General features: G+C 71.0%; 39 protein-coding genes, 1 tRNA gene and 1 rRNA gene. 9 read left to right on the plus strand and 32 right to left on the minus strand.

Going from position 1 to position 47,005, the window contains the following annotated elements; all coding sequences use genetic code 11:
- Window positions 1-648: 648 nt before the first annotated feature.
- The 9 genes from recX to IF67_RS45475 all read right to left on the minus strand — a co-directional run bounded on the left by recX (window position 649) and on the right by IF67_RS45475 (window position 7,317).
- Window positions 649-1,305: a recombination regulator RecX gene (recX, locus tag IF67_RS0135425; protein ID WP_030992743.1), complete on the minus strand. Its 657-nt coding sequence runs from the start codon at window positions 1,303-1,305 to the stop codon at window positions 649-651.
- A gap of 6 nt (window positions 1,306-1,311) precedes the next feature.
- Window positions 1,312-2,433: a recombinase RecA gene (recA, locus tag IF67_RS0135430; protein ID WP_030992746.1), complete on the minus strand. Its 1,122-nt coding sequence runs from the start codon at window positions 2,431-2,433 to the stop codon at window positions 1,312-1,314.
- A gap of 296 nt (window positions 2,434-2,729) precedes the next feature.
- A complete protein-coding gene (locus IF67_RS0135435) occupies window positions 2,730-3,965 on the minus strand; it encodes an AI-2E family transporter (RefSeq protein ID WP_420708737.1) in 1,236 nt (411 codons plus the stop codon).
- Window positions 3,966-4,099: 134 nt separating this feature from the next.
- Entirely contained in the window at window positions 4,100-4,294 is a 195-nt protein-coding gene (locus IF67_RS0135440; protein ID WP_030992749.1) for a DUF3046 domain-containing protein, read from the minus strand.
- 488 nt (window positions 4,295-4,782) lie between these two features.
- Window positions 4,783-4,953 (minus strand): hypothetical protein, encoded by a 171-nt coding sequence (locus IF67_RS0135445; protein WP_030992750.1) that lies wholly within the window; start codon window positions 4,951-4,953, stop codon window positions 4,783-4,785.
- Window positions 4,954-5,136: 183 nt separating this feature from the next.
- The gene (locus tag IF67_RS0135450) at window positions 5,137-5,403 is read right to left on the minus strand and encodes a hypothetical protein (protein ID WP_030992752.1); all 267 of its coding nucleotides are present in this window, start codon (window positions 5,401-5,403) and stop codon (window positions 5,137-5,139) included.
- Window positions 5,400-5,564 carry a hypothetical protein gene (locus tag IF67_RS44470; protein ID WP_030992754.1) on the minus strand — a complete coding sequence of 55 codons (165 nt, stop codon included), beginning with the start codon at window positions 5,562-5,564 and terminating at the stop codon, window positions 5,400-5,402. Before IF67_RS44470 ends, IF67_RS0135450 begins: the two co-directional genes overlap by 4 nt.
- Window positions 5,565-5,778: 214 nt before the next feature.
- Entirely contained in the window at window positions 5,779-6,945 is a 1,167-nt protein-coding gene (locus tag IF67_RS0135460) for a PP2C family protein-serine/threonine phosphatase (RefSeq protein ID WP_030992755.1), read from the minus strand.
- A 210-nt stretch (window positions 6,946-7,155) separates the two neighbouring features.
- Window positions 7,156-7,317 (minus strand): hypothetical protein, encoded by a 162-nt coding sequence (locus IF67_RS45475; protein WP_234341560.1) that lies wholly within the window; start codon window positions 7,315-7,317, stop codon window positions 7,156-7,158.
- 150 nt (window positions 7,318-7,467) lie between these two features.
- Between IF67_RS45475 and IF67_RS0135470 the strand changes: the two genes are divergently transcribed.
- Window positions 7,468-7,878 carry an STAS domain-containing protein gene (locus IF67_RS0135470; protein WP_324608904.1) on the plus strand — a complete coding sequence of 137 codons (411 nt, stop codon included), beginning with the start codon at window positions 7,468-7,470 and terminating at the stop codon, window positions 7,876-7,878.
- 3 nt (window positions 7,879-7,881) lie between these two features.
- On the opposite strand, the gene IF67_RS0135475 is transcribed toward IF67_RS0135470, so the two are convergent.
- The 8 genes from IF67_RS0135475 to IF67_RS0135510 all read right to left on the minus strand — a co-directional run bounded on the left by IF67_RS0135475 (window position 7,882) and on the right by IF67_RS0135510 (window position 14,687).
- Entirely contained in the window at window positions 7,882-8,355 is a 474-nt protein-coding gene (locus IF67_RS0135475; protein ID WP_158713211.1) for a MarR family winged helix-turn-helix transcriptional regulator, read from the minus strand.
- A gap of 168 nt (window positions 8,356-8,523) precedes the next feature.
- A complete protein-coding gene (locus tag IF67_RS0135480) occupies window positions 8,524-8,934 on the minus strand; it encodes an ATP-binding protein (RefSeq protein WP_030992760.1) in 411 nt (136 codons plus the stop codon).
- 213 nt (window positions 8,935-9,147) lie between these two features.
- Window positions 9,148-10,464 (minus strand): PP2C family protein-serine/threonine phosphatase, encoded by a 1,317-nt coding sequence (locus tag IF67_RS0135485; protein ID WP_030992762.1) that lies wholly within the window; start codon window positions 10,462-10,464, stop codon window positions 9,148-9,150.
- Complete coding sequence (locus IF67_RS0135490) at window positions 10,461-11,486, minus strand: SpoIIE family protein phosphatase (protein WP_030992763.1); 1,026 nt, start codon at window positions 11,484-11,486, stop codon at window positions 10,461-10,463. Before IF67_RS0135490 ends, IF67_RS0135485 begins: the two co-directional genes overlap by 4 nt.
- On the minus strand, window positions 11,471-11,944 hold the full coding sequence (locus IF67_RS0135495; protein ID WP_030992764.1) for an ATP-binding protein: 474 nt from the start codon (window positions 11,942-11,944) through the stop codon (window positions 11,471-11,473). Before IF67_RS0135495 ends, IF67_RS0135490 begins: the two co-directional genes overlap by 16 nt.
- On the minus strand, window positions 11,925-12,338 hold the full coding sequence (locus tag IF67_RS0135500; RefSeq protein WP_030992765.1) for an STAS domain-containing protein: 414 nt from the start codon (window positions 12,336-12,338) through the stop codon (window positions 11,925-11,927). The genes IF67_RS0135495 and IF67_RS0135500 overlap by 20 nt, the downstream gene beginning before the upstream one ends.
- Complete coding sequence (locus tag IF67_RS0135505; RefSeq protein ID WP_030992766.1) at window positions 12,335-13,213, minus strand: STAS domain-containing protein; 879 nt, start codon at window positions 13,211-13,213, stop codon at window positions 12,335-12,337. The genes IF67_RS0135500 and IF67_RS0135505 overlap by 4 nt, the downstream gene beginning before the upstream one ends.
- 304 nt (window positions 13,214-13,517) lie before the next feature.
- Entirely contained in the window at window positions 13,518-14,687 is a 1,170-nt protein-coding gene (locus tag IF67_RS0135510) for a PP2C family protein-serine/threonine phosphatase (RefSeq protein WP_030992767.1), read from the minus strand.
- Between the two features lie 80 nt (window positions 14,688-14,767).
- On the opposite strand from IF67_RS0135510, the gene IF67_RS0135515 reads away from it, so the two are divergent.
- Together IF67_RS0135515 and IF67_RS0135520 are read left to right on the plus strand one after the other, a co-directional pair.
- Complete coding sequence (locus tag IF67_RS0135515) at window positions 14,768-15,277, plus strand: MarR family winged helix-turn-helix transcriptional regulator (RefSeq protein WP_030992768.1); 510 nt, start codon at window positions 14,768-14,770, stop codon at window positions 15,275-15,277.
- Between the two features lie 219 nt (window positions 15,278-15,496).
- Complete coding sequence (locus IF67_RS0135520) at window positions 15,497-16,420, plus strand: hypothetical protein (RefSeq protein ID WP_030992769.1); 924 nt, start codon at window positions 15,497-15,499, stop codon at window positions 16,418-16,420.
- Between the two features lie 4 nt (window positions 16,421-16,424).
- Here the strand turns inward: IF67_RS0135520 and IF67_RS0135525 are convergent, their stop codons facing one another.
- The 3 genes from IF67_RS0135525 to IF67_RS0135535 all read right to left on the minus strand — a co-directional run bounded on the left by IF67_RS0135525 (window position 16,425) and on the right by IF67_RS0135535 (window position 18,528).
- Entirely contained in the window at window positions 16,425-16,733 is a 309-nt protein-coding gene (locus tag IF67_RS0135525; RefSeq protein WP_030992770.1) for an AzlD domain-containing protein, read from the minus strand.
- Complete coding sequence (locus tag IF67_RS0135530; RefSeq protein ID WP_030992771.1) at window positions 16,730-17,569, minus strand: AzlC family ABC transporter permease; 840 nt, start codon at window positions 17,567-17,569, stop codon at window positions 16,730-16,732. Before IF67_RS0135530 ends, IF67_RS0135525 begins: the two co-directional genes overlap by 4 nt.
- A gap of 77 nt (window positions 17,570-17,646) precedes the next feature.
- A complete protein-coding gene (locus tag IF67_RS0135535) occupies window positions 17,647-18,528 on the minus strand; it encodes an AraC family transcriptional regulator (RefSeq protein WP_051818968.1) in 882 nt (293 codons plus the stop codon).
- 124 nt (window positions 18,529-18,652) lie between these two features.
- Here IF67_RS0135535 and IF67_RS0135540 point away from each other — a divergent pair, with 124 nt between their 5' ends.
- From IF67_RS0135540 to IF67_RS0135550, 3 genes are all read left to right on the plus strand, one after another.
- Window positions 18,653-23,506: a DEAD/DEAH box helicase gene (locus tag IF67_RS0135540; protein ID WP_030992773.1), complete on the plus strand. Its 4,854-nt coding sequence runs from the start codon at window positions 18,653-18,655 to the stop codon at window positions 23,504-23,506.
- Between the two features lie 73 nt (window positions 23,507-23,579).
- Window positions 23,580-24,389, plus strand: coding sequence for an Fpg/Nei family DNA glycosylase (locus IF67_RS0135545; protein ID WP_030992774.1), 810 nt, complete (start codon window positions 23,580-23,582; stop codon window positions 24,387-24,389).
- A 53-nt stretch (window positions 24,390-24,442) separates the two neighbouring features.
- A complete protein-coding gene (locus tag IF67_RS0135550; protein WP_030992775.1) occupies window positions 24,443-25,219 on the plus strand; it encodes an SDR family NAD(P)-dependent oxidoreductase in 777 nt (258 codons plus the stop codon).
- Window positions 25,220-25,711: 492 nt separating this feature from the next.
- On the opposite strand, the gene IF67_RS0135555 is transcribed toward IF67_RS0135550, so the two are convergent.
- The 9 genes from IF67_RS0135555 to IF67_RS0135595 all read right to left on the minus strand — a co-directional run bounded on the left by IF67_RS0135555 (window position 25,712) and on the right by IF67_RS0135595 (window position 39,945).
- The gene (locus tag IF67_RS0135555; RefSeq protein ID WP_030992776.1) at window positions 25,712-26,182 is read right to left on the minus strand and encodes a Dps family protein; all 471 of its coding nucleotides are present in this window, start codon (window positions 26,180-26,182) and stop codon (window positions 25,712-25,714) included.
- A gap of 195 nt (window positions 26,183-26,377) precedes the next feature.
- Window positions 26,378-26,761, minus strand: coding sequence for a helix-turn-helix domain-containing protein (locus IF67_RS0135560; RefSeq protein WP_018092941.1), 384 nt, complete (start codon window positions 26,759-26,761; stop codon window positions 26,378-26,380).
- Window positions 26,762-26,855: 94 nt separating this feature from the next.
- Window positions 26,856-27,392: a CinA family protein gene (locus IF67_RS0135565; RefSeq protein WP_030992777.1), complete on the minus strand. Its 537-nt coding sequence runs from the start codon at window positions 27,390-27,392 to the stop codon at window positions 26,856-26,858.
- On the minus strand, window positions 27,389-28,030 hold the full coding sequence (gene pgsA, locus IF67_RS0135570) for a CDP-diacylglycerol--glycerol-3-phosphate 3-phosphatidyltransferase (protein WP_030992778.1): 642 nt from the start codon (window positions 28,028-28,030) through the stop codon (window positions 27,389-27,391). Before pgsA ends, IF67_RS0135565 begins: the two co-directional genes overlap by 4 nt.
- A complete protein-coding gene (gene rimO, locus IF67_RS0135575; RefSeq protein ID WP_030992780.1) occupies window positions 28,027-29,511 on the minus strand; it encodes a 30S ribosomal protein S12 methylthiotransferase RimO in 1,485 nt (494 codons plus the stop codon). The genes pgsA and rimO overlap by 4 nt, the downstream gene beginning before the upstream one ends.
- Before the next feature lie 104 nt (window positions 29,512-29,615).
- The gene (locus tag IF67_RS0135580; RefSeq protein ID WP_030992781.1) at window positions 29,616-30,422 is read right to left on the minus strand and encodes a helix-turn-helix domain-containing protein; all 807 of its coding nucleotides are present in this window, start codon (window positions 30,420-30,422) and stop codon (window positions 29,616-29,618) included.
- A gap of 224 nt (window positions 30,423-30,646) precedes the next feature.
- Window positions 30,647-33,424, minus strand: coding sequence for a DNA translocase FtsK (locus tag IF67_RS0135585; RefSeq protein WP_199812837.1), 2,778 nt, complete (start codon window positions 33,422-33,424; stop codon window positions 30,647-30,649).
- 92 nt (window positions 33,425-33,516) lie between these two features.
- Window positions 33,517-34,176 carry a response regulator gene (locus IF67_RS0135590; protein ID WP_030992783.1) on the minus strand — a complete coding sequence of 220 codons (660 nt, stop codon included), beginning with the start codon at window positions 34,174-34,176 and terminating at the stop codon, window positions 33,517-33,519.
- A 255-nt stretch (window positions 34,177-34,431) separates the two neighbouring features.
- Entirely contained in the window at window positions 34,432-39,945 is a 5,514-nt protein-coding gene (locus tag IF67_RS0135595) for a HAMP domain-containing protein (RefSeq protein ID WP_078889830.1), read from the minus strand.
- 304 nt (window positions 39,946-40,249) lie between these two features.
- On the opposite strand from IF67_RS0135595, the gene IF67_RS0135600 reads away from it, so the two are divergent.
- Together IF67_RS0135600 and IF67_RS0135605 are read left to right on the plus strand one after the other, a co-directional pair.
- The gene (locus tag IF67_RS0135600) at window positions 40,250-42,880 is read left to right on the plus strand and encodes a SpoIIE family protein phosphatase (protein ID WP_030992786.1); all 2,631 of its coding nucleotides are present in this window, start codon (window positions 40,250-40,252) and stop codon (window positions 42,878-42,880) included.
- A gap of 145 nt (window positions 42,881-43,025) precedes the next feature.
- Window positions 43,026-44,072 (plus strand): YncE family protein, encoded by a 1,047-nt coding sequence (locus IF67_RS0135605; protein WP_030992787.1) that lies wholly within the window; start codon window positions 43,026-43,028, stop codon window positions 44,070-44,072.
- Window positions 44,073-44,137: 65 nt separating this feature from the next.
- On the opposite strand, the gene IF67_RS0135610 is transcribed toward IF67_RS0135605, so the two are convergent.
- A tRNA-Thr gene (locus IF67_RS0135610) sits at window positions 44,138-44,213 on the minus strand.
- 257 nt (window positions 44,214-44,470) lie between these two features.
- On the opposite strand from IF67_RS0135610, the gene IF67_RS0135615 reads away from it, so the two are divergent.
- The gene (locus tag IF67_RS0135615; protein WP_051818963.1) at window positions 44,471-46,081 is read left to right on the plus strand and encodes an IS1182 family transposase; all 1,611 of its coding nucleotides are present in this window, start codon (window positions 44,471-44,473) and stop codon (window positions 46,079-46,081) included.
- Between the two features lie 35 nt (window positions 46,082-46,116).
- Here the strand turns inward: IF67_RS0135615 and IF67_RS0135620 are convergent, their stop codons facing one another.
- Window positions 46,117-46,794, minus strand: a complete 678-nt coding sequence (locus tag IF67_RS0135620) for a DegT/DnrJ/EryC1/StrS family aminotransferase (RefSeq protein WP_030992789.1) — start codon at window positions 46,792-46,794, stop codon at window positions 46,117-46,119.
- Window positions 46,795-46,910: 116 nt separating this feature from the next.
- Window positions 46,911-47,005: ribosomal RNA gene (gene rrf, locus IF67_RS40600) — 5S ribosomal RNA — on the minus strand; the annotation flags it as partial.

Consider the following 47,005-nt stretch of genomic DNA (forward strand, 5'->3'; position numbering starts at 1 on the left):
GCCCCCACCTCTCCCCCACCTCTCCCCCACCCCACCCACCCCGAATTGCCTTCGCGGCCCAGCACCAGCAGCTGCACCACCGTCATCGTCGCCGCGCGCCACAGCGTGCAGTCGTCGCCCAGCCGTGGCGGCGCGCCCGGCACCGGGTTATCCGTCTGGCCCGGGGAGCCCAGCCCGTGCCCTGGGATGCCCGCCCGGCCCGGTTTGTCACGTCCGGTCCGGTGGCGTCTCGCCCTGCCCCGGTTCGTCACACCCAGTCCGGTGGCGCCTCGCCCGGCCCCGGGCCACCCGCCCGACACCGGATTGCCCGGTTTGCCCCACCCGGCCCCCGGGATGTCCAGCTCAGCTCTGGGACGCCCAGCCCAGCCCGGATTACCCGCTTGCCTCGGGTTACGCCACCCGGCCCCGGATGTTCAGTCCAGCCTCGGCTTGCCACGGCTCACCCCGCCCCGGCACGCCCCCCGGTTTGTCCCACCCGGCCCCGCGTTGCCCCCTAGCCCCGGGTTGCCCCGTCCTGCCTGGCCTCGGGTTACCCCGAACGCCCCTCGGCCCCGTGGCGCGGCACTCGGCCCCCCGGCCCCTGCTCTTGGCCGTGGTGCCCGGACCTGCCCTCGTGATCGTCATCCTGCCGCCGTGGGGCCCGGTTCCTCACGCGTCCGGCAGGTAGTGCTCCTCCAGAAGGTCCGGATCCTCGCCTTCCTCTTCCAGGGTCTGTTTGACGACGCGGAGGGCGAGGCCCTCCGCGTAGCCCTTGCGGGCCAGCATTCCGGCCAGCCGGCGGAGGCGCTTTTCGCGGTCCAGGCCCCGGGTGGAGCGGAGTTTGCGGTCGACCAGCTCGCGAGCGGTGGACTCCTCCTGTTCGGAGTCGAGGCGGCCGACGGCCACATCGATGAGGGCGGAGTCCACACCCTTGGTGCGCAGTTCACGGGCCAGAGCGCGGCGGGCCAGGCCACGCCCATGGTGGCGGGACTCCACCCAGGCGTCCGCGAAGGCCGCGTCGTCGATCAGTCCGACCTCCTCGAAGCGGGAGAGCACCTCCTCCGCGGCCTCCTCGGGGATGCCCCGCTGCCGCAGTGCGTCCCCGAGCTGCTTGCGCGTACGCGGGTTCCCGGTGAGCAGGCGCAGGCAGATGGCCCGTGCCTGCTCCTCGGGCGTACGCGGTGGTCCCGATTCGGCCCTCGACGAGTCGGGACCACCGCTGTTCTCCCGGCCATGACGGCCCCTGCGGCCCTGACGGGGCTCGGTGTCGCCGGGAGCGCTGTGGGTGTCGTCCTCGCTGCCCGGCCATTCCGTTCGCCGCGTCATGGCGGGCTAGCTCTTGGCCGCGGCGGCCTTGGAGCCCTTGGCGGCCTTGGCCGCCGGTGCCGGGGCTGCGACGGCCGGTTCGCCCGCCGCCACCGCGGCATCCGCGCCGGGCTCCACCGTCGGCTCCTGCGGCTTCACGCCGATACCGAGCTTTTCCTTGACCTTCTTTTCGATCTCGTTGGCGAGATCCGGGTTGTCCTTGAGGAAGTTGCGGGAGTTCTCCTTGCCCTGGCCGAGCTGGTCGCCTTCGTAGGTGTACCAAGCGCCGGACTTGCGGATGAAGCCGTGCTCCACCCCCATGTCGATCAGGCCGCCCTCACGGCTGATGCCCTGGCCGTAGAGGATGTCGAACTCGGCCTGCTTGAAGGGCGGCGCGACCTTGTTCTTGACGACCTTGACGCGGGTGCGGTTGCCGACCGCGTCCGTGCCGTCCTTGAGGGTTTCGATGCGGCGGATGTCGAGGCGCACCGAGGCGTAGAACTTCAGCGCACGGCCACCGGTCGTGGTCTCCGGCGAGCCGAACATCACGCCGATCTTCTCGCGGAGCTGGTTGATGAAGATCGCGGTGGTCTTGGACTGGTTGAGCGCGCTGGTGATCTTGCGCAGTGCCTGGCTCATCAGCCGGGCCTGGAGGCCGACGTGGGAGTCGCCCATCTCGCCCTCGATCTCGGCCCGCGGCACCAGGGCGGCGACGGAGTCGATCACGATGAGGTCGAGCGCGCCGGAGCGGACCAGCATGTCCGTGATCTCCAGGGCCTGCTCGCCGTTGTCCGGCTGGGACAGGATCAGGGCGTCGGTGTCCACGCCGAGCTTCTTGGCGTACTCGGGGTCGAGGGCGTGCTCGGCGTCGATGAACGCGACGGAGCCGCCGGCCTTCTGGGCGTTCGCGACGGCGTGCAGGGTCAGGGTCGTCTTACCGGAGGACTCCGGGCCGTAGACCTCGACCACGCGGCCGCGGGGGATGCCGCCGACGCCGAGCGCGACGTCAAGCGCGGTGGAGCCGGTCGGAATGACCTCGATGGGTTCGTTCGGCCGCTCCCCCATGCGCATCACGGCGCCCTTGCCGAATTGCCGTTCAATCTGTGCGAGTGCGGCGTCCAGCGCCTTCTCGCGGTCGGTGCCTGCCATGGGTTCCACCCGATTTGCTTGAGTCGATCGCTTCACGTCCATGACGCTAATGCCTGCCACTGACAATGCGCCCGGACCCGGCTCCGACCTGTGGATAACTCCGCGAAAATCCCGAGGACACAGGCCAGATCTCCCATGAGAATGGATGTTCGATTTCGGTGTCAAGCGACCCGCTTCGGCGTCAAGCGGCCCGCACTCGCGTCGCCGACGGGTCGCCGGGGCCGTCGGCCGCCCCGGCCGTGCGTCAGCAGCGCCGTGCGGCAGCGGCACCCGGCGGGGCCTCCGGGCCCGCGGGGTCAGCGGACCCCCTGGCCGTCCTCCTGGACGTCGCCGTCCGCCTTCCGGTCCTCCAGCGGGGCCGACGGCTGCTCGTCGCGCAGGGTCCGCCGGACACGGGCCAGGGCCCTGGCCCCGCGCCTGCTCCTGCCGCGGACCCGCAGGTCGTCGGGGACCTCGTACCGCTTGACGTACGCACCGAGGAACGCCTGAAGCGTCGCCGTCGCCGGGATCGCGATCAGCGCGCCCACCGCGCCCATCAGGGCCGTGCCGGCGACGACCGAGCCGAAGGCGACGGCGGGATGGATGTCCACCGTCTTGGCGGTGATCCGCGGCTGTAGGAGGTAGTTCTCGAACTGCTGGTAGATCACGACGAAACCGAAGACCCACAGGGCGTACCAGGGGTCGACGGTGAAGGCGATCAAGATGGGCAGCGCGCCCGCGAGATAGGTGCCTATGGTCGGGATGAACTGGGAGACCAGCCCCACCCATATGGCCAGCGCCGGGGCGTACGGCACGCCCAGGATCTCCAGCAGGACATAGTGCGCGAAGCCGGAGATCAGCGCCATCAGACCGCGGGAGTAGAGATAGCCGCCGGTCTTGGCGACGGCGATCTCCCAGGCGCGCAGCACCTCAGTCTGGCGGTGCGGCGGGAGGACCGAGCACAGGGCGCGGCGCAGCCGGGGGCCGTCGGCGGCGAAGTAGAACGAGAACAGCGCCACCGTCAGCAGGTTGAACAGGCTGCCCAGCACCGTCGCGGAGACAGCCAGGACGTTGTTGGCGCTGTCCTGGACGTACTTCTGGAGCCAGTCGGACTTCAGCAGATTGTTCTGCACCTCGACCCGCGAGAGGTGAGTGTGCATCGTGCTGTTGATCCAGCTGATGACGGAGTCCAGATACTGCGGGAACTCCTCCACCATGTTGGCGATCTGTCCGGCGAGCATGGAGCCCAGCAGCGCGAAGAAACCGGCCGTGACGACGAGGATGCTCACGAAGACCAGGCCGGTGGCCAGGCCGCGCCGCAGGCCACGGGCCGCCATCCAGTCGACGGCCGGTTCGACGGCCAGCGCGAGGAAGAACGCGATCAGTACGTTCAGCAGCAGGCTGATCAGCTGGTGGAAGCCCCAGGTGGCGAGCTGGAAGCAGGCCACCAGAGCGAGTGCGAGCACCATGGCGCGCGGCAGCCAGCGCGGCATCCGCGCACCGGACCGGTCCGCGGACCGGTCCTCGGGGCCTGGGACGTCGTTGCTGGTGATCTCATCTGACTCGGGCACGGGGCCAAGTGTCGCGCACGGCTGCGACATCCCAGGCCCTGACCCGGGCGCCCGCCCGCGTCATCCGGCCGTCGGGGCGCCCTTCTCGCAGGTCAGAGCCCTGCGCCAGGCCGTGCTCAGCGTTTGTCGGACGGCACATCCATCACCGAGCAGACCACCCGCCACACCTCTTTGGCACTCCACCCCGCGTCCAGCGCCTCCTGGACGGTCCGGCCGCCGAGGTCCGACATCACATAGTCACGCGCGAAGGAGTCGGCATACGCCGCACCGAAGTGATCGGCCATCCGCTGCCAGAAGATCGTCAACCGCATGCTTTCCGCTCCGTACCCGCTCTGACCTGCATGTCTATTGCTCCGCACGCCCCCCGCACGCCCCCGCACGCCCCTCAGGGGGTTCCACAGGGAGGACCTCCCTGTGGAACCCAGCATCCATCGTGGCGTGGGCTCGTGCGCCCGCCCGCGCGAACGACGTGCGGAGAGGTACGCAGAGTAATGCCCGGTGCGGTCGGGCGCCCGAAGGGTAACCGGCGGCCCGGCTCACCCGGAGCGGAAAATTCGGACACGGTGCGGATATCCCGGGCACGGCAATGGCGCCGGCTGAGACAAGCGGCGAAGAGCGGTCGCCACGGTCGGTGCATTCCTGAGTTTGCTGCCGCCGCGGAGATTTCCGCCGGCGAGCGCAGCGCATAACCTGAAGGATCTTTCGCCGTATCCGGTGGAAGTGTGTTCACACACGGGTGGGGGCCGGAAACTTGAGTTTCCGGCCCCCACCCGCACTTCGAGAATGCCCCTCTATAAATTCACCAGCGATACCACCGGCCACGCTTGCCGCCTGCGCCGGTGGAGCGCAGGACGAAGCCCAGCAGCCACACGGCGAGCACGATGACCGCCACGACCCACAGGGCCTTCAAGGCGAATCCGGCGCCGAAGAGAATCAGCGCGAGAAGCAGGACGAGAAGCAGGGGAACCATAGTTATCAACCTCCGAGGCATCGTGTGCCCCGCGGAATTCCCCGCAACCTTCCGAACTTATGTGTTTCTTAACCGTTTTCCGGGGCATCCGCGTTGACCGGCCACGGCAAGATCCTTTTCTCGGCTGCTTTTCGTTCGGCCTTTTTGCAGTATCTTCCGCCGGCTCAAATCCCCTCGGGGCTGCTACAGGTGCCAGCTGATCGTCCCGCTGTGGGCGGAGAGCACCACGAGCAGCACGATGTCGAGGACACCGAACGCCAGACCCAGGTAGGCACGGAGGCGTCGGATGGTTCCCCGGTAGAGGGCCGCGGCGCCGAAGAGCACCGCGCACGGCCCGAGGACGATGTTGAACACCAGCACGCCCAGCAGACCGCAGACGAACGCGGCGATGGCCATCCGGTCGGCCTGGGGGTGCGGTCCGGTCCTGACGGGAATCCGGGTGGAGGTCACCGGCCGTCCCCCTTCGCCGCCTTACGGCGCTCTCTGGCGAAGAAGACCACCAGCCAGGCCACGATGGCGGCACCGGCGACGACGGTGACGGGTACGGGGACATGCCCCGCCGTCCCCATCAGCACACCGAAGAGGAACAGGGCTACGACCAGGAAGAGCATGATGCACCTTTCCCATACGAGGGACGGCAAGGAGGCGGTGAGCCGTCTCGGGCTCCCACTGCGTCATTGCGGTGCCGCCTCGGCCCGCGTACCCAGGCGGGCCGTCCTTCTCACAGGTTCCGTTACGGAGGATCAGATGCGGACCCCGGATGGTGACGACTGCGGCGATGGCGGTGCCCGGCTGCGCGCCGCGCGCGTCGTGGGTGCCCTGCGCCTATCCGCCCGTCTTGCCGAACCAGTCGATGCACACCACCAAGGAGTCGTCCAGGGATTCCGCGTCGCGGTAGTCGGCCAGGTCCCGGAGCACTGCGCGGGGCACGGTGGCGGCCGGAAGGAGCGTGCTGGCGTGGAGGGCGCGGGCCAGGGCCCGGCGTGCGTACCCCTCACCCTCGGGCGAGACCGCCGCGTACACCCCGTCGCTGACGATGAGGAGCCGGTCGCCGGGCAGGACCTCGAATTCCTTTGCCACGTAGTGGGTCTCCTCGAACATGCCGAGCGGCATCTGCGGATCGAGATCGATGAGCTCGACCGACTTGCCGCGCATTCGCCACAGTTGAGGTGATCCCGCGTCCACCGCCTGCACCCGGCCGGTCACGAGGTCGAACCGCAGCAGCAGGGTGGAGACGTAGGAAGCACCGCGGTATTGGGCGTAGAGGGCCTGGTCGGCCAGCGCCGCCTGGTCTTCGAGGCCGATGCCGGCCCGGCGGGCGTTGCGCAGCGCATTGACGGCGAGGTGCGTCAGCAGTGAGGCGTTGACGCCCGTTCCCATGCCGTCGGTGACGGCGAGCGTCAGCTCGTGGGCGTCCGAGGCCCAGTCGTAGTTGTCGCCGTGGATGGCGTAGGCCGGCTCCAACTGGGCGCCGATGGCGTACTCGGCGGCGGAACAGGCCCTGGCCGGCAGCAGCTGCCACTGCATCTCGGCGGCGAGGGTGAGCCGGCTGATGCGTCGCGCGCGCTGGTAGACGTCGGTGTCGCGCTCGGCCACCAGGAGTTCGTGGCCGAGCAGGTCGGCGGCGTGGACGAGTTCGTCGACGGTGTGCGGAACGGACCGCTCCACGGGCAGGCGCACGGTGAGGATGCCGGTGCGTTCGCCGCGGACCGATACCGGAAGGTGGTGTTCCACCACCTCGCCCTGCTGGATCTGCCGGCGGGGCTCCTGGCTCCCGAACGCCCTGCCCTCGGCGCTGTTCGCCACGGGAATCGAGGCGCCGGACGTTCCCAGCGCGTCGAAGGGCGTGAGCGCCGTTGCCCCGTAGTCCGCGAGCAGCAACTGTACGGAGAGCGCTCCGTAGCACCGGGTGAGCACCGCACGAAGCGTGTCCACCAGAGCGTGCGGGGCCGACGCCCGCAGTGCTCGTTCTACATCACAGCGTTGAGTCACGGTCTCTCAGGCATTCTTCGTCCACGGACGACGCAAAGGCGGGGGGCTGACTGGGACCGCGCCGGATGACACAGTGGCCAGGTGCCCCGTTTCACTGGCTCGCCGCGTCCCCGCGAGCGCGCGAGTGCGGCCGCCCTCACCACCTCCGAGCTGCTGGAGGCACCGTGGGGGCGTGGTCAGGAGATGTCCCGCCGGGCGGGGGCCTCGCCGTCACGACTGCGGGCCCTTCGCGTGACCGGGAGCCACGAGGGCACGCATCTCAGGGAACCGGCGGCCGTCGCGCACCGTGCGGCGGGACTCGAAGCGTTCCACGCGGCGGCATCCTCCCCACTCGCAGATGAGGGTGACGGCCCACTCCTCGTCGGCGGCCACGCTCGGGTTTCTGACAGCGCGTAGCGGGTCTCTCCGGCCGCTTCTCGTTCCCAAGCCGCGCCGGGCACGGCCCTCTTGCCAGGTGTCGAGAACAGATTGTTGCCTTACGGCGAATGTTGTCAAACGGCAACTATCGCTTCTATCCTTGCCGTGTCGAACACCCAGGACCCGTTCGCCCACGAAGCGTCAGCCCCTACAGCGAGGTTCATCGTGCTGCCCCAGTCCAGTGGAGGCCGACCGATAGGCATCGACACGCGGCAGGACCGGGGAGTCCTGGTTCTCGCCGTCACGGGACAACTCGATCTCGACAACGTCGCCCCGCTCGACGAGACCCTCCAGCAGGTGGCGCGGGACGGGGACGGCCCTGTCGTCGTCGACCTGTCCGCGGTGACCTTTGCGGATTCCGCCACGGTCAATGTCCTGCTCCGGGCGCACGACGCACTGGGCACCGCGCTGCGTCTCGCCGCCCCCTCCGCCGTTCTGGAACGGCTCTTCGCGCTCACCGGACTCGACACGGTGCTGCCCCTGTACGAGACCGTCGGCAAGGCCGTGGAACCCTGAACCTCAGCCGCGTTCGGAGCTGACGGCAGCTACGGCAACGGCCAGCTCGCCCAGCACCGCGACCAGCTCGCACCGTTCCCGTGCGGGCATCCGGCGCAGTACCGCCGCCATGCGGTCCACCCGGGTCGCCCGGAAGCGCTCCAGGAGGGCCCGGCCGTCAGGACTCAGCTGAAGCCCGATCTCGCGCCGGTCGTCGACCGCAGGGCGGCGGAGCAGCAGACCTGCGGACTCCAATGCGGCGCACACCCGGCTGGCGCGTGGCAGACCGATGCCCACGGCGGCGGCGACCGCGGTCAGATTCCGCCCGGGACAGCGCGATACGACGGACATCACTTTCAGGCCGTGCGGGGAAGGCCGTGGTTCCACCGGGGCGGCCGCGTCCCTCATCAGGGCGGCGAGCGCCTCACCGGCGACGGCCAGTTGTTCCGCCGCCTCGCGCAGTGTCTCCGACGGCGGTTCGGCGCTGTGGCGTTGCATGGGCGCATCCCGTTCCCACTGGGCGACGACAGGTGCGGTGCACACGGCGGGCCGGCCCGGAGCACCGTCCGAGGCTCCTGCACACGCGCCCGCTCCCTGTGCCCTGCCTGCTTCTCTCTGGATCACACGGCCTCCCCGTCCTCCCGTACGCAGGCGGCCGTGCCGGGCTCAGCGGGACAGGGCCGCCTGCACGACCTTGCCGCCGCCGGGGCAGGGCCGGACGGTGACATCGCGGGCGAGCGTGTGCACCATGGGCCAGCCGAAGCCGCCGCCGCGGCCGGTCAGATCGGGGCTGCGTCCCTCCGGCCGGGCGGAGCTGGGGTCCTCGACGTGGACCTGGATGCTCTCGTGATCCGCGGTCAGACGCAGAGCCGTGACGGCGCCCGCGTGCCGGAGCGCGTTGGCCACCAGCTCGGACACCAGCAGGAGCAGGTTCTGGATGGTGTGTGCGGTCGGCGCCGGATGGAGCAGATCGACGAAGCCCCTGGCGCAGTCCCGGGCGTCCGCCGCCGTCCCCGGACGGCAGACGCTCCGGGCCGGCTGTGACGAGGGGTCCTCAGTCGCAAGTGGTTGGTGCATAAGCTCTTTTCACCCCGGTCGGTCGAACTCCTCGTTCGGCTGGTGTGCATGAAGCGTCCTCAGGTGTTCGTGAGGCGTCTACCCAACGGAGCCGACGCGGAACAGGACACTTGGCGGCCCCGAGGTCGGCGCTCCCCGGACGCGTCAGGATGCCGCAGGCCGCCTGTCCCCGTCGCCCCGTGGCGCGAAGCGGCGGCGGCGCGGGCGGGCAGTTCACCCGTCCGCCTTCGCCTTCGCCGCCGGGGCGTCTCGCGGGGGCCGGCGGACGGCAAGGGCAAGGGTGTCGTCGGAATGCAGGATGACGGTGTGCATGTCCTCCGCGACGGCGCCGGGGATCTCGTCCACCGGCCGTCGGGCATGGGCGCGGGCACTCTTGACGAGACGTGCCTCGCCTTCGATGGGGTCTCTTCGGCTCTCGGTCAGACCATCGGTGTAGAGCACCAGAAGGTCGCCCTCGTGCAGCGTCTCCGCCAGCACGGACTCGCTGCCCGGAAGCGGAAAGCCGATACCCCGGCCGCGGGTCTCGAGGTAGTCGGAGGTCCCGTCGGCGCGCAGCAGCAGGGCGGGCGGATGGCTGCCGTTGGCCAGGCGGAGCTCGCCGGTTTCGGGGTGGATACGGACGAGCAGGACCGTCGCCATGATCTCCGGGTCGAACGGGACCAGGATGTCGTGGGTACGGGCGACGATCGATTCGAGCGGGTGGCCTTCGAGCGCCAGGGTGCGCACGGCATGAGTGACATTGAGCGCGCTGCGGGTGCTGCGCACACCATGGCCCAGCGCGTCGACGATGGTGATGTGCACGGTGCCGTCGGGGAGGTGGAGCCAGTCGTAGAAGTCGCCCCCCGTGGGCGCGTCGGTGTCCGCCGGCTCGTAGTGGACGGCGAACTCCAGGCCGCTCACGGTGATCGGCGAGGGACGGAGTGCGTCCTCCAGCTCGCGCAGGATCTGGCCGTGGGCCCGCCGTAGTTGTTCGTCCCGCTCCTCCAGCTGCACGTAGAGGGCGAGAACGCCGCTGTTGGTCTCGCCGAGTTCGTCCTTGAGGCGGTGCAGTTCCGTGGTGAGGGTGTCCACGCGGGAGAGCGCCGCGCCGAGATCGCCTTCGAGCGCCGCGATCTCCGCTTCGTACACCTCGGCGGTCGCCGCCTCGCAGGGACGGCCCTGGGACGGCACTCCGGCGCGCGTCGCGGGAAGCGGCGCGGCGGGCGGCGGATCCTGGGGCTCCCCGAGGGGCAGGTGCCAGGCCACGCCGTCGGGTGTCGCCCGGCCCGGCAGCGGGAGGCCGGCCGTGCTCAGCGGTGCAGGTGCCTCTGCGGCCCGCAGGATGACAGCCAGCAGGGTGGTGCCGCCCGGGGCGGACCGCTCGGCGGCCTCGAGGCGGACGGGGCCGCCGGCCCGCAGGACGGCACCGGCCGCCTGGGCCACGGAGAGCACCAGGCGCCCTCCGGTCCGGGAGGGAAGCCGGTGTGCTGCGCAGATCCGTCGTACGGCGCGGCGCAGGTCCGACAGGTCGTGGAAGGTGTGGGGGGTCACGGAAGTCTCTGGCGGGGACGGGCGGCGAGCACGGTGGCATCGTCGCGGGGGACGCGGTGGCTGTGGGCAAGGGACGCGACGAGCAGCGGCGGGGGCAGGCGGTGCACGAAGGGTGAGGGCGCCTGGGCCCAGCGGTGGTCGATGCCGTCGGAGTGGAGAAGTACGGTACCGCCCGCCGGTACGGGGAAGGCGCGCACCCTCGGTGGCGTCATGTTCAGCCCCGCTATACCCGGCTGACCGCTCAGGCGGTTGCTCAGGTCGAGCGGGGTCAGCGTCACGACGCGTACGTTGCCGATACCGCAGTACTCCGCTCGGCCGGGGTGCAGGCGCAGCAGGCCGACGGCCGCCCCGCGGGTGCGGCGCAGCGCGCGGTGGAAGGCGGTGAGCAGTTCGGGCAGCGGACTGTCCGGCGCACGGTGGAAGGACCGCAGCGCCACCTGGGCGGCCTCGGCCGCCTGCGGTCCGTGGCCGAGGCCGTCCACGACGACCGCGGTGCGGGCCGGGCCGTGATCGACGATGGCGCAGGCGTCGCCGCTGGTCTGTTCCTCGTCCGCGGGTACGCAGATGGCGCCCACCTCCGCGTCGGCCGACGCGGTCTCGTCGGGCGCGGTGAGGCGGGCACAGACGAGGGTGCCGGCCCCGGGCTCGGTGCGGATGGTGAGGGTGGTGGCTATCCGTTTCACGGCTCCCAGGCCGGCGCCGAGGGTGTCGCTGGTGGTGTAGCCGTCGGTGAGGCACTGCTGTAGTTCGCCGATGCCGGGCCCGTGGTCCGCAGCGAAGATCTCCATGCCGCCGCCGAGGGGCAGCGGCTGGATGAACAGCGCACCGTTGGTCGCATGGTTGGCCAGATTGCTGGCCAGCTCCGAGGCGATGACGGCGGCCCGGTCGGGCAGTGCTCCCGGCAGCCGGCACCGCTCGGCGACCGACCGGGCCGTTTCGGCGGCGAGATGAACGGCGCTGTAGTGGTCCACAGCGATATGTGCCGTCGGCTGGGGGTCGGGGTGGGTCAACGACTCGCCCATCGCGTGGCGATCACGGTCGTGCCCCGGCCCGGAACCGTCTGGAGCTCGAAGTCGGTCATCAGCCGCCGGGCACCGCCCAGGCCGTGGCCGAGGCCTGCGCCGGTGGTGAAGCCATCGGTCAGCGCCGCGCCGACATCCGCGATGCCGGGCCCGTCGTCGGTGATCGTCAGACGGAGTCCCGTGGTGCCGCGCGACATGAGGTAGTCGATGGTGACGGTGCCCCCTCCGCCGTGGATGTAGGCGTTACGTGCCAGCTCACTGGCCGCGGTGACCACCCGCGTCTGGTCGACGATGCTGAAGCCGGCCCGCACGGTGGCGGCCCGTACGGCGTGACGGACGGTCAGCAGGTCCTCTTCGGTCCGCACCTGGTGCACCGACCTGTTGCCCCCGGCGTCGGCGACGTCCCGGGCGGCCGTGGCAAGGCCCACCGCGTGGTCACTACTCCGTGCGGAACTCACGCAGGACCCCCTCGGACGGCTGCCGGCTCTGATGCCAGCCCAGCGCGACCATGCCTTGCTCGGCGTTGAGTGCCGTTTCCACCCCGGTCAGCTGGAGGCCCAGCTCGACCAGTGTGATGGCGACCGGCGGCCGCATCCCGGCAACGATCACCCGGGCACCGAGCAGCCGCGCCATGGTGGCCAGCTCCATCAAAGTACGGGCCACGAAGGAATCGACGATTTCCAGCCGGGAGACGTCGATGAGCACACCACGGGCACGGTCGCTCGTGATGCGTGCGGTGAGCTCGTCGGTGAAGGCCACGGCCGTTTTGTCGTCGAGTTCGTTGAGGAGCCCGGTGACCAGGACGTCGCCCAGTCGCAGAATCGGCACACCGGCCGAGGCGGGGATGTTCACCGCTGTGCCAGAGGGGCGGAGGTCGACGGAACCGCGTCGGTGAGTTTCACGGCCTCTCCCAGGGCGTCGGCGAGGGTGGCCCGGGTCATGATGGTCGACAGATCGATACCGAGCTGGGCGATGGTCTGGGCGATCGGCGGCCGGATGCCGCTGATGATGCAGTCCGCGCCCATCAGACGCACCGCATTGACCGTGTGCATCAGATGCTGGGCGACAGCGGTGTCGACGGTGGGTACGCCGGTGATGTCGATGATGGCGACCAGCGCCTCGTGCTCCTGGATGGCCTGGAGCACGTTCTCCATCACCACCTGGGTGCGTGCGGTGTCCAGGGTGCCGATCAGCGGAACGGCCAGAACCTGGCGCCACAGCCGGACCACCGGGGTGGACACCTCCAGCAGCTGCTGGCTCTGGCGACGGATGATTTCTTCGCGGCCCTCCACGAAGATCTCGAAGGAGAGGGCCCCGGCACCGTCCAGGAGGCGGTTGATCAGCACCGCGCTGTGAAAGAGGTCCTCCCCGTCGCGGGACCGCCGCTGAACGGCCTTGAGCAGGGCTTCTTTGAGCGACAGCACGGCCAGCGACGTGGCGGTCGGCGACACCCCCCTGCGGGCACGGCGCAGGGAGAATTCGGAAACGGCACGGTGTATCTCCTCGTCGGAGGTGACCACGCGTTCCACCGGCAAGCCGCGGTCCAGGCCGGAGAGCAGCGCGCCGACCAGGGCGTCGGCTTCCTCTCCCAGCTCGGCCTCGCTCACTTCCCCGTTCAGGCTCGGCTGCGCCAGCTGCAACTGCACCCAGCGGTCCGAGATGTCATCGGCCTCTTCGCGCAGCACGCTCGTGACGCGCTCGCGTGCGGCAACCTCAGCGGGTTCCAACTCGTCGTCCTTTCGGTCCGGCCGGCGCGGGTGACTGCCTCGGGCCGGCTCGCCCTGCGGTTGCGGCCGGGCCGACCCGCACACCGTTAACAGTTGTCGCCCGGCAAATGTTAGCGAGCACGATCAGGGGCCGGTACCCACGGGCCCGCGCTTCACCCGCCGGCGCAGCGAGCGGCCCGGGATCCGAATTCGTACGGTTGCCTCCCCCTGGGGCCCGGCCGCCGCGTACCCAGGCACGACCGCCGGCGCCGGCCCCTCCGCCATCGGTCACACCCCCGGCGAAGAGACCGAAAAGGATCTCCGCTCAACAGTGACCGTCACCGAACCAGTCAAGACATAGCACCAAAGCGTCGTCCAACGACTCCGCATCACGGTAATCGGCCACGTCGCGCAGGAGCGCATGCGGCACCATCGCGGCCGGCAACAGGCTCGTGGCGTGGATGGCCCGCGCGAGCGCCCGCTCGGCATACCTCTCGCCCGGTGGCGAGAGCGTCTCATACACCCCGTCGCTCACGAAGATCAGCCGGTCCCCCGGGGCGACCGTGAACCCCTGTGGTGCGTAGTGGGACTCTTCGAACATGCCGAGCGGCATCTGGGCATCGAGTTCCACGCGCTCGATCGCCTTCCCCCGCATCCGCCACATCTGCGGCGACCCCGCATCGACGGCTTCCACCCGCCCCGTCGCGAGGTGGATGCGCAGGAGCAGCGTCGATACATAGGCCGCGCCCCGGTAGTGGTCGTAGACGGCCTGGTCGGCCAGTGCCGCCTGGTCCGAGAGGCCGACGCCCGCCCGGCGGGCGTTGCGCAGGGCGTTGACGGCGAGGTTGGTGAGGAGCGAGGCCTCGATGCCCTCGCCCATGCCGTTGGTGACGGAGAGCGTCAGCTCGTCGGCGTCCGACGTCCAGTCGAAGTTGTCGCCGTACACGGCATAGGCGGGCTCCAGCTGGGCGCCGAGGGCGAACCGGTCGTCGGTGTACGCGCGGGCGGGCAGCAGCTGCCACTGCATCTCCGCGGCCAGGGTGAGGCGGTTGGCCCGGCGTGCCCGCTGGTAGACGTCCGTGCCGCGCTCGGCGACGAGGATCTCGCGCCCGAGCAGGTCCGCCACGTACCTGAGCTCGTCGATAACTTCCGGCGTGGAGCGCTCGCCCGGGAGCCGCACCGTCAGCACACCGATCCGGTCGCCGCGTACCGTCACCGGAAGATGGTGGTCGATGGCGTCCCCCTGCGGCACCTGCTGCTCGCGGGGCTCCTGGCTCCCCAGCGCCCGCCCCTCCGGGCTGTCGGAGACGGGCAGCGACTCCCCTCCGTGCCCCGAGGGCTCGCACGCCCTGAGCACCGTCCCGCCGTAGTCCGTCAGGAACAGGCGCACGGTGGTGGCCCGGTAGACGGTGGTGAGGAGGTTTTGCAGGGTGTCGACCAGCGCATGCGGTGCCGCGGCACGCAGCGCTGTTTCCACTTCGAGGCGTTGAGTCATGGTTTCGCGGACACCGTTCGTCCAGGGCCAAGGGCAGGGTCGGTCTGACAAGGGGACGCACAGGGTGACAGAGTGTTCGTGTGTCCCGTTTCACCGGTCGGCCCCATTCCCACGAGCGCGCGAGCGCGGCGGCGCTTGCCACTTCCGAGTTGCTCGAGGTGTTGTGGGGACGCGGGCAGGAAGCGGCACGCTCGGCGGAGGTCTCGCTCTCCCAGCTGCGCGCGCTCCTGGTGATCGAGAAACGCGAAGGCACCAATCTGCGCACCCTCGCCGAAGCGCTCGGCTCGCGGCCGCCGGCGGTCAGCAGGCTCTGCGACCGCCTGGAGGCCATGGGCCTCGCGGAACGGGGCCCCAGCGCGACCAGCCGACGGGAGGTCGAGCTGCGGCTGAGCCTGCGCGGCCGGGTGCTGCTGGAGCAGTACCGGATGGCGCGGAGCCGGGATGTCACGGCCACCCTCGAACGCATGGAACCCGCTGATGTCGCCCGGCTCGCGGCGGGCCTGGAGGCCTTCCACGCGGCCTCTGCCCAGCTCGCGGCGGACCGGGAGGGCGCGGCCTCCCGGGACGGCGATGTCGCGGACAGCGCATAGCGGACCTGCGGCCCCGCTTCTCCTCGGACGTCGCGCCGCCGGCGCACGGCCCGCGCACAGCGGACCCTGCGCACCGGGCATCCCGCGGCCTGCCGTTGACGAGGGTCCGGCCGTCGCCACCGCAAGATCCGTCAACCGCATGCCTTCAGTATCCCGCCCTGGGAGGGCAGCGGGGCGCGAGCCGGTGCCGCCGGGGGATTTCCGCCCTACGGTCAGGCCATGGCCGACAACGTAAGACCTTCTTCGCCCCCGCTGGCGCGTGCCGAGCGCTTCGTCTGGCTGACCGCGCGAGTGCTCGAGCAGCGGCTTTTCGAGTTCCACTTCCTCGGCGGCGGGGCCGATCCGGTCGAGACCGCACTCGCCGCGTACCGCAACGACGACGACGGCTTCGGCCATGCCCTGGAGCCCGATCTTCGCGGCCCGGTCAGCCAGCCGCTGCACACCGCCCACGCCCTGAAGGTCCTCGATCTGATCGGGCGCTGTGACGGCCGCCAGGTGGAGCGGATCTGCCGCTATCTGACGAAGATCTCCACGCCGCAGGGGGCGCTGCCCGCGCTGCACCCCTCACAGCACGGGTATCCGGCCGCGCCCTGGATCCCCGTGGTCGACGATCCGCCGAGCTCGCTGCTGGCCACCGGTCCCGTGGTGGGGGTGCTGCACCGCAACGAGGTCTGGCACGCCTGGCTGTTCCGGGCCACGGACTACTGCTGGGCGACCGTGGAGGCGCTGGAGGAGACCCATCCGTACGAGGTCGAGGCGGCGGTGGCCTTCCTGGACGGCGCCCCGGACCGGCCGCGGGCCGCCGCGGCGGCCCGGCGGCTCGGCCGGCTCGTCCGGGAGCAGCGGCTGGTGCTGCTGGACCCGGAGCGGGCCGCGGACGTCCCCGTGGCGCAGGGGTACGCCCCCGGGGAGCATCACCTGCCCTACGACTTCGCCCCCGCACCCGGCTCGCTGGCCCGCGACTGGTTCACCGACGAGGAGATGGACCGGGCGCTGGACCACCTCACCGCGCTCCAGGAGGAGGACGGCGGCTGGCCGGTCAACTGGCGGGTGTGGGCACCCGGGACGGCGCTGGAGGGCCGCCCGATGGTGACGCTCAAGGCGCTGCTGACCCTCCGGGCGTACGGGCGCCACCTCACCTGAGCGATCACCCTCCCAGGGCCCGTACCCCTGCGGTGACCGCCACCGCGACGCCGACGACCAGCAGGAACGGTGCCCGCAGCACGAGCGCGACGGCCGCGGCGGCCACCCCCGCGGCCTTGGCGTCCAGCATCAGATGCGGGCCGTCGCCGAAGGTCTCCTGAGCGGTGAGCGCGGCCAGCAGGGCGACCGGCAGCAGTGCCGCCAGCCGCTTGACGAGGGGGCGCTCCAGTACACCGGCGGGCGCCGACAGGCCGAGGTACTTGACCAGGTAGCAGCCGACCGCCGTGAGGGCTATCGCGATCCAGACGGTCATGCCCGGTCCTCCTCGGTGGTGTTGCGGAGCTCCACGGCCCCGTCCCCGGGCGCGTGCGTGTGCGGCGCGGCGGTGCCTGCCTGCGGTGTCGCTTCTGCTCCGGTTGTCCGCTCCCGGCGCCCCTGCACGAGGAGGACGGCAGGCGCGGCGAGCGCGGCGACCAGCACGGGCACGCCGGTGGGCAGCAGGGGCAGCGTGACCATGACCAGCACCACGGCGAGACCGGCCGCGACCCGTTCGACGGTGTCCTTGACCATCGGCGCGAGCAGCGCCAGGAAGACCGCGGGGCCGGCCGCGTCCAGTCCCCAGGCGTCGGTGTCGCCGAGCGCCCCGGCGCCCAGGGCGCCGACGAGGGTGGTGAGGTTCCACAGGACGTAGAGGGTCAGCCCGGTCACGGTGAAGCCCAGCCGGGCGCTGCGGCGGTCGGGCTGGGCCAGGGTGACGGCGGAGGTCTCGTCGATGACCCAGTGGGCGGCGAAGGGCTTGACCCGTGCCCGGTAGCCGAGGACGGCGGACAGCCGCAGCCCGTAGAAGGCGTTGCGGGCGCCCAGGAAGAACGCGCCGGCCGCGGCGGTGAATGGGTTGCCGCCCGCGGCCAGCGCGCCGACCAGGGCGAACTGCGAGGCTCCGGTGAACACCAGCAGGCTCAGCGCACAGGTCTGGAGGAGGCCGAGCCCGGCGCCGGCCGAGGTCACGCCGAAGGCGAAGCCGGAGAGGCCGACGGCGATACCGACGCCGAGTGCATCCCTGATCACGGCGGAGTCGGGTTTCGCGGGCGGTGCCGGCGGCGGCGCGGGGGTCCGCTCCGTGGTGCGTATGTCTGTCTGTTCTGCCACACCCCGGACCTTAGGAGCCCGCGCCCTCGGCGGTCTTGTACGTTCTTGCGCCCCCCGCGCTCCCCGTACCACTCGCCTCAAGCCGAGCGCTCCTTGCGGTACGCGCCGGGCGGCACACCCACGATGCGGGTGAAGTGCCGGTTCAGGTGCGGCTGGTCGGTGAAGCCGACGGCGACGGCCGCCTCGGCGGGTGCGCTGCCCGCTTCCAGGAGCCTGCGGGCCCGGCGCACCCGGGCATCGGTGAGCCAGGTGTGCGGGGGCATGCCGTAGGCGGCCCGGAAGGCCCGCAGCAGCGCGAACGGGCTGGTCCCGAGCTCCTGCGCCAGCTTCTCCAGGGAGGGCGGGTCGGCCATCCGCTCCTCCAGGACGGTCCGGGCGCGGACGGCGGTCCGGGCGCCCGCGCTGCGGGGCGTACGCAACGGGAGCGGGCCTCCGTAGCGGCGCAGCAGCCGGGCGACGGCCATCCGCAGCAGACTGTCGGCGGCGAGGGCGTTGCCGGCCTCGGCGGCCCGGTGGATCTCGGTGATCAGGTGGCCGACGTGCGGGTCCTCGGCGACCGTCTCGTCGAACGCCGCGGTGCCGCGCAGCGCCGTGGTCTCCCCGGCGATCTCGGCGACGACCTCGGAGGAGGGGTAGAGCGTCGCATAGGCCCAGCCCTCGGGTGCGCCCGCCCGCGCGGTGTGCGCGACCTCCGGGTTGATCATGATGATGCCGCCGTGACCGGCCCGGACGGTGCCCTGCTGGAGCCCGACCTCCTCGATGCCGGAGGTGACCGCACAGACGACATAGCCGTCGTGCGCATGGCGGGGGAAGGAGTGCCGGACGTAGCGGGCGCGCAGCAGGTCGAGGCCGGGCAGCCCGGAGTAGCGCCAGTGGCGCGCCCATTCGCCGCTCGCCCGCGGCGTGGCGCCCGCACCGGGCACGACGGCGGCCGCGCTCTCCCCGCTGACCGTGACCATGCCTCCATTCTGCGTCCGCCGCGTGGCCGCCGACCTGCGCGTCCGCAGCGTGGACGGGCGGCCTGCGGCAGCCGGCCGGCGCGCGGCGACCGCGTTGTCAGTGGTCCGGTGCACGATGGAGGACATGGCCCAGGCAGCGCTCGACTCGTTCTCCTCCGCGACCCGCGGTTGGTTCGCCGGGGCGTTCAGTGCGCCCACCGCCGCGCAGGAAGGGGCCTGGCGGGCGATCGGCGCCGGCTCCGACGTCCTGGTGGTGGCGCCGACGGGCTCCGGCAAGACCCTCGCCGCCTTCCTCGCGTCCCTGGACGCGCTGGCGAGCACACCCCCGCCCGCCGAGCCGAAGAAGCGCTGCCGGGTGCTGTACGTCTCACCGATGAAGGCGCTGGCCGTCGATGTGGAACGCAATCTGCGCAGTCCGCTGACGGGCATCCGCCAGGAGTCGGTCCGCCTCGGACTGCCGGAGCCGGACATCAAGGTCGCCATCCGCTCCGGGGACACCTCACCCGCCGAGCGCCGGTCGATCGCCAACCGCCCGCCGGACATCCTCATCACGACCCCCGAGTCGCTGTTCCTGATGCTGACGTCCTCCGCCCGGGAGGCGCTGGAGGGCGTCGAGACGGTGATCGTGGACGAGGTCCATGCGGTGGCCGGCACGAAGCGCGGCGCACATCTGGCGCTGTCCCTGGAGCGGCTGGACGAGCTGCTGGACCGTCCGGCCCGCCGCATCGGGCTGTCGGCGACGGTGCGCCCGGTGGAGGAGGTGGCCCGCTATCTGTCGCCCCGGCGCCGGGTGGAGGTCGTCCAGCCGCCGTCCGGGAAACGCTTCGACCTCTCGGTGGTCGTCCCGGTGGAGGACATGGGCGAGCTGGGCGGATCACCGGTCCAGGAGGGCGACACCGGCGAGAAGCCGTCCATCTGGCCGCAGGTGGAGGAGAAGATCGCCGACCTCGTCCAGGCCCATCGCTCCACGATCGTCTTCGCCAACTCCCGCCGCCTCGCGGAGCGGCTGTGCAACCGCCTCAACGAGATCGCCCATGAGCGCTCCACGGCTGCCGGGCCCGAGGCGGACGGCTCCGCCACGGCGCTGTCCGAGCACCACTCCCCCGCCGAGCTGATGGGCGGGTCCGGTGCCGCCAAGGGCGCCCCGCCGCTGCTGGCCCGCGCCCACCACGGCTCCGTGTCGAAGGAGCAGCGCGCCCAGGTGGAGGAGGACCTGAAGGCCGGCCGGCTGCCGGCCGTGGTCGCCACCTCCAGTCTGGAGCTGGGCATCGACATGGGCGCGGTCGATCTGGTCATCCAGGTGGAGTCGCCGCCGTCGGTCGCCTCCGGGCTCCAGCGCGTCGGCCGCGCCGGGCATCAGGTCGGCGCGGTCTCGACGGGCGTCGTCTTCCCCAAGTACCGCGGCGATCTGGTGCAGGCGGCGGTGGTCACCGAGCGGATGCGCTCGGGCGCCATCGAGGCGCTGCGGGTGCCGGCCAATCCGCTGGACGTCCTCGCCCAGCAGCTCGTCGCCATGGCCGCGATGGACACCTGGGACGTCGAGGAGCTGCTGGCCGTCGTCCGGCGGGCGGCCCCGTTCGCCGGGCTTCCCGAGTCGGCGTACACGGCCGTGCTGGACATGCTCGCCGGCCGCTACCCCTCCGACGCCTTCGCCGAGTTGCGCCCGCGCCTGGTGTGGGACCGCGTCGCCCGGACCGTCACGGGCCGCCCCGGCGCCCAGCGGCTGGCCGTCACCTCCGGCGGCACGATCCCCGACCGCGGCCTGTTCGGTGTGTTCCTGGCGGGCGGCGACTCCGCGAAGGGGGGCGGCCGGCCATCAGACACGGCGGCGCGAAGCGCCTCCACCCGGGGCGGTGGTGGGCGACGGGTGGGCGAACTCGACGAGGAGATGGTCTACGAGTCCCGCGTCGGCGATGTCTTCACGCTCGGCACGACGTCCTGGCGCATCGAGGACATCACCCGCGACCGGGTGCTGGTCACCCCCGCCCCCGGAGTGCCGGGCCGGCTGCCCTTCTGGAAGGGCGACCAGCTGGGCCGCCCCCTCGAACTGGGCCGTGCCCTGGGCGCGTTCCTGCGCGAGCTCGGCGCGCTCGGCCCGGAGGACGCCCGGACCCGGCTGTCCGCGGCCGGGCTGGACGACTGGGCGACGTCCAACGTGCTGAGCTATCTCGCCGAGCAGAAGCAGGCCTGCGGCCATGTCCCCGACGACCGCACGATCGTCGTGGAACGGTTCCGCGACGAGCTCGGCGACTGGCGGGTGGTCATCCACTCCCCCTTCGGCGCGCAGGTCCACGCCCCGTGGGCGCTGGCCCTCGGCGCCCGCCTCGCCGAGCGCTACGGCATGGACGCCCAGGTGATGCATGCCGACGACGGCATCGTGCTGCGGCTGCCCGACGCCGATCTGATGGGCCTCGACCTCCTGGACGGAGACGGCGCCTTCGATCCGGCCGCCGACCCGGGCCTCGGTGCCCGCGGCGCGGAGTACGACCCCGAGCAGTCCCCCGTGGGCGCGGCCGATGTCGCCTTCGAGCACGGCGAGGTCGACCAGCTCGTCACGGACCAGGTCGGTGGCTCCGCGCTGTTCGCCTCCCGGTTCCGCGAATGCGCCGCCCGCGCCCTGCTGCTGCCGCGGCGCAGCCCCGGAAAGCGCACTCCGCTGTGGCAGCAGCGCCAGCGCGCCGCCCAGCTCCTCCAGGTGGCGAGCGAGTTCGGGTCCTTCCCGATCGTGCTGGAGGCCGTCCGCGAATGCCTCCAGGACGTCTTCGACGTACCGGGCCTGACGGAGCTCATGGGGGACATCGAGGCCCGCCGGGTCCGCCTCGTGGAGGTCACCACGCCCGAGGCGTCGCCGTTCGCCCGGTCACTCCTCTTCGGCTATGTCGCCCAGTTCCTGTACGAGGGCGACTCCCCGCTCGCCGAGCGCCGCGCCGCCGCCCTGTCCCTGGACTCCCGGCTGCTGGCCGAGCTGCTGGGCCAGGCCGAGCTGCGCGAGCTGCTGGATGCCGAGGTGCTGGCCGAGCTGGAGCGTGAGCTCCAGTGGCGTACGGACGACCGGCGCGTCAAGGACGTGGAGGGCGTCGCCGACGTCCTGCGGCTGCTGGGGCCGCTGACCGACGCCGAGCTGGCCGAACGCGGCGCGGATCCGGCCTGGCCCAGGGAGCTGGCCGCCGCCCGCCGCGCCATCGCGGTGCGGATCGCCGGCGCCGAGCACTGGGCCGCCGTCGAGGACGCCGGCCGGCTCCGCGACGCCCTGGGCACGGCGCTGCCGGTGGGCGTCCCCGAGTCGTTCACCGAACCGGTCAAGGACCCGCTGGGCGATCTGCTGTCCCGCTACGCCCGCACCCACGGCCCGTTCACCTCCGAACAGGCCGCCGCCCGCTTCGGCCTCGGCACGGCCGTCACCGACGGCGCGCTGCATCTTCTCGCCGCCGCAGGACGGGTCGTCCAGGGGGAGTTCCACCCCGCGGGCATCGGCCAGGAGTGGTGCGACGCCCAGGTGCTGCGCAGGCTGCGCCGCCGCTCGCTCGCCGCCCTGCGCGAGGAGCTGGAGCCCGTGCCGCCCGCCGCGCTCGCCGCATTCCTCCCCCAGTGGCAGCACATCAGCGCCCCGCGCCCGGCCGCGGCGAGCGGGGTGCCGGCCCCGCTCGGCGGCGCGTCGCCCGGTCTGCGCGGTATCGACGGGCTGGTGCGCGCCATCGAGCAGCTCCAGGGCGCGCCCGTGCCCGCCTCCGCCCTGGAAAAGCTGGTGCTGCCCTCCCGCGTCGGCGGCTACACCCCCGCCCTGCTGGACGAACTCACCACCACCGGCGAGGTGTTGTGGGCCGGCGCCGGTGCGCTCCCCGGCAAGGACGGCTGGGTCTCCCTCCATCTCGCCGACACCGCCCCGCTCCTGCTCCCGCAGCCGCTCCCGCTGGAAGTGACCGCGGTTCACGAGTCGTTGCTGACCGCCCTCGCCCCCGGCTACGGCCTGTTCTTCCGCCAGCTCGCCGACCAGGTGCGCGCCACCACCCACCCCGAGGCCACCGACTCCCAACTGGCCGACGCCCTGTGGGACCTGGCCTGGTCCGGCCGGCTGACCAACGACACCCTCGCCCCGCTGCGCGCCCTCCTCGGCTCGGGCCGTACGGCCGGCTCGACCGCCCATCGCGCCCGCCGGGCCGTCCCCCGGGGCAGATACGGCTCGCTGACCGCGGCCACGGGCCGCAGCGGCCGCCCCACCGCCTCCCGCTCCGGCCCGCCGACCGTCGGCGGCCGCTGGTCACTGCTGCCCGCCGCCGAGCCGGACCCCACCCATCGCGCCCACGCCCTGGCCCGCGCCCTCCTGGACCGGCACGGCATCGTCACCCGCGGCGCGGTCGCCGCCGAGGGCGTCGAGGGCGGATTCTCCGCCGCCTACCGCGTGCTGGCCGCCTTCGAGGAGTCCGGTCAGGCCCGCCGCGGCTATGTGGTGGAGGGGCTCGGCGCCGCCCAGTTCGCCATGGACGGCGCGGTGGACCGGCTGCGCGCGGTCAACACCCAGCGGGAGCGCACCGCCGATGACGCCCTGCCGGACACCGGCCCGGCGCAGTCCCGGCGCGGCGGCCCGCAGCGCGCCGTCGTCCTGGCCGCCGCCGACCCGGCGAATGCCTACGGCGCCGCCCTGTCCTGGCCCGAGCCGCCCGAAGGCTCGACGCACAAACCCGGCCGCAAGGCGGGTTCCCTCGTGGTCCTCGTCGACGGCGAGCTGACGCTCTACATGGAACGCGGCGGCAAGACCCTGCTCATCTGGCCCTTCGGCCACGACCCGGCTCCGGCCCCTACGGACGCCCGCCTCCAGCTCGCCGTCGAGGCGCTCACGGATGCCGCCCGCGCCAGCGCCCTGGGCACCATCACCACCGAACGCATCAACGGCACCTCGGCCCTCACCTCCCCCTACGCCACCACCCTGGAGTCCGCCGGCTTCCACCCGACCCCGAGGGGCCTGCGGCTGCGGGGGTGACGGCACACCGCGGGCGGTCCCCACGCCGCGGGCGCCCACCCGCGCGTACGCACCCACCCGGCATGATGGTGGCATGCCCGAAGGTGACACCGTCTGGCGCTTGGCCCAGCGGCTCCGCGAAGCGCTCACCGGCAGCCCGCTGACCCGCTGCGACCTGCGGGTCCCCCGGCTCGCGACGGTGGATCTGACCGGCCGCGAAGTGCTGGACGTGGTCCCCCGCGGCAAACATCTCCTCACCCGCTTCGAGGGCGGCCTCACCCTGCACTCCCATCTGCGGATGGACGGCGCATGGAAGATCTACGCTCCGGCCGAGCGCTGGCGCGGCGGCCCCGCCCACCAGATCCGGGCGATCCTCGGCACCGCCGGGCACACCGCCGTCGGCTACCGCCTTCCCGTTCTCGATCTGCTGCGCACCGCCGAGGAGTCCCGGGTCGTCGGCCATCTGGGCCCCGATCTCCTCGGCCCCGACTGGGACCCGTCCGAAGCCCTGCGCCGGCTGCTCTCCGCCCCCGAACGCCCCCTCGGCGAGGCCCTGCTCGACCAGCGCCATCTCGCCGGCATCGGCAATGTCTACAAGTGCGAGCTGTGCTTCCTGCTCCGTGCCTCCCCCTGGCTCCCCGTAGGACAGCTGCCCCACCCGGAGCGCATCCCGGCGCTCGCCAAGAAGCTCCTCGAAGCCAACAGGCACCGCCCCGCCCGCACCACCACTCCCAGCTCCCGCCCCGACCGCCGGCTGTGGGTCTACGGCCGGGCCGACCGCCCCTGTCTGCGCTGCGGCACCAGGATCCGCGCCGCCGACCAGGACCCCGCGGGCGAGGAGCGCGTCACCTACTGGTGCCCCGCCTGCCAGCCCGACCAGCCGGCCGCCCGGCCCGCGGACTGACCCGTGACGCACGCCAATTGACGCTCCGTCAGATATCGCCCTACCCTCGCCCCATGCCCTTCACGGCGTACGACCTCACGGGCCGCACCGCGATCGTCACCGGCGCCGCCGCAGGCATCGGCCGCGCCACCGCCGCCCTCCTCGCCGAGGCCGGAGCCACCGTCCACTGCGCGGACCTCGACGCCCAGGGCGTCAGGGCGACCGCGACGGCGATCACCGCCTCGGGCGGCTCCGCGCACGCCCACCACCTCGATGTCACCCGGCGCGACGAGATCGCCGCTGTCGTCGACGCCGCTCGCAGCGCCACCGGCCGCCTCGACGTGATGGCGAATGTCGCCGGGATCATGCACTCCTCCGCCGTCCTGGAGACCGAGGAAGCGGACCTGGACCGGGTCTGGAACACCAACTTCAAGGGCGTGCTGTACGGCTGCCAGGAGGCCGCCCGCGCCATGATCGCCACCGGCACCCGGGGCTCCGTCGTGAACATGGCGTCCGGCGCGATCGACACCGGCGCACCCGGCCTGCTCTGCTACGGCGCCGCCAAGGCCGCCGTCGTCCAGCTCACCAAGACCCTGGCCACGGAAGTCGGCGGGCACGGCATCCGCGTCAATGCCGTCGCCCCCGGCTGGGTCCGTACGGCGATGACCGAACGCCACACCGCGGAGGCACAGCAGCAGGCGGAGCGGCCGATGATCCGGATGTCCCCTCTGGGGCGGGTGGGAGAGCCGGAGGACATCGCCCACACCGTGCTGCATCTGGCGTCGGACGCCTCGTCCTTCATGACCGGCCAGATCCTCCGCCCCAACGGCGGCGTCGCCATGCCTTGGTGAGCACCGCGCCGCACCCCCCGCGAACCCCGTGAAACCCCCTGACCACCCGGGCCACGGCACGGCGACAGCCGCCGCTCCGGCCCGTCCGCGGAACACAGTGCACCGGCAGCAGGCTGAGACCCCAGCCGCCCAGCGCCACGACCCCCTCGACCACCCCCGCCGACTGCGGCCACACCACCAGCCGGACCGCGGCCCACCACCACAGCCCCCCGACGACGGCCCCGGATATCCAGCGCCCCGGCACGGCCCGCGGACGCCGGCCGGACGGTCCGCGGACCGCGACGTCACGCCACCCCATGGCTGCCTCCTCCGGCCGACGCTAGACGGGTCCCGCCGCCCGACGGGAGGGCGCACCGGGGCATTTCCGGCGCGCAGGCGCCCCCGCAAGCCCCGGAGCGGGCCTCGGCTCCGCAAGCCCCCACACGGGGGCCGACGCCGCAGGCCCCGGAAGGCATGCCCGGGACCCGAGCCCTCAGCGGTCGCCGCGGCCCGTCAGTGGGCCTCGGCCTGGAACATCCAGTGGTGCTTCTCCAGGTCGGCGGTCAGACCGATGAGGATGTCCTGACTGACCGGGTCCGGGTCCGCAGTGGCGACGATCCGCTCGCGCATCCGGCCGATGACCGCGCTCAGCGCGTCCACCATCGCCTGCACCACAGCGACGTCCTTGATCCAGCCGTCCGTGATCTCGCTGATGCCGCTGGTCTTGGTGACGGTGCCGGCCCGCCCGTCGGGAGACACCCCGATCGCGGACGCCCGCTCGGCCACCGTGTCGGCATGCTGCCGCGCGCTGGCGACCACGTCGTCGAGCTGAAGGTGTACGGAGCGGAACCGCGGGCCGACGACATTCCAGTGCACCTGCTTCGCGACGAGGGAGAGGTCCACCAGATCGACGAGCGCTCCCTGTAGGGCGGTACCCACGACACCGCGATCCTCGTCGGACAGTGTGCTCTTGACGACAGACATCCAGATGCTCCCGTTTTCAGGCGATTTATCCGATTCAGCCATCGTACAAATGAATCGCCCGCTCCGAGCGGGCCGGACGGTCCGGCCGAGCACCCATCCGGGCACCGCCCGCCGCACATACCCGCCCGCCCCGGGCAGCACGGAGCCCCGGCGGACTGCTGCCCGCCGGGGCTCCGATGCGTACGAACAGGGGTGTCAGGCCGCGACGACATCCACGACGTCGGCCGGGGACTTGATGGTCACGCGGTCCTCCGGCACACCGGCCAGGGACGTGACGGACACCGAATTGAGCTTCGGCCGCACCGGTGCGGGCACCGGATCGCTCGCGGCCGCGGACGCTGCCAGCTCGGCGAGTGCCAGCTCATCGCTGACCTCTCGCATGAGCTCGGACATGCGCACATCCAGCGCGTCACAGATCGACGAGAGCAGTTCGGAGGAGGCCTCCTTCTGCCCCCTCTCGACCTCGGACAAATAGCCGAGCGATACCCGGGCGGAGGAAGAGACCTCGCGCAGGGTTCGGCCCTGGCGCTGACGCTGTCGGCGCAGCACGTCACCCAGCAGGCGACGAAGCAGAATCATCGCTGGCTCCCTCCTCGGACCTCGGATCCGGATCCTTCTCGCCCCACCGTACCGCCTTGGGCTGTAGGCGTGCGGGGTGCAAGTACGTGTTCACTCAGGGCTGCAAACATCCATTCCCCCCGTGTTGTTCCGTATCCTGTGCCCGCGAATTTTCTGTCAGTTCGCTCAACAACAGTGCGAGCACGGCCTGAATGGTGTCCTGGCGGATACGGTCACGGTCCCCCGCCAGCGCCAGCCGCCGCACCGCCCCGGCGCCGTCCGGTCCCTGGACCGCCACGAAAACGGTGCCCACCGGATACCCGTCCTGAGGATCGGGGCCGGCCACACCCGTGGTGGCGAGGCCCCAGTCGGCCCCCAGCACCCGCCGCACACCGCTCGCCATCTGCCGTGCGACCTCGCCGTCCACGGCCCCGCACGCGGCCAGCAGAGCGCCGTCCACGCCCAGCACGTCCCGCTTGAGGTCGGTTGCGTACGCCGTGACCGAGCCACGGACGACCCGTGAGGCCCCGGGGACGGCGGTCAGCGCGCCCGCCACCAGGCCGCCGGTCAGTGATTCGGCCACCGCCAGGCTCTGCCCACGGCCGGCGAGCAGCTCCAGCGCCCCGGCCGCGGCAGACCCCGGCCCGCTCACCGGGCCGTGTCCCGCTCGGCCCGCTCCCGGGCCAGCCCGGCCCGGCGCAGCACCACGGCCTGCCGGATGTAGTCGAGCCCGGTGACCACGGTCAGCGCCACCGCCACCGCCATCACCCACCAGCGGAAGGTCGCCAGCGGGCCGCTCAGCACCAGGACGTACATACCGACCGCGGTGCCCTGTGCCAATGTCTTGATTTTGCCGCCACGACTGGCCGGAATGACCCCGTGCTTGATCACCCAGAACCGCATCAGCGTGATGCCGAGCTCCCGGAAAAGGATCACGCCGGTCACCCACCAGGACAGATCACCCAGCACCGACAGGCAGATCAGTGCGGCGCCCATGATCGCCTTGTCCGCGATCGGGTCCGCGATCTTGCCGAAGTCGGTGACCAGGTTGTACGCGCGGGCCAGATGCCCGTCGAAGACATCGGTGATCATGGCGACGGCGAAGGCGGCCCAGGCGAAGACCCGCCAGACCGGATCGGCTCCGTCGTCGTGCATCAGCAGCACCACGAAGGCCGGGACCAGCACCAGCCGCAGCATCGTCAGGAGATTGGCGATGTTCCACAGCCCGGCCTGCCGGACGACCGGCGCCGTGCGCGGGCCACCAGCTGCGGAAGCCGGGACTCCGCTCATCTGCCCGCCTCCTCGGTACACCCCGTGCCCTCCACCGACAGCACCTCCGCCACGAGGTCCACGCCCTCGCTCGCCACCACCTTTGCTTCGACCATACGACCAGGCTCCAGCTCCTGGTCGGTCGACAGCAGCGTGACGCCGTCGGTCTCCGGTGCCTGGTGCGCAGCCCGCCCGACGATGCCGTCCTCGTCGTCGGTCCGGTCGACCAGCACCCGCAGCGTCTCGCCGACCCGCTCCTCGGCACGCTGCGCGGTCAGCTCCTCGGCCAGCCGCGAGACCCGCGCCAGCCGCTCGGCGACCACGTCCGGATCGACCTTGTCCGCGTAGGAGGCGGCCTCGGTGCCGTCCTCGTCGGAGTAGCCGAAGACGCCGATGGCGTCGAGCCGGGCCTCGGTGATGAAGCGCTCAAGCTCCGCGAGGTCGCTCTCGCTCTCCCCGGGGAAGCCGACGATGAAGTTGGATCGGGCACCGGCCTGCGGCGCCTTCGTACGGATCGTCTCCAGCAGCTCCAGGAAGCTGTCCGTGCCGCCGAAGCGCCGCATCGCCCGCAGCACACCGGGTGCCGAGTGCTGGAAGGACAGGTCGAAGTAGGGCGCGACCTTGTCGGTGCCGGTCAGCACGTCGATCAGGCCGGGGCGCATCTCGGCCGGCTGGAGGTAGCTGACCCGGATCCGCTCGATGCCGTCGACGGCCGCCAGCTCCGGCAGCAGCGTCTCCAGCAGCCGGATGTCGCCGAGGTCCTTGCCGTAGGAGGTGTTGTTCTCGGAGACCAGCATGATCTCCTTGACGCCCTCCCCGGCCAGCCAGCGCGTCTCGCCCAGCACATCGGAGGGCCGGCGCGAGATGAAGGAGCCGCGGAAGGAGGGAATGGCGCAGAACGAGCAGCGCCGGTCGCAGCCGGAGGCCAGCTTCACCGAGGCCACGGGATTGCTGCCGAGCCGGCGGCGCAGCGGCGCACGCGGCCCGGAGGCGGGCGCGATGCCCTCCGGAAGGTCCTCGGGCGGAGTGTCCTGGGCGTGGCCGGGCAGCGCGACCTCGGCACTGCCCTGACGCTCGGCCGGGCTGATCGGCAGCAGCTTGCGGCGGTCGCGCGGGGTGTGCGCGGCGTGGATGCCGCCGTTCAGGATGGTCTGAAGGCGATCGGAGATGCTGCTGTAGTCGTCAAAGCCGAGCACACCGTCGGCCTCGGGCAGCGCCTCGGCGAGCTCCTTGCCGTAGCGCTCGGCCATGCAGCCGACGGCCACCACGGCCTGGGTTCTGCCATGATCCTTCAGATCGTTGGCTTCCAGCAGGGCATCGACGGAGTCCTTCTTTGCGGCCTCGACGAAGCCACAGGTGTTGACGACGGCGACATCGGCATCGGCGGCTTCCTCGACGAGGTCCCAGCCGTCCGCTGCCAGGCGGCCTGCGAGCTCCTCCGAGTCCACCTCGTTACGGGCGCAGCCAAGAGTGACAAGGGCGACGGTACGGCGTTCGGGCATAGGCCTCAGCCTACTTTGTCCCGGCCGCCCCCTTGGCGAGCAGGTCTCCGCCGCCGGTGCCGGGCACCCGGGCCGGGCGGCGGACGCCCCCCGAGGAGGGGCCCTCAGCCCGCCTGGGGGTCTCCTCGCGTGTAGCTGAGACGCTCCACGGTGCCCTTGTCGCCGACCCGCTTGACCTCCTTGCCGTTGACGTACAGCTGTACGGCTCCGGCGTTACCGAGGACCAGGTCGATCCGTTCCTTGTCGGTGATGGTCTTGGACTCGCCCTTCTTGAGCAGGCCGTCCTCCAGGAGCTTGCCGTTGGCGTCCTTGGCGGAGATCCAGCTCTGGCCGTCGCGGGCGGTCACCTTGATCGTGACCTTGTCCTTCGGCAGCCCGGCGACGGCACTGTCGGAGGGCTCGGGCTTGACGGGCGGCTTGATGGTCGAGGGGTGGCGGGCGGGCGCCGGCGCCGGTTTCGCATTGGCGTCGCCGGACGCGACCGGGCCGCCGCCGCTCTTGCCGCTGCCCGTGAAAAGCGTGAAGCCCACGAACCCGACCACCGCGACGATCGCCGCGACCATGGCCGCGGTCCAATTGGGGCGGCGGGGCTCGGAGCGGATCCGCTCGGCTTCGAAGAGCGGGGCGGCGGGGGTCGGCGCGGGCCGTCCGCCGTGTTCGGCGTCGAACTGGTCGATCAGCGGTCGGGAATCGAGGGATACGGCGCGGGCGAGCGCCCGGATGTGCCCCCGGGCGTAGACGTCGCCGCCACAGCGGGAGAAGTCGTCCTGCTCGATCGCGTGCACGATGGGGATGCGCACCCGTGTCGTCGTACTGACCTCTTCGACGGTCAGTCCCGCTCCGATACGGGCCTTCTGGAGGGCAGCACCGACGGAAGGCCGGTCTGCTTCGGGGGAGTTGCCGATGGACACGGAGGCGCCTTTCGAGCGTGTAGCCACCTGCTGGAAGTTCAGTCTAGGGGTGGAGCGAAAGGGTGGGGCAAGCGGGAGAGCAGAGTTTGTACGCCATCGGAACGCCGTCGGCGGTGCCCTGGGGCTCGATGGTGAAGCATCGTTCCCTCATCTCCCTCAACTTGACGTATCAGCAGGAGAAACGGTTGCCTTCTGCTCCCGTCTGCGTGACCCGGAAGTCTGTGCTACTCGGTAGCCTCCCCCCGGATCACCGCCAGCACTCCATCCAGCTCATCAGGCTTCACAAGAACGTCACGTGCCTTGGAACCCTCGCTCGGTCCCACGATGGTGCGCGACTCCATCAGGTCCATCAGCCGGCCGGCCTTGGCGAAGCCCACCCGCAGCTTGCGCTGAAGCATCGACGTCGACCCGAACTGGGTGGAAACGACCAGCTCAGCGGCCTGGCACAGCAGATCGAGGTCATCGCCGATGTCCTCGTCGATCTCCTTCTTCTTGGCCGTGCCCACGGTGACGTCGTCCCGGAAGACCGGCGCCATCTGATCCTTGCAGTGCTGGACGACGGCCGCGACCTCTGCCTCGGTCACGAACGCGCCCTGCATACGGACCGGCTTGTTGGCCCCCATCGGCAGGAACAGCCCGTCGCCCTTGCCGATCAGCTTCTCGGCACCCGGCTGGTCGAGGATGACCCGGCTGTCGGCGAGCGAGGAGGTGGCGAACGCGAGCCGGGAGGGCACATTGGCCTTGATCAGGCCGGTGACCACATCGACCGACGGGCGCTGGGTGGCGAGCACCAGATGGATGCCTGCCGCGCGGGCGAGCTGGGTGATGCGGACGATCGAGTCCTCCACATCGCGCGGCGCGACCATCATCAGGTCCGCCAGCTCGTCGACGATCACCAGCAGATACGGGTACGGCGCCAGCTCACGCTCGCTGCCCTCGGGTGAGGTGACCTTCCCGCTGCGCACCGCTTCGTTGAAGTCGTCGATGTGCCGGAAGCCGTAGGCCGCGAGATCGTCGTAGCGCAGGTCCATCTCGCGCACCACCCACTGGAGTGCCTCGGCGGCGCGCTTGGGGTTGGTGATGATCGGCGTGATCAGGTGCGGGATGCCTTCGTACGCGGTCAGCTCGACGCGCTTGGGGTCGACCAGCACCATCCGGACGTCCTCCGGCGTGGCCCGCACCATGACCGAGGTGATCAGACAGTTGATGCAGGACGACTTGCCGGAACCGGTGGCACCGGCCACCAGGACGTGCGGCATCTTGGTCATGTTGGCCATGACGTAGCCGCCCTCGACGTCCTTGCCGAGCGCCACCAGCATCGGATGCTCGTCGCCCGCGGCGTCGGCCAGCCGCAGCACATCGCCGAGGTTGACCATCTCGCGGTCGGTGTTGGGGATCTCGATGCCGACCGCGGACTTGCCGGGGATCGGGCTGATGATCCGGACGTCGGGGCTGGCCACCGCGTAGGCGATGTTCTTGGCCAGCGCGGTGATCTTCTCGACCTTGACCGCCGGGCCGAGCTCGACCTCGTAGCGGGTGACCGTCGGGCCACGGGTGAAGCCGGTGACCGCGGCGTCGACCTTGAACTCCTGGAAGACCGTGGTCAGCGAGGTCACTATGGCGTCGTTCGCGGCGCTGCGGGTCTTGCCGGGGCCGCCGCGCGCGAGCAGGTCCAGCGAGGGCAGCGAGTAGGTGATGTCGCCGGAGAGCTGGAGCTGCTCGGCGCGCGCCGGCAGTTCGCCGGACGGCTCGGGCGGCGCCTTGGTGAAGTCCGGTACGGCCGGGGTGTCCTCGGCCGCGGACGGCTTCGGCTTCGCGCCGCGGGCCGGCGGCACCGTGCCGCCCTCCCCCGTGGTCTCCGCGCCGTCGTGGTCCCGGCGCTCCCCGGAGATGCTGCTGCTGAGTCCGGCGACGAGCGGGGAGGGCTGGACGCCGTGCAGCACCGCACCGTCCAGCGCCGCCGCGGCCGCGGCGGCGACGTCCACCGCGTCCATCGGCCGGTCCGTGGCGGGCTGTACGAAGGCCCGGCGCGGGCGGCGCCGCTTGGCCAGGGCCGCTTCCTCTATCGCGTCCGGTTCGTTCGCGGCTGCGGCGCGCCGCGGCTTGCGGGCGGGCTGCTCGCGCCACTCCTCCGCATAGTCCTCGACCTCGTCGACGTACTCCTCGGGCTCCTCGGGCTGCACCACGCCCAGCCGGACGCCGAGCGCCCGCAGCCGCTGCGGGATGGCGTTCACCGGCGTCGCGGTGACCACCAGCAGCCCGAAGAGGGTCAGCAGCGCCAGCAGCGCCACGGCCAGGGTCTGTCCGACGGTGAAGATCAGCGGCTTGGAAGCGACCCATCCGAGATAGCCGCCGGCGTCCTGTATGGCGGCCAGACCATCGTCCCGGCCCGGCGATCCACAGGCCATCGCGACCTGCCCCAGGACACCCATGACCAGTGCCGACAGCCCGATGACGATCCGGCCGTTGGCCTCCGGCTGCTCGGGGTGCCGGATCAGGCGCACGGCGATGCCGCCCAGCAGTATCGGCACGACCAGATCGAGCCGCCCGAACGCCCCGGTCACCAGCAGCTCGACGAGATCGCCGACCGGGCCGCTGAGGTTGGACCACGTACCCGCCGCGATCACCAGCGCCAGGCCGAGCAGCAGCAGCGCCAGCCCGTCCTTGCGGTGCGCCGGGTCGAGGTTCCTGGCGCCGCGGCCCATGCCGCGGAACACCGCCCCGATGGCGTGCGCGAGCCCCAGCCAGCAGGCGCGGACGAGGCGGTAGAGACCGCCGGTGGGTGACGGCGCCGGCTTGGGGGCGGCCTTCTTGGCGGGAGCCCTTTTGGCCGGTGCCTTCTTCGCGGCCGCGGTCTTCTTGAGCGGCGGCTTCGCGGATGCCTTCTTCGCGGGTGCCTTCTTCGCTGCGGTCTTCTTGGCGGCGCCCGCGGTCCGTCCGGCGCGCTGCTTGGAGGGGCCCGCCGCGCTCTGGGTTCCCTTGCCGGACGTACGTGAGGCCATGGCGACGAGATTACAGGCGAAGGCAGGCATGACACGAGCGCACGGCGCTTCACCCGAACGTGTCGCGCGCCCGTCTCATGAAAGGGCGTCAGTCACCCCGCGGCGCTTCCCGACCCCGGCTCCAGGGCATCCAGAGCCCGGCGCAGGCCGGTGAGTTTGCGCTCCAGATGGGCCGCCGTGGCGACCGCCGCCGCATCCGCCGTCTCATCCAGCTGTTTGGACAGAGCCTCGGCCTGTTCCTCGACAGCGGCCAGTCGCGCGGACAGCTCGGCGAGCAGTCCCGCGGACTCCCTCGCCTCGTCGGCGCTCTGCCGCCCGCCCTCCAGCTGAAGCCTCAGCAGGGAGGCCTGCTCCCGCAGTTGGCAGTTCTTCATGTAGAGCTCGACGAAGACCGAGACCTTGGCGCGCAGCACCCAGGGGTCGAACGGCTTGGAGATGTAGTCCACCGCACCGGCCGCGTAACCGCGGAAGGTGTGGTGCGGGCCGTGGTTGATGGCCGTGAGGAAGATGATCGGGATGTCGCGGGTACGTTCACGCCGCTTGATGTGCGCGGCCGTTTCGAAACCGTCCATCCCCGGCATCTGCACATCGAGCAGAATCACCGCGAAATCGTCCGTGAGCAGTGCTTTGAGCGCTTCCTCCCCGGACGATGCCCGCACCAGTGTCTGATCGAGCGCAGAGAGGATCGCCTCCAGCGCCAGCAGATTCTCCGGCCGGTCATCGACCAGGAGGATCTTGGCCTTCTGCACCATGGCCCGTCCTCCTCGCCCCGGCATGGAACCGGACGCCGCCCCAGGGGACGACTCCGTCATGCCGCCCGTCCTTGTGCCGGTCATGGTAGCTGCACCCCGCCTGTCGCCACACCCTGTCACCGCGATGTCACTGTGCACGTAGCAGAAACGCAGACAGAGACCAGAAGGTTCCCCGAATCCTGCGCTTCCACACGTCCACGGCAACCCTGAGTCAGCACGCGATGATCCTCTTACGCCTCCATACTGGACGCTCCCTCACTCCGCGCGCATCCATTGCTCCATGACCGACAACAGATGATCGGTATCCACCGGCTTGGTCACGTAGTCGGAGGCTCCGGAGTCGATGCTCTTCTCCCGGTCGCCCTTCATCGCCTTCGCGGTCAGCGCGATGATGGGCAGTCCGGCGAACTGCGGCATCCGGCGGATCGCCGCCGTGGTCGCATAGCCGTCCATCTCCGGCATCATGATGTCCATCAGGACCAGCACGATGTCGTCGTGCTGCTCCAGCACCTCGATGCCCTCGCGCCCGTTCTCCGCGTACAGCACCGACAGGCCGTGCTGTTCCAGGACGCTGGTGAGCGCGAAGACATTGCGGATGTCGTCATCGACGATCAGCACCTTCTCGCCGTGGAAGCCGCCCTCGAAGGCCGGGTCCACCAGATCCTGGCCGTTGCCGATCCAGGGCTCCGGAGCGGGCTGCTGCGGGGCCGTCCGGGGCGCCGCCTGAGGCGTCTGCGGCGCCGCCGCGGGCGGGGGCTGGCCGGGCAGGGCGAAGCGGCGCGGGGGGCCCGAAACGGCCCGGCGGCGGCGCCGGTTGAGGCTGCCCCCGGAGTCCTGCTCGTAGCCCTGCTGCTGCTCCTCGGCCTCTTGGCGCCCGACCTCCGTCTCGCGCGCCTCCGCGTCCATCGCGATCCCGCCGGCCACCAGTTGCGGGTAGCCCTGCGGCGGCAGCCCGCCCGGGTTGTGCGGCAGGTAGAGCGTGAACGTGGAGCCACGGCTGGGCTCGCTCGCGGCGTGGATCTCGCCGCCGAGCAGCCGGGCGATCTCCCGGCTGATGGACAGACCCAGGCCCGTACCGCCGTACTTGCGGCTGGTCGTGCCGTCCGCCTGCTTGAACGCCTCGAAGATGACCCGCATCTTGCTGGACGCGATGCCGATTCCGGTGTCGGTCACCGAGAAGGCGATCATGTCCGCATCCGGGTCGCGCAGCGAGCCGTGTTCCAGCAGCTGCTCGCGGATGGCCACCGGGACATCCGCACCGGCCGGCCGGATGACCAGCTCGACGGCGCCACTGTCGGTGAACTTCACCGCGTTGGACAGCAGATTGCGCAGCACCTGGAGCAGCCGCTGCTCGTCGGTGTGCAGTGTGGCCGGCAGCTCCGGGGAGACCCGTACGGAGAAGTCGAGTCCCTTCTCCGCGGTCAGCGGCCGGAACGTCGCCTCCACATAGTCGACGAGCTGGACCAGCGCGATCCGCGTCGGGCTGACGTCCATCTTTCCGGCCTCGACCTTGGACAGGTCCAGGATGTCGTTGATGAGCTGGAGCAGGTCGCTTCCGGCGCCGTGGATGGTTTCGGCGAATTCGACCTGCTTCGGGGAGAGATTCCCCTCGGCGTTATCGGCCAGCAACTTGGCCAGAATCAGCAGGGAGTTGAGCGGCGTCCGCAGCTCGTGCGACATGTTCGCCAGGAACTCCGACTTGTAGCGCATCGAGACCGCGAGCTGCTCGGCACGCTCCTCCAGAACCTGCCGCGCCTCCTCGATCTCGGTGTTCTTCACCTCGATGTCGCGGTTCTGCGCACGCAGCTGTTCGGCCTTCTCCTCCAGCTCGGTGTTGGACAGCTCCAGCGCCTTCTGCCGGCTCTCCAGCTCGCCCGACCGCTCCTTGAGCTGCTCGGTCAGCTCCTGCGACTGCTTGAGCAGCACCTCGGTCTTGGTGTTGACCGAGATGGTGTTGACGCTGGTCGCGATCATCTCGGCGATCTGGCTGAGGAAGTCCTTCTGGATCTGGGTGAACGGCTGGAAGGACGCCAGCTCGATCACGCCGAGCACCTTGTCCTCGAAGAGCACCGGCAGCACGATCACATTCGCCGGCGGTGCCTCGCCCAGTCCGGAGGCGATCTTGAGATAGCCGGAAGGGACGTTCTCCACCAGGATCGTGCGGCCCTCCTCCGCGGCCGTGCCGATCAGCGTCTCGCCCGGCCGGAAGGTCGTAGGCATCCCGCCCATGGCGTAGCCGTACGAGCCCATCAGCCGCAGCTCGTAGGCGCCCGCCTCGCCGCCGTCCGCGCCGATCTCCTGGCTGTCGGGCTGCGCCGCGAGGAAGAACGCGCCGTGCTGGGCGGAGACCGCGGGCGAGAGCTCGCTCATGATGAGCGTGGCGACGTCCTTGAGGTCACGCCGGCCCTGCATCAGACCGGAGATCCGGGCGAGGTTGCCCTTGAGCCAGTCCTGTTCCTCGTTGGCCAGGGTGGTCTCGCGGAGCGTGGAGATCATGGTGTTGACGTTGTCCTGGAGCTCCAGGATCTCGCCGGCCGCGTCCACGTCGATCCGGACGTTGTGATCGCCGAGGGTGACCGCCGCGGCGACCGCGGCGATGGCACGCACCTGACGGGTCAGGTTGCCGGCCATCTCGTTCACCGATTCGGTCAGGTCCCGCCAGGTGCCGGCCACGCCCCGCACCTGCGCCTGACCGCCCAGCTGGCCCTCCGTACCCACTTCGCGGGCCACTCTGGTGACCTGCTCGGCGAAGGACGACAGCTGGTCGACCATGGTGTTGATGGTGGTCTTCAGCGCGAGGATCTCGCCGCGCGCATCGATGTCGATCTTCTTGGTCAGATCGCCCTTGGCGATGGCGGTGGTGACCATGGCGATGTTGCGGACCTGGCCGGTCAGGTTGTTGGCCATCGAGTTCACGGACTCGGTGAGGTCCTTCCACGTACCGGCGACGCCGGGGACGCGGGCCTGGCCGCCCAGGATGCCGTCGGTGCCCACCTCACGGGCCACTCGCGTGACCTCGTCGGCGAACGACGACAGCGTCGTGACCATCGTGTTGACCGTGTCGGCGAGCTGCGCGACCTCGCCGCGCGCCTCGACGGTGACCTTCTTGGTCAGGTCTCCGTTGGCGACCGCCGCCGAGACCTGCGAGATGTTGCGCACCTGGATGGTCAGGTTGTTGGCCATCAGGTTCACGTTGTCGCTGAGATCCAGCCAGATGCCGGTCGCACCCGGCACCCGCGCCTGGCCGCCCAACTGGCCCTCGGTGCCCACCTCACGGGCCACCCGGGTCACCTGCTCGGCGAACGACGACAGCTGATCGACCATCGTGTTGACGGTCGTGACCAGTTCGAGGATCTCGCCCTTGGCATCGACGGTGATCTTCTTGGACAGGTCACCGCGGGCCACCGCGGTCGTGACCTCCGCGATGTTGCGCACCTGCGAGGTCAGGTTGTTCGCCATGAAGTTGACGGACTGGGTGAGGTCCTTCCACGTACCGCTGACGCCCTGCACCTCGGCCTGGCCGCCCAGCATGCCCTCGGTGCCCACCTCGCGGGCGACCCGGGTGACCTGCTCCGCGAACGAGGAGAGCTGGTCGACCATGGTGTTCAGGGTGTTCTTCAGCTCCAGGATCTCGCCCCGGGCGTCCACATCGATCTTCTGCGACAGGTCACCGCGCGCGACCGCCGTGGCGACCTGCGCGATGTTGCGGACCTGGGCCGTCAGGTTGCCGGCCATGCCGTTCACCGAGTCGGTCAGATCGCGCCAGACGCCCGCGACGCCCGGCACCTGTGCCTGCCCGCCGAGCCTGCCGTCCGTGCCGACCTCCCGGGCGACCCGGGTGACCTGCTCGGCGAACGCGGAAAGCTGGTCGACCATCGTGTTGATGGTGTTCTTCAGCTCCAGGATCTCGCCGCGCGCATCCACGTCGATCTTCTGGGACAGGTCACCACGGGCGACCGCCGTCGTCACCTGCGCGATCTGCCGCACCTGGGAAGTCAGGTTCCCCGCCATGAAGTTGACGGAGTCGGTCAGTTCCTTCCAGGTGCCGCTGACGCCGTCCACCCGGGCCTGGCCGCCCAGCCGGCCCTCCGTGCCCACGTCCCTGGCCATTCGCGTGACCTGGTCGGCGAACGAGGACAGCTGGTCCACCATGGTGTTCACGGTGTTCTTGAGCTGGAGCATCTCGCCGGAGACGTCGACGGTGACCTTCTGCGAGAGATCGCCGTTGGCCACCGCGGTCGTCACCTGAGCGATGTTGCGCACCTGCCCGGTCAGGTTCCGGAAGGCGGTGTTCACGGAGTCCGTGAGGTCCTTCCACGTCCCCGCCGCCCCCGGCACCGCGGCCTGGCCGCCCAGCTCACCCTCGACGCCGATCTCCCGCGCAACGCGCGTCACTTCGGCACCGAACGAAGACAGCTGACCCACCATCGTGTTGACGGTGTTCTTCAACTCCAGCATTTCACCGGCCACATCGACGGTGACCGTCTGGGACAGATCGCCGTTGGCGACCGCCGTCGTGACCTGCGCGATGTCCCGCACCTGCGCCGTCAGGTTGCGGAAGGCGGTGTTCACCGAGTCGGTGAGGTCCTTCCACGTACCGGCCGCGCCCGGCACCTGTGCCTGCCCGCCGAGCTGGCCCTCCGCGCCGACCTCGTTCGCCACGCGCGTCACTTCGTCCGCGAACGTGCGCAGCGTCTCGGTCATGGTGTTGATCGTGTCGGCCAGCTGCGCGACCTCGCCGCGTGCACTGACCGTGACCTTCTGCGACAGGTCGCCGTTCGCGACGGCGGTGGTGACCTGCGCGATCCCGCGCACCTGAGCGGTGAGGTTGCCGGCCATGAGGTTGACCGAATCCGTCAGGTCCTTCCACACGCCGGCGACGCCGGGGACCTGTGCCTGCCCGCCGAGCTCGCCCTCCGTGCCGACCTCGCGGGCGACGCGCGTCACCTCGGACGCGAAAGAGGAGAGCTGGTCGACCATCGTGTTGACGGTGTTCTTCAGCTCGAGCATCTCGCCGGCGACATGAACCGTCACCTTCCGGGACAGATCACCCTTGGCGACCGCCGTGGTCACGAGAGCAATGTCACGCACCTGCGCCGTCAGCCGGGACGCCATGGTGTTGACGGATTCCGTGAGGTCCTTCCACGAACCCGACATTCCGCGCACCCGCGCCTGGCCGCCGAGCTTGCCCTCCGTACCGACCTCGCTGGCCACTCTCGTGACCTCGTCGGTGAACGCGGACAGCTGGTCCACCAGCCCGTTGACCGTACGGCCGACCTTCAGGAATTCACCCCGCAAAGGGTGCTCCGAAGAGCTGTCCGAACTGCGCGACCGCAGATCCATCCGCTGTTCGAGGTCGCCCTCGGAGACCGCCGACAGCACCCGTCCCACTTCGGAGACGGGCCGTACGAGGTCGTCCACCAGGGCATTCGAGGCGTCGATGGCCGCGGCCCAGGAGCCCTCGGCGGCGCCGACCTCCAGTCGTTCCGTGAGCTTTCCCTCACGTCCGACGACCCGGCGCACCCGCGCCAGCTCGCCCGTGAGATGCAGATTGCGATCCGCAACCTCGTTGAAGACCGCCGCGATCTCCGACATGACGCCATCGCCGGAAACCGTGAGCCGCTTGCGGAAGTTCCCGTCCCGCATGGCAACCAGAGCGACCAACAGCCGATTGAGCGCAGCCGTATCCACCTCGGTCGTCCCGTTGTTCCGGGATCGTCCGCCTTTCGCGCGCGTGCTTGCGCCCCGCGCTGCTGCGCCAGACTCCACCGTGTCCCTCCCGCAAGGGTCGACCGTTCTACCCGGGCTTTCTCTTGATACTTGCCCAGTGTTTCACCATGGCCCAACCAGGCCATAACAGTTCGGCAGCATCGCACACCGTCCCAGGGCACGATTGGGGCGGAAACACACGTGACCGGCATCCTCGGGTGCGGCGAAGGTAAGTAACCTGGCATACGGCTGTCCACCCGCCCCAGCCATCGAGCACGGGCGGTGGTGCACGCACAACAGGTTTATTCGGAGGGGCGCCGCGACCATGGGGGAGCAGATCACCGACACACGCATGAGGAGACCAGTGATCACCGCGCGGGCCGCCGCAACCTTCGAGCCGGTCGGGCGCTCGGTCGCCACTGCCCGTGCGTTCGTCCGCGACACCCTCCAGGGCTGGGGCTGCGCCGACATCGTCGACGACGCCGTGGTGCTGACCAGCGAGCTGGTCACCAATGCCGTGGTGCACGCCGGTACCGCCGCCGACGTGCTGTGTCTGCGCAACGACGACGGCGTACGGATCTCCGTCGCCGACCGCTACCCCGAACGGGAGATTCCGCTCCAGAACGCCGGCCAGGTCGTCGTCCACCCGGACCGCGAGGGCGGCCGCGGACTGCTGCTGTGCGGCGCGCTGGCCTCCCGCTGGGGCGTCGAGTACACCGCCGCACAAAAACACGTCTGGTTCCAGCTCGACCTCGCCGAGCGCCCGGCCGGCACCCGCTCCGCGGGCCCCGCCCTGCCCGTCGACGCTCTTCCGGTCACCGACGCCCGCGTCCGCGTCGCGGTGATCCAGATCGACCGGGGCGGCTGCATCAGCTTCTGGAACGAAGACGCCCAGGACCTCTTCGCCTACGACCCCGAACAGGTCATCGGCAAACCGCTCACCGACTTCGCCGCCTGGCCGCACACCCCCGGCACCGGCACCGGCATCGCCGAGGCGCTCCAGCTCTCCCGCTGGGAAGGCTCCTACGGCATCCGCGGCTCCGACGGCCGGGTCGTCCCCGTCTACGCCTCCCACCTGCGCGTCCGCGACGCCGACGGCGAGGCCTCCACGGTCTGTCTGCTGGTGCGCGACCACGAACGCGCGATCCTCCAGAGCCCCCAGCGCACCCCCGCCCCGGACGCCGCCACCCAGGCCGCCCGGTCGGAGGGCCGCATCTCCGACCCCTTCGAGGTCTTCATCGGCTCACCGGCCCCCGATGACCTCGACGGCCTGCTCCAGCGCACCGTCGAACGCGCCCGCGACATGCTCGACGGCGACGCCGCCTACCTCCTCCTGGCCACCGACGACGAGACCGAGCTGGAGGTCCGCGCCTCCACGGGCCTGCCCTCCGCCCGCCAGCGGTTCGCCCGGGTCCCCGTGGAGGCCGGATCCGGACGCTACGGCTCCGCCCGGATGCCCGCCGTCCATGAGGACCTCACCGCCGTCCCCGGCGCCGTACCGCTCCTCAGCGGCACGGGCATGCGCTCGGTCGTCACCGTCCCGCTCAAGGTCGAGGGCCGGCTGACCGGCTCGCTCGGCGTCGCCGCCGAGGGCGCCGGCCGCTACACGAACGAAGAGGCGCTGCGGCTCCAGTTCGCCGCCGACCGCATCGCCCTCGCCGTCGAACGCGCCCGCCTCACCGAGCTGGAAAAGCTGCGCCGTGGCTCCCTCTCCTTCCTCGTCGAGGCCTCCGACCTGCTGGCCGGCACCCTCGACCGCGACCAGACCCTGGCCCTGATGGCCCAGATGACGGTCCCCACCCTCGCCACGTGGTGCGCCGTCTACACCGTCGCCGACCAGTCCTCCGAGCCCGAGCTCTCCTACGTCCTGCACGAGGACGAGGACCGCATCGACGGCCTCAAGACCCTGCTGATGAAGGTCGACGCGCCCGAGCCGGTCCCCACCCCCGGCGCACGGGTCTGGACCGCCCCCAGCGACGCCGCCCACGACGCCGCCCTGCGCACCTCCATGCGCAGCCTGGGCCTGGGCAACTCCGCCCGCCCCTCCACCGGCCCCGGCGCCACCCTGGCCACCGCCTCCGCCGTCGGCGGCGAAACCGTCGTACTGCCCCTGGTCGCCCGTAACCGCGTCATCGGCATGCTCACCCTCGGCAAGCCCACCGAGGAGCACTTCCGCCAGGAGATCCTCGAACTCGCCGAGGACCTCTCCCGCCGGGCCGCCCTCGCCCTGGACAACGCCCGGCTCTACTCCGAGCGCACGGCCATCAGCCAGTCCCTCCAGCGCAGCCTGCTGCCCCCGGAGCTGCCCGTGGTCCCCGGCGTGGAGGTCGAGGTCATCTACCGCGCGGCCGGCGAGGGCAACGAGGTCGGCGGCGACTTCTACGACCTCTTCCCGATCCGTGACGGCGCGTACGGCTTCGCGATCGGCGACGTCTGCGGTACGGGCCCGGAAGCCGCCGCCGTCACGGGCCTGGCACGGCACGCGCTTCGGCTGTTGGCCCGTGAGGGCTTCGGCGGCCCCGCCGTCCTGGAGCGGCTCAACGCCGCCATCCTCGACGAGGGCGCCCGCAGCCGCTTCCTGACGCTCCTTTACGGCGAGCTCTGGCCGCAGGACGACGGCAGCGCCCTCCTCAAGGTCGTCTGCGCGGGCCACCCCCTTCCGCTCCGGCTGCGCCAGGACGGCACGGTCGAGCCGGCCGCCGAACCCCAGCCGCTCCTCGGCGTGATGGACGACCTGGAGCTCTACGAACAGACCGTCACCCTCGACCCCGGCGACGTCCTGCTGTGCGTCACCGACGGCGTCACCGAACGCCGCGAGGGCACCCGCATGCTCGGCGACGACGGCCTCACCGACGTCCTGACCACCTGTACAGGACTGACGGCCGGCGCCGTCGCCGCCCGCGTGCTGCGCGCCGTGGAACGCTTCGCCGCCGAACCGGCCTCCGACGACATGGCCATCCTCGCCATGCGCGTCCCCGAGGTCCCGGCAGGCTGACCTCCGGGGGGAGCGGCCGAAGTGAAGCGGCTCACAGCCCGCCGGCCGCTTCCCCCGCCACCACCAGCATCCTTGCGTGCGGTGCACGGCACCCCTGCCCGCCGTGCACTGGAGTCTTCCCCAACGGCCGCCCACGATACGGACCATGACTCCCACCCCCGCCGGCCCGCCCGGCGACCTGCTCGCCGTCGTCAGCCAGACCGGCCCCACCGTCACCTTCTTCGACGCCGCCACCCATGAGCGCCTCGAGGTGATCCAGGTCCCGCCGCAGCCGCACGAACTGTGCTTCGACCCGGACCACCGGCTGCTGTACTGCACCAGTACCTACCGCTCCGGCTTCTACCGCGCCAACGAGGGCCCGGCCCACGAGATCACCGTCATCGACGTCGACACCCGCACCGTCGTCGCCACCCTCGACACCACCCCCGACCACGCCCCGCACGGCCTGGCTCTCGACCGTGAGCGCGGGCGTCTGTACGTCAGCGTCGAGGCCACCGACACCGAGCCCGGCGGCGTCCTGATCATCGACACCCGCACCCACGCCCGCCTCGGCCGCATCCCCACGATGGCGCCCGGCCCGCACTGGTTCGCGCTCACCCCAGACGGCCGGCAGGGCTTCGCCACCAACAAGGAAGCCCCGTTCGTCTCCGTCGTCGACCTCGGCCGCGGAATCTGCACGGCCCGCATCCCCGTCCCCGGCAGCGAAGGCCTCGCCGTCGCCCCCGACGGCCGCCATGCCTACGTAGCGGCCCCCAAGGCCGACTTCCACACCCCGCTCTCGGCAGCGCCGGGCATCCGCGTCATCGACACCGCCACCCACGAGATCATCCGCGCCCTCCCCACCCGGGGACAGGTCCTGCCCGTCCATGTCACCGCGACCGGCACACTCCTCGTCGGCGAACTGCGCCCGGACGCCTCACCGGACGGCCCACTCGGCTCCCACCTCCCAGGAGTCCTGACCGTCTTCGCCCCCGGCACCCTCGCCCCCGTCGGCGAGGTGGAGGTCGGCCATTTCCCCCTCACCATCACGTCCTCCCCCGACGGCCGCCTCGGCTATGTCTCCGGCAACCTCTCCAGCACCGTCACCGTCGTGGACCTGAATACCTTGAGCCCACTCGCCACCCTGGAAGTTGACCGCACCGACATTTCCGGCGCCCACGGCCTGGCCTATATCCAATCCGCGCAAAACTGACACGCTTCACCGCGGCTTCCGCATACGACAAAGGCCCCCGCCTCATGGCGGGGGCCTTTGTCCTCTGGAGCCCCAATACGGAATCGAACCGTAGACCTTCTCCTTACCATGGAGACGCTCTGCCGACTGAGCTATTGGGGCGCGGCAACGGAATAGATATTACCCCAACTCGGCGGCAGGTTCGAACCGCTCACCGGCACTCGACTAAAGGGCTGACTCTGTCGGGGATCTTGGGGATCCCCGGCGGGGCAGCATGATCAACGGGCATGCTCGGCTCTGTTCAAGGACCGATGCAGTTGTCGAGGTGCCCGTTGTCGCTCCATGCCCGTTCTGGTGAGCAAGTTCCTTCTCTGACCGTGCAGATGGCGCGAGCGAGCAACCCGGGTGGTACGACGGCGATGTGGGTGAGAGACCGCCTGGGCGGGCTGTGGCGTGACGAGGACTTCGCCGACTGGTATCCGCGTGACGGCCGTCCGGGTCTCTCGCCCGCTCAGCTGGCCACCGTGTGTGTGCTGCAGTTCCTGCTCGGTCTGTCGGACCGGCAGGCGGCCGAGGCGGTTCGCTGCCGCATCGATTTCAAGTACGCGTTGGCCATGGAGCTGGACGATCCCGGCTTCCACCACAGCGTGCTGGCCGACTTCCGCGAGCGTCTCACCGAGGACGGTCGCGCCGACCGTCTCCTTGACCTCGCGCTTGCGCGCCTGAAGGAAGCCGGTCTCGTCCGCGAGCGCACCACCCAGCGCACGGACTCCACCCACGTTCTGGCCGCGGTGCGCGATCTGACCCGGCTGGAACTGGTCACCGAGGCCGTCCGCGCCGCGCTGGAAGAGCTGGCCGGCACCGCTCCGCACCTGCTGGCCGGTTTGGTCGACGAGGAGTGGGGGCGCCGTTACGGCCGCCCGGTCCGTCTGGGCCAGAACCCCACCCGTCCCAAGACCAGGATCCTTGCCACAGGCGGCGACGCCGTCCGGCTGCTGGAGCACGTCGGGGAGCATGGGGCGGATCGCCTGTCCGGTCCCCGGGTCCAGGCCCTGCGGCAGATCATGGTGCAGAACTACTACCGCGACGGGGCCGACCGCCTGCGCTGGCGCACCGCCGAGGACGGCGGGCTGCCGCCCTCGGCGGTCGCGGTCGTCTCGCCCTACGACCTGACGGCCCGCTACGCGCGCCGCGAACATATCACCCGTTGGAAGGGGTTCGTCGCACATCTCACCGAGACCTGTGCCCCTGACGGCGTCAACGTGATCACAGATGTGGCCACCACCGACGCCACCGGCTACGACGCGAAGGCTCTGCCCGGCATCCACACCCGGCTGAAGCGCCGCGGGCTGCCGCCCGCCGAGCATCTGGTCGACGGCGGCTACACCTCCCTGGTCCATCTGGAACAGGCGGCCCGGGAGCACCAGGTCACGGTCACCGGGCCACTGCCGGTCAACTCCACCCGCCAGCACCGCAAGAACGACGGCTTCGGCCGCGACGACTTCCACATCGACTTCGACCGCCGGCAGGTGACCTGTCCGCAGGGCGAAACCAGCGTGGGATGGCACGGCCCCTATCCGACCTCCTCACCCACCGCTGCACCTCTGATCGTGGCGCGGTTCACCAAGAGCCAGTGCCGCCCCTGCCCGGTCCGCACCCGCTGCACGACCACCGCCGACAGCGCCCGAACCGTGGGCTTTCCCCCGCGAGAACTCCGCGATCTGCAACTCCGCGTCCGCGCCGAGCAACAGACACCCGACTGGCAGGCCCGCTATGCGGTCCGCTCCGGAGTGGAAGGCACCATCAACGAGCTTGCTCACGGACACGGCATGCGCCGCTGCCGCTACCGGGGACAGCAGAAAGCCCACCTACAGCACGTGTTCACAGCCATCGCCGCAAACGTCGAGCGCCTCAGCCGACGGCCGCCGACCGGAGAAGCACCCCCGTCCCGGCTGCCGACCGCCTTCCAGAACTTCCTGGATCAGCACGGGATCCCCCGGCCGAGGTCTTGGCGGTCCGCCAGAGACTGAGCAGACGACACCAAGATCCCCGACAGAGTCAGCCCTTAAAAGGCCGGTTGCAGCAATCCGCCGAGCGCATTGCACGCGCTGACCATCCTGTGCAGCTCCCGCCGCGACATCCCGGCATGTACGGGCAGCGCCAGTGTCTCGTCCACCGCCCGCTCGGTCTGCGGCAGAAACACATCCCGTCGCAGCCCCGGCATCCGGTACACCGGAGCCAGTACGGGCACCTTGCATGCCACGCCCTTGGCCCGCAGCGTCCGCGCGAACGCATCCCGGTCCGGCCGCCCGTTGCCCGGCACCCGCACCACATACTGCTCGTACGAGTGCCCCGCCGCCGGCGTCGGCGTCCGGACCCCACTGAGCCTGCCGTCCAGGTACGAGGCATGCGCCCGCCGCAGCTCCGCGCCCACCGGGTCCACCCCGGGCTCATCCTCCACAAGCACCAACAGACCGTTCCGCTGGCCCACTTCACGGATCCAGCCGACGTCCGCCTGCCGCCCGAACCGATGGATCGCCACGACCGCGGCCGTCTGGCTGGTCACCACATCCGACACCGCGGCCGGGTCCAAGCAGTAACTGTCGCCGTCCACGTCGGCGAACACCGGCACCGCGCCCAACTCCAGCACGGCCCGGGCCACCTCGGCGTTGCCGTACGCCGGCACCACGACCTCGTCACCAGCACTGACACCGGCCGACTTGAGTGCTCCCACTGTCCGCATACAACGGATCCTGGTCAGGTGAGATGAACGTCGAGTTACGCCCACCACCCGAATATCAGAACAAAAAAGCTCCGGTCCCTGAACCACAAAGGTTCAGGGACCGGAGCTGAATGATTGTTCGGCGGCGTCCTACTCTCCCACAGGGTCCCCCCTGCAGTACCATCGGCGCTGAAAGGCTTAGCTTCCGGGTTCGAAATGTAACCGGGCGTTT

It is taken from the genome of Streptomyces sp. NRRL S-1813 (assembly GCF_000719605.1).
In the GTDB taxonomy this organism is placed as follows: Bacteria; Actinomycetota; Actinomycetes; order Streptomycetales; family Streptomycetaceae; genus Streptomyces; species Streptomyces decoyicus.

Coding starts and splice junctions, on each gene's coding strand:
- recX (WP_030992743.1), bottom strand. CDS start 1,305: ATGACGCGGCGAACGGAATGGCCGGGCAGCGAGGACGACACCCACAGC.
- recA (WP_030992746.1), bottom strand. CDS start 2,433: ATGGCAGGCACCGACCGCGAGAAGGCGCTGGACGCCGCACTCGCACAG.
- IF67_RS0135440 (WP_030992749.1), bottom strand. CDS start 4,294: ATGCGGTTGACGATCTTCTGGCAGCGGATGGCCGATCACTTCGGTGCG.
- IF67_RS0135445 (WP_030992750.1), bottom strand. CDS start 4,953: ATGGTTCCCCTGCTTCTCGTCCTGCTTCTCGCGCTGATTCTCTTCGGC.
- IF67_RS44470 (WP_030992754.1), bottom strand. CDS start 5,564: ATGCTCTTCCTGGTCGTAGCCCTGTTCCTCTTCGGTGTGCTGATGGGG.
- IF67_RS0135475 (WP_158713211.1), bottom strand. CDS start 8,355: ATGCAACGCCACAGCGCCGAACCGCCGTCGGAGACACTGCGCGAGGCG.
- IF67_RS0135480 (WP_030992760.1), bottom strand. CDS start 8,934: ATGCACCAACCACTTGCGACTGAGGACCCCTCGTCACAGCCGGCCCGG.
- IF67_RS0135490 (WP_030992763.1), bottom strand. CDS start 11,486: ATGGGCGAGTCGTTGACCCACCCCGACCCCCAGCCGACGGCACATATC.
- IF67_RS0135510 (WP_030992767.1), bottom strand. CDS start 14,687: ATGACTCAACGCCTCGAAGTGGAAACAGCGCTGCGTGCCGCGGCACCG.
- IF67_RS0135520 (WP_030992769.1), top strand. CDS start 15,497: ATGGCCGACAACGTAAGACCTTCTTCGCCCCCGCTGGCGCGTGCCGAG.
- IF67_RS0135525 (WP_030992770.1), bottom strand. CDS start 16,733: ATGACCGTCTGGATCGCGATAGCCCTCACGGCGGTCGGCTGCTACCTG.
- IF67_RS0135535 (WP_051818968.1), bottom strand. CDS start 18,528: ATGGTCACGGTCAGCGGGGAGAGCGCGGCCGCCGTCGTGCCCGGTGCG.
- IF67_RS0135540 (WP_030992773.1), top strand. CDS start 18,653: ATGGCCCAGGCAGCGCTCGACTCGTTCTCCTCCGCGACCCGCGGTTGG.
- IF67_RS0135545 (WP_030992774.1), top strand. CDS start 23,580: ATGCCCGAAGGTGACACCGTCTGGCGCTTGGCCCAGCGGCTCCGCGAA.
- IF67_RS0135550 (WP_030992775.1), top strand. CDS start 24,443: ATGCCCTTCACGGCGTACGACCTCACGGGCCGCACCGCGATCGTCACC.
- IF67_RS0135555 (WP_030992776.1), bottom strand. CDS start 26,182: ATGTCTGTCGTCAAGAGCACACTGTCCGACGAGGATCGCGGTGTCGTG.
- IF67_RS0135560 (WP_018092941.1), bottom strand. CDS start 26,761: ATGATTCTGCTTCGTCGCCTGCTGGGTGACGTGCTGCGCCGACAGCGT.
- pgsA (WP_030992778.1), bottom strand. CDS start 28,030: ATGAGCGGAGTCCCGGCTTCCGCAGCTGGTGGCCCGCGCACGGCGCCG.
- rimO (WP_030992780.1), bottom strand. CDS start 29,511: ATGCCCGAACGCCGTACCGTCGCCCTTGTCACTCTTGGCTGCGCCCGT.
- IF67_RS0135585 (WP_199812837.1), bottom strand. CDS start 33,424: ATGGCCTCACGTACGTCCGGCAAGGGAACCCAGAGCGCGGCGGGCCCC.
- IF67_RS0135590 (WP_030992783.1), bottom strand. CDS start 34,176: ATGGTGCAGAAGGCCAAGATCCTCCTGGTCGATGACCGGCCGGAGAAT.
- IF67_RS0135605 (WP_030992787.1), top strand. CDS start 43,026: ATGACTCCCACCCCCGCCGGCCCGCCCGGCGACCTGCTCGCCGTCGTC.
- IF67_RS0135615 (WP_051818963.1), top strand. CDS start 44,471: ATGTGGGTGAGAGACCGCCTGGGCGGGCTGTGGCGTGACGAGGACTTC.
- IF67_RS0135620 (WP_030992789.1), bottom strand. CDS start 46,794: ATGCGGACAGTGGGAGCACTCAAGTCGGCCGGTGTCAGTGCTGGTGAC.